This window comes from Shimia biformata, assembly GCF_016888515.1.
Taxonomy (GTDB): domain Bacteria; phylum Pseudomonadota; class Alphaproteobacteria; order Rhodobacterales; family Rhodobacteraceae; genus Shimia_A; species Shimia_A biformata.
This window is the reverse complement of the sequence record NZ_JAFEJK010000001.1, coordinates 1,025,475-1,078,721: the sequence shown is the minus strand read 5'-3', so window position 1 is coordinate 1,078,721 and position 53,247 is coordinate 1,025,475. Positions and strand designations below refer to the sequence as shown.

Sequence of the window (53,247 nt, the reverse complement as noted above, 5' to 3'; positions counted from 1 at the left end):
GTCATCGACTGACGTCGAATTCAACAAGAAAGCAGGCGCCATTCTGAAAGAGCGCCTGAGAACGACAACAATTGTGATTGTGTCGCACCAACCCAAGGTGCTTGAAAAGTTCGCGAGATCCGCAGCGGTTCTCCTGAACGGGCAACTTTACATGTTCGACACGCTGGAAGAGGCAAAGCAGCTCTATGACTACGAAACCCAGAGCTAAGAAATTCCGCATCCGGCGCTCGGTTCCGGGCGATGTCGGCACGACCATGACGGACGCCGTTGGCAATGCCGCACGCCAGGCCGTTCCTGCGGATCAACCGACCGCCAACACTCAGACACGCCCGACCCCGGTCGACTCGTCGACCGACACGCCGCCGCCACGCCCGCAAGCCAGCACGACGGAGGCACCATCACAGGACGCCGCCCGCCCGCAAATGGTTTCGGCAACACGGCCGACCCCGTCCGCGCCTCCGGTTTCCAACGGTCAGCTTTCGCCGGAACAGGAGATTGACGCGATCAAGCGCGAGGGCCTGACCGGACGGCAGCTGCGCATGGCCCGCCGCGTGGCGCAGAAACACGGGATCGCGGCGACCTCTGATTATGATGCGATCCGGCTGTTGCGGGAGCAGGGCATCGACCCGTTCCAGCGTTCAAATATGCTGGAATTGATCGGCAATACCGGCGGTCAGTCGGCTGCCCCCGCGGGCGGGGCCGTGCAATTGCCGCAGACCATGCCGCTGCAAAAAGAGCAGCTGCCATCAACCGAAATGGCCTCGCCGATCGAACGGCGAATCCGCGAGATTAGTGAGATCCAGCGCGACATCGGTCGCCGTCGCCGACGCAAGCTGGCGCTGCTGCTGGCCCGGTTGTCGGTCTTTGTGTTCCTGCCCACCCTGTTTGCGGGCTGGTATTTCTATTCGGTCGCGACGCCGATGTATTCCACAAAGTCCGAGTTCCTGATCCTTCAGGCGGATCAGGCAGCGGGATCGGGCTTTGGATCGCTGCTTTCAGGCACGCAGTTTGCCACCAACCAGGACTCGATCGCCACGCAATCCTACCTGCAATCCAAGGACGCCATGCTGCGCCTTGATGCCGATGAAGGGTTCAAGGCTCATTTCTCAAATCCCGCAATCGACCCGATCCAGCGGCTGGACGAGAACCCGTCGAATGAACAGGCCTACAAGATTTACAAGAAATACGTGAAGATCGGCTATGACCCGACCGAAGGCGTCATCCGAATGGAAGTCTCGGCGGCCGACCCTGCCGTTAGCGCCAGTTTCTCGAAGGCACTGATCACTTATGCCGAAGAACGTGTTGATGACCTGTCACGCCGCAAACGGTCGGATCAGTTAAAGGATGCCGAGGCCAGCCTGGAAAAGGCCAAGGCCGACCGCCGCGACGCGCAGGAACGGCTTGTGAAGCTGCAGGAAGGCACCGTGCTTGACCCCGAAGGGCTGATCGCCTCGCTCAGGACGCAGATCAGCAACATCCAGGTGCAGTTGCAGGAAAAGGAATTGCAGCTTCAGGCACTCTTGGACAACCAGCGTCCGAACCAGGCGCGGGTCGAAGGTGTTCAGGGCGACATCCGCCGCCTGCGCAACCTGCTTGACACGCTTGAACGCAAGATGACCGAAGAAGTCGCGGGCGAAGCGTCGCTGGCCGAGAAAACTTCGCAAATCCAGATGGCGCAGGCTGACCTCGCGACGGCTGACCTGCTGATGCAATCGGCGCTTCAGACATTGAAACAGACAGAGCTGGAAGCCAACCGCCAGGTGCGCTATCTGACCACAAGCGTTGAGCCCGTTGCGTCCGAGGACCCGAGCTATCCGCGCAAGTTCGAAAACACGGCCTTGGCCTTCCTGATCTTCTCAGGCATCTACCTGATGATCTCGCTCACGGCCTCCATTCTCAGAGAACAGGTATCCTCCTGACATGAAACACGTCCCTGTCGGCGGTCTGACCGTCGGAAACGATTTGCCGCTCACCGTGATTGCCGGCCCCTGCCAGCTTGAGAGTGAAACCCATGCCCAGATGATTGCGGGCAAGATGAAGGAAGCCTGCGACGCGGCAGGCGCGCAATATGTCTTCAAGGCCAGCTACGACAAGGCCAACAGGACATCGCTTTCGGGCAAGCGGGGTCTGGGCATCGACGAAGGCCTGAAAGTGCTGCAGAGCGTCGGCAAGGCAATCGGTGTACCAACGCTGACCGACATTCACACCGAGGCCCAGTGCGCCGCCGCAGCCGAAGCCTGCGACATCCTGCAGATTCCAGCCTTCCTGTGCCGCCAGACGGACCTTCTACTGGCCGCTGGACGAACCGGCGCAGTCATCAACGTCAAGAAGGGACAGTTCCTGGCGCCCTGGGACATGGACAACGTGGTCTCGAAGGTGGAAAGCACTGGAAATGACAAGATTCTTTTGACCGAACGGGGCACGTCTTTTGGCTATAACACCCTTGTCGCCGACATGCGCGCCTTGCCCCGTATGGCCAAGACCGGTTACCCCGTCGTGATGGATGCCACCCATTCGGTGCAGCAGCCCGGCGGTCAGGGTGGCAGTTCCGGCGGTCAGCGCGAATTCGCGCCGGTCATGGCGCGCGCTGCCGTCAGCCTGGGGATTGCGTCGGTCTTTATCGAAACCCACGAAGACCCCGACAATGCGCCTTCGGACGGGCCGAACATGATCCCGCTGGAGCAGATGCCCGCTCTGATCGAAACCTTGATGGCATTTGACCGGCTGGCCAAGGCCAACCCGATTGCCATCTGAACGTCCGACAAGACAAAAGGCATTTTCCAATGACCAAACCGATTGCCGAGGTGACCCCCAACACCTGGGAGTTTCTCCGCGACCCAATGATCAAACCGACGGGCTTCCGCGAATACGACGCCCGCTGGCGCTTCCCGGAGGAAATCAACCTGCCCGGCATGACCGCCCTTGGCCTTGGTTTGGGCACCCAGATTCGAACCCGCGGGATCAAACCCGAGATCGTTGTCGCCAACGACTATCGCGACTATTCACTGGCAATCAAACAAGCACTGATTATCGGCCTGATGCAGGCCGGGATCCGGGTGCGTGACATTGGCCCGGCCGTGTCTCCTATGGCCTATTTTGCCCAGTTCCACCTGGACGCTCCCGCAGTAGCCATGGTGACTGCCAGCCACAACCCCAACGGCTGGACCGGGGTCAAGATGGGGTTTGAACGCCCGCTGACCCATGGTCCGGACGAGATGGCGGAACTCCGCGACATCGTCCTGAACGGCAAGGGCGAGCCCGCGCCCGGTGGGTCCTATGAGACCGTCGCGGGTGTCAAAGAAGCCTACATCGATGACCTGGTCGGCGATTTCAAAATGTCGCGCCCGCTGAAGGTGGTCTGCGCCACCGGTAACGGCACCGCCTCTGCCTTTGCCCCAGAGATATTTGAACGCATTGGGGTTGAGGTCGTACCCAGCCACACCCGGCTGGACTATACCTTTCCCCACTACAACCCGAACCCCGAAGCCATGGAAATGCTGCATGACATGTCCGACAGCGTGAAGGCGTCGGGCGCGGACATGGCGCTTGGCTTTGACGGGGACGGCGATCGATGCGGCGTGGTGGATGACGAGGGCGAGGAAATTTTTGCCGACAAGGTGGGCGTCATCATGGCGCGCGACCTGTCCAAGATTTATCCGAACGCGACCTTCGTGGCAGACGTGAAATCAACCGGCTTGTTTGCGTCGGACCCGGAATTGAAGGCCAATGGCGCAAAGGCGGATTATTGGAAAACCGGTCACAGCCATATGAAGCGGCGGGTCAAGGAAATCGGCGCGCTGGCCGGGTTCGAAAAGTCGGGCCACTACTTCCTCGCCGAACCCGTGGGCCGCGGCTATGACTGCGGCATGCGGGTTGCCGTTGAAATCTGCAAACTGATGGACCGCAACCCCGACAAGTCGATGTCGGATCTCAGAAAAGCGTTGCCCAAGACCTATTCCACCCCGACCATGTCGCCTTGGTGCGACGATACCGAGAAATACGACGTGCTGAAGCGCATCGTCCAGAAACTGGTTCAGCGCCACAACGAGGGCGGCACGCTTGGCGGTCGCAAGATCGCGCAGGTGGTGACTGTAAACGGCGCGCGGGTGATCCTGGACAATGGCGGTTGGGGCCTTGTGCGGGCGTCGTCAAACACCCCGAACCTTGTGGTCGTTTGTGAAAGCCCGGAAAGCGAGGACGAGCTGCGCGCGATCTTTGCCGATCTTGACGCTGTGATCCGGACGGAGCCCTCGGTTGGGGATTATGATCAGACGTTCTGATCAGGTCTGATCAGCAACACCAATAACGGGCCACGCAACGCGTGGCCCTTTTTCTATGCAGATCAATGTGTCTGCCAACGACCATCAGGTATGCACGACGACACCATTCAGGTGAGTGATGCGTCAGGTTAACGTGCGGAAAAAAAATGGCGCTCTGGGGAGGATTCGAACCCCCGACCCCTTGATTCGTAGTCAAGTACTCTATCCAGCTGAGCTACCAGAGCGCGGTGGAGCGTGAAGTATATCCAGATTCGGCGAGTTGCAAGACCCCTTTTGGAAAAAACTCACATGCCCGCCAATTCTCCTTTCGGAAGGCAGATTTCAAAGCGGGTGCCGCCGGGTCCGGTCTCGGTCAGCATCAACGTTCCGCCATGCCCGCGGATCAGTTCCGCCGAAATCGCAAGGCCAAGCCCCGCGCCGCCCTTACGTGCGCCGCCCTGGAACGGGGTGAACAGATGTTCGCGGGCTTTCGGGGGAAGGCCGGGCCCGGTATCATGGACTCGGATGAACCATGCCTCGTCCTCTTCGTGGGCGGAAATCGAGATTTCGCCCGGCTTACCGTTGGCGACAATCGCCTGTCGTGCATTGCGCACGAGATTGAACAGAACGCGGTAGAGCTGCTCAGGGTCGGCGCGCAGCATCAGACCCGCCGGGATATCCTCGGCGAAGGACACATCGCTGTCCCCGACCGCCAGCCGCTCTGACGCGACGACGTCCTCGACTACGTCCATCAACACCAGATGGGTCAGCTTAGGCGCCGGTTCTTCGGCCTTGCCGAAGGCCAGCGTGGTTTCGCATAGGTTCACCGCGCGGCTGATCGAATTGACCAGCTTGGGCGCCATGCGCTTGACGGTGGGGTCCTCGCTCATCTCGATGCGGTCGGTGAACAGTTGCGCCGAGGTCAGGATGTTGCGCAGGTCATGGCTAACCTTGGCCACCGCGCCACCAAGCTGGGCCAGCCGTTCCTTCTGTTTCAGGGAGTGGGTCAGTTCGGTTTGCAGGGCCGCCAAAGCCTCTTCCGCCTCTCGCAGCTCTCGCACTCCGGCGGAGGGTTTGATCACGCTACGGGCGTCTTCCGGCGCATGGGCATAGGTTTTCATTGACCGAACCACCCCCTTGATCGGACGCACCAGAAGAACGCGCACAGCCATGAACAGCAGAACGGCCGTGAAGACCGAGATCACTGCCGACAGGACCAGGATGCGCAGCCCGTAGTCGATCATCGCCGCGCGCAGCCCATCCGTGTGCATGGTGACCTCGATCAGCAGACCGGCCTCGCGCACCGGCGACCCGATCACCCGAATGATCCGATCTTCATTGTCAAACAGGCGCACCATCGCATCCCGGATCAACTCGGCCGCCGTAGCATCGCGCATGTCGAAGGTGACGTGAATCGGCGCAGGTATTGGCGAGGACAGGATCAGTTGCCGCATCTCGTCACGCCGCAGGACGACGTTCATCACCTCGGCATTTCGGAGCAGCTCCGCCTCAAGTTCGGCGTCGATCATGTCATCGGCCAGAAGCGCCAGAGACGCGATCTGTGCCCGCTCCAGCCGCGACAGCAAGAAATCCTCTCGGAACCGAGCAATCGACGGCACGAAGATCATGACCTCGGCAAGCATGACGAAGATCACGGTCAGGATCAGGAAACGGCCAGAAAGGGTATTCAGCATTGCGGCCCTTGGTCCTTGTGCGTCACGGCAGCCAGCGCTGCACCAGCCCCACCACCCGCTTTACCATAGCGCTATCAAACAGCCTTGGCGAGAAATAGGCCCCCGCAACACGTTTGTTAATCTCACCCACTGTCGGATAGGGCGAGACCATGGCGGCGACGGCGGATAGCTTCAGTTTGTTGGCGATGACCATCGACCAGAGGTTGGACAATTCCCCGGCCTGCGGACCGGCAATGGAAACGCCGACCGGACGCCCCTTGACCACCATCAGTTTTATCATCCCCCTGGCCTTGCGTTCGGCAATCAGGCGGTCGTTGCCGCTGAAATCGAACCTCACCACCTCAAGTCGGTCGCCGTGGGCGGCGCGGGCTTCGGCCTCGGTCAGGCCGACCTGCGCCAGTTCCGGGTCGGTGTAAGTGGCACGGGGAATGTGGGCGGTTGTCGCTTTCGACGGTAACCCGAACAGCGCCGAGCGGATGATGACCCCCGCGTGATAGCCCGCGACATGGGTAAACTGCAGCCCGCCCGCCACATCCCCGATGGCATAGACCCGGCGGTTCGTGGTCTTCAGGCTGTCATCAACACGGATCGCGCCGCGTTCGGTTTCTATCCCGGCCTTGGCAAGGTCCAGACGGGCGATATTGGGCCTGCGCCCCACGGCGACCAGAAGGTGCGATCCGGCAAAACTGCGCCCGTCTTTGCTCGTGACGGTAATCTGCGCGCCAGTCGTGGAAACCTCGGCCGCCATCGCACTCTCGGCGATCTCGACGCCTTCTTCGCGCAAAGCATCCAGAACGAAAGCCGACATCTCCGGGTCATCGCGGCCCAGCGCGGTTTCGCCCTCGATCACGGTAACCTTGCAACCCAGCCGCCGATGCGCCTGCGCCATCTCAATTCCGATCGGCCCACCACCGACGATCAGCAGGTGGTCGGGTCGTTCGCGCAGTTGCCACAGGGTTTCATTTGTCAGGTAGGGCACCTGATCCAGCCCCGGGATCGGCGGCACCAATGGGGAAGACCCCGTGGCAATCACGATGCGCCGCGCGGTGATCACATGGTCGCCAGCCTGAACTTCGGTCGGGGACAGGAAGCTGCCAAACTCGGTAATGACACGGACGCCTAGCCCCTCGAAGCGTTCAACCGAATCGTGGGGTTCGATCTGGGCGATCACGTCGGCGACGTGGGTCTGTGCCGCGGCGTAGTCGACGGCAGGTGCAACATCGGTGATTCCGTAGGGCTGGCCATGAGACTGGGCATAAGCCGCCTTGCCGCTGGCGATCAGCGCCTTTGACGGAACGCAGCCGTAGTTCAGGCAGTCCCCGCCCATCCGGTGCCCTTCCAGCAGCACGACATCGGCGCCCATCTGAACCGCACCCGCCGCGACGGACAGGCCACCGGAGCCGGCGCCAATGACCAGAAGATCGGTTTTGATCGGGGTCATGGGCGTTTGTCTCCGCGCAGCACCCTCAGAAGCATTGGCAAAGCTGCCAATACGCACAGTCCAAGGATCGGCAACAGGATGTGAGGTTCAAAAAGAATGCCGAGGTTCGGGCTCTCGCCCCGCTCGAACACTTCGCTCAACCCGGCCCCGACCGAGGTATAGACCAGCGCGCCGGGGATGATGCCAAGGAAGGTCGAGACCACGAACCGCATCAGCGGCACCCCGACCAGCGCCGGGATCAGGTTGGCAACAAAGAACGGCACCACCGGCACCAGCCGGATCAGAAACAGCATCGACCACTGGTTCTCGTCGATCCCTTGTTTCAACCGCTTGATCCGCCCGTCGGACGCATCCATACGGGCCGCCAGATGCGCCCCCAATCCCCAGCGGGCAGCAAGAAAGATCACCGTTGCCCCGACCGTCGCGGCCACCATGTTGAACAGCGTGCCGGGAAACATGCCAAACAGGAACCCGCCGGTCAGCGAAGCCACCAGCGCACCGGGCAGAGAAAAGGCGACAATCACCACATAGGCCGCAACGAACCCAAGCGCCGCCCAGACGTAATGTGCATCCCGGAATGCCAGCGCCCGCTCTCTATGGGCGCTGAGGGCCTCAAAGCTGAGCGAGTCGCGAAACAGAACGTAACCCAGCACCGCCACGATGAGTATCGTTGCAATCGGCAGCGCGCGCGGCCACATCCCCGCAGAACGCGTTTGCGGCTCTGTCATACTTGTCATGTCTTTGGTCTTTCCCGCCATTTCCCCCTCAACATGCGGCAGGGGCCTGCAAAACAACAGACCCCTCACGTGTGGTTGATCGCGACGGTGGTTTCCGTGACAATTTCACTGGTTCACCCCGGCGTCAGCCAGGGTTTTTTGAAACATTGGCCACCGATTGCGCGGATTTTGTTGCAATTCCGGTCGATGGGCGTTTGACAAGGTGTCCGGCCCCGCCTATAGACCGGGCTTCGAACACCACTTGGGCGTCCGCGATTCCGCGATGGTTGCCCGAAAGACGGAGACGGAGCGATGAAACGCACCTATCAACCCTCGAACCTGGTCCGCAAACGCCGCCACGGGTTCCGCGCACGTATGGCTACCAAAGGTGGCCGCAAGATTCTGAACGCACGCCGCGCACGCGGTCGCAAGTCGCTGAGCGCCTAAGCTCACCGACAACGTTCTGACGGACATGACACCGCCGGAGGCTCCTGAGATTGGCGAGGCCAGTCAAGGGAATACGCCCCCGGCGGTGTCCGTTTGTCTTGAGGTCCTGAAAACCCGCGCCGATTTCCTGTCTGCCGCACGTGCAAAACGGCAGGGCACCAAAGGCATGATGGTTCAGGCACGCAAACGCCGCGAAGGAGAGCGGGCCGACCCGCAGGCGATCCGCGTCGGGTTTACCTGTTCTAAGAAAGTCGGCAACGCCGTTGCCCGCAATCGCGCCAAGCGCCGCCTGCGAGAGGTTGCGCGGGCAATCCTTCCCAGCCATGGCAAGCCGGGCTGGGACTATGTGTTGATCGGTCGCGCGGGCGACACAGCCACTCGCGACTTCGAGGCCCTCTTGGGTGATCTGCGCTATGCGCTGAAAAAGCTGCACGGCACTTAATTTCCAGGCCCGGACACCCTAGATTGCTCCCATGAGCCCGCTTGCCCATATCGCCGCCTTGCCCGTCCGCTTCTATCGGCTGGTGTTTTCGCCCTGGGTCGGCTTCAACTGCCGCTATCAGCCGACCTGCTCCGCCTATGCGCTTGAGGCGCTGGAAAAGCATGGCGCAATCAAAGGCAGTTGGTTGACGGCCAAGCGCATCGGGCGCTGCCACCCGTTGGGCGGAGACGGCTATGACCCGGTGCCCGATCCCAAGAAACCCGACGATCGAACTTGAAACGGCAACACGGCGAATAGTGGTCTGGCACCTTTCCGCGCACGCCAGACGTCACCCTCTGTCCCGGCTGGACAGGAAAGCACCCGCACCCTACCTGTTGACTGCACATTTCATTTTTGGATTTCAACAGGGGAATATCTGATGCTGAAACACTCTCTTGCCGTCCTTTCTCTGATCGTGGTGACGGCCCAGGCCGCCGCCGCGGACGGCCATTTCAAACTGTTTGGTCAAAGCGAAGGCTGGAATGTCTTTACCGACACCGAGAAAATGACCTGCATGATAGAGTCGTCGGACGACGCCGGAAATGTTGTTCAGATGGGTCTGACGCAAGAACGCGACGTCGCCTATGTCGGCGTCTTCACGCAGGCCGAGACCGGCATCAAGCGCGACTCGAAGGAAGCTGTGGCAATCCTGCTGGGCGACAAACTCTATATTGGCGAAGCCACGGGAATGCGCGGCAATATCACCAAGGGCTACTCCGGCGGATATGTCCTGTCCGACGACCCGCAGTTCGTCGAAGACATCCAGAAACAGTACAAAATGGTTGTTTTCCCCGAGAAGGAATACTCGTTCATTGTAGACCTCTCGGGAACCTACAAAGCAATCGAGATGGCGCGTGACTGCACCACCAAGGCCGTCGAAGGTCAATAATCTCACGGAAAGTCAAAGCTCCGGGCGGCGTGGCCGCCCGGATGACCCGCTATGTCCCGTGCTTTTCGAAAGTTATCAACACTTCGCCCAGCGGCACCCCGAAACGAGACATATAGGCCCGATTGAGCAACCGGTCCTCGCTCAGAAGCCACATCCAGTCATCGAATGCCACGCGCATGGTGTCGCCTTCGGCCAGAGGCAGGTCGATAATATAGGTCCAGTTGAAAGCATCGCCTCGTTCCTCGCCTTTGGCGACCCCCTGCACACCGGGCGCCATTCCCTCCCAGGTCTGATCTCCGGTCTTTGTCAGGGTCCAGATGCGCTGCTCTTCGCGCCCGTCGGAATAGACGAAATCCTCGATCAGGGTCAGGACACGTCCGTCCCATGTCCCGTTGATCTCAACCCGAAACCTCTCGCGAACCGTGCCGAACACGTCCTGGAACTGGCCGTGAGCGACCGTATGACCCACAAAGAAATCCTCTATGTTCAACTGGTTGCGTGAAAGTGCGGCATCTCCAAGAGACGGCCTGCCACAGGCAGAAAGCAGCACCAGCATCAAAATAGCCATCAAACGCATGATCGATCCTTTTGGTTTTTCAAGGATTACGCTGCGCAGCGCCGCCCGGATGAGTTTCCGTTCTGGATTTGATACCGCTTTTGTGGCACATGCCGCCCATGCTTGACGATCTTGACGATATCCACCCGCTGTTTCATGGCGCCCCTTCGACCGCCAGCTTCAAGAAGCTGCGCAAACGCATCGTGCGCCATACGCGTGATGCGATCGAACAATATGGCATGATCGAACGTGGCGCGCGGTGGTTGGTGTGTCTGTCGGGAGGGAAGGACAGCTATACGCTTCTGGCAGTTCTGCACGAATTGCAGTGGCGCGGCCTGTTGCCGGTCGAGCTGCTGGCCTGCAACCTTGACCAGGGACAGCCCGGTTTCCCCGCCACCGTTCTGCCGGAATTCCTGGAAAAGATGGGTGTTCCCCACCGGATCGAGTATCAGGACACCTATTCTATCGTGAAAGACAAGGTGCCGCAGGGCCGGACATATTGCGCGCTGTGTTCAAGGTTGCGCCGCGGGAACCTTTACAGAATTGCGCGGGAAGAGGGATGTTCGGCGGTGGTGCTTGGCCATCACCGCGACGACATCCTGGAAACCTTTTTCATGAACCTCTTTCATGGCGGACGGCTTGCGACAATGCCGCCGAAACTGGTCAACGAAGAAGGCGATCTGTTTGTCTATCGCCCGCTGGCACATGTTGCCGAAGAAGATTGCGAAAAATTTGCCCGGGCGATGAACTATCCGATCATACCTTGCGACCTGTGCGGCTCGCAGGACGGGTTGCAGCGCCAGCAGGTCAAGCAAATCCTTGACGGATGGGAGAAAAACAGCCCAGGACGTCGGCAGGTCATGTTCCGTGCGCTGATGAACATCCGCCCCAGCCACATGCTGGACCCCAAACTTTTTGACTTTGCCGGGCTCATGCGCGGGACGGCAGAAGCCGCCGAGACAGACGGTATTCCGCGCCTGCGTTAACCGGCTGATCAGGAAGTGTTCCTAACTTGTTCCCGAATCGTGGATGATCCACACGACAAGGGGGCACGGGCTTGCCGGACACAGAAAAAACTTCGCACTTGCCGCGCAAGCTGGCGCTGCTGGCTCTGACCCTCTGCCCCTTGGTACTTGTTGCCGCTGTCACCGGCATGAGGGCGATTGGCCTGCTTGTTGCGAGCTTGGCTATTCCGGTGGGGCTGGCGGTCGGTCACCTGACGACCCGGCGCGAAATCCGCCCGGCAATTGAAAACCGGCAAAGCCCTTCCCTGCCTGCCATGGTCGACACGCTGTTTTCACGCGCCTCGTCACAAGGGCAGGAAACCGCGCTATTCCTGTTTCAGATTGATGACATAGACGCCATTGCCGCGCGCCAGGGCAAATCGGCAGCGGAACGGATAACGGCCCGGATCCGCGCACGACTTGCCAGCCAATTGCGCGATGGCGACTGCCTTCTGAATCACCGCCCGACTGTATTTGCAGTACTACCGGAACCCGGGAAAAAACTGAAATTGGGGGCGTCCATACGCTTTGCGAACCGAATCCTCGCCGCAATTGAGGAACCCATCCGCATCGGCACCGGCAACGCCTTTGTCACCTGCTCGGTCGGCATTTGCCGCAGCGCCACCCTGCCGGGGGCGCCACCCGCCAAAGTAATTGCCGCCTGCGAGCTTGCCTTGACCGAGGCGCGGCACGTCGGTCCGTCTGGTATTCGGGCGTTTTCGCCGAAACTGGTACGCAGGCAGGACACGCGCGATGCGTTGGACAGAGATGCTGTCGAGGCCCTGAAATGCGGACAGATCAAAGCGTGGTTTCAGCCTCAGGTCTCGACCGACACGGGCGAAGTGACCGGGTTCGAAGCACTGGCACGTTGGCACCACCCGTCGCTTGGCATTCTTCCCCCTGGGCAATTCCTGCAAACTCTGGAAGCAAACGGCCAGTCCGTGCTGCTGGCTGACATCATGCTGGGCGAAGCATTGCAAGCTGTGGGCTATTGGGACAGCGCCGGCCTGAAGGTGCCGCATGTGTCGGTGAACCTCTCACCGACCGAGCTGAACGACACCAGCCTCGCCGACCGGATCGGATTTGAACTGGACCGGCACGGGCTGACCCCGGATCGGCTGTCGGTGGAAATCCTTGAATCAGTCATCGGCCATGGCGAAACTGACCCCAAACTGGTGAACCTGCGCAAATTGGCGGCGCTTGGGTGTGGCATCGACCTTGATGACTTCGGCACCGGCCATGCCTCGATTGCCGCTTTACGGCGGTTTCCGGTCAAGCGAGTCAAGATCGATCGGTCATACGTCTATCGCGTCGACCTCGATCAAGATCAGCGCAGAATGATCCATGCCATTCTGTCCCTGGCGATCAGGCTGGGCATAGACACGCTGGCTGAAGGCGTCGAAACCCAAGGGGAACACGCGACACTTGCCCAGCTTAGGATAGGCCATGTGCAGGGGTTTCATATCGCACGCCCGATGCCGCTTGCCGAAACGGTGGATTGGATTCGCCGATGGCACGCCGAACTACCCGAAGCGACGGGCCTTGTCCGTCGCACCGGATAGGCTTTGTCAACGGATTGAGACCTCAGCCTTGCGATTTCCCTCAGCAAAGCCCGGTTTCCCGCCTGTGACCCGGTCTCAGGCCATAATCCACTTGACCTTTGGCCCTCACCTCTGTTGAACCAGCCTGAACTTTGACAAGGACAGGCGGCCTTCGGCTATGGACGATCAGAACAAGAACCTCATCCTCGCGACCGCGCTCAGCTTCGCTGTGATCCTGGTATGGTTTCTTCTGTTCCCGCCACCCGAACCTCAGGCAACCGATCCCAATGCCGTTGCCGGGGCGACCGAAGCGGCGACGGCTGATGTGACAACACCCAGCGTCGCTGCGGCCCCCAGCGCCGCCCCAGGCACCACGCCGACCACCGAAACCACGGTGGACCCGGCAGCCGATGCACCGCGTATCGCGATCGAAACCGACCGCGTCAAAGGGTCGATTGCGCTGACCGGCGGCCGTATCGACGACCTGTCGCTGAAAGATTATCGCGAGACGCTTGAGGCAGACGCCGATATCGTGCATTTCCTCAATCCTTTGGGCAAACCACATGCCTTCTATGCGCTTTATGGTTGGGCCCCTGGCCAGGGTCTGACGCTGGACGCAGTCCCCGGCGCCAACACAGGCTGGACGGTTGAAGGCAATGACACCCTGACCGAAACGGCGCCGGTGACGCTGGTCTGGGACAACGGTCAGGGCCTGACCTTCCGCCGCGAAATCTCGGTCGATCAGAACTACATGTTCTCGGTCAAACAAAGTGTCGAAAACACCGGTGCCGGCACCGTGTCTCTGGCCCCCTACGGCATTCTTGCCCGCCACGGCACCCCGCCGGACCTCAAAAAATTCTTCATTCTGCACGAGGGGCTCGTGCAAATGGCCGATGGAGAGCTGACTGAGACAAGCTACAAAAAAGTGACCGAATTCGACTTTAACCAGCGCGAAGGTGCGTTGGCCGAGGTCACACAGGTAACCGAAAGCGGCTGGATCGGCTGGACCGACCATTACTGGATGGCGACCCTGATTCCCGCGCAGGGCACCGCGTTCAAGGCGGTCGCCAAATATGACGAGTCGCGCGACATCTATCAAACCGAGGCCGTGATGCCGACCCAGACGCTGGCCCCGGGCCAGACCGTCACCGCAGAAAGCCAACTGTTTGCCGGCGCCAAGGAATGGGCCACGATCCGCGCGTACCAGAACGAAGGTGGCGTCACCGGTTTCCTCGACTCGATCGACTGGGGCTGGTTCTTCTTCCTGACCAAGCCGATCTTTGCCACCCTGCACTGGCTCAATGGTCTGATCGGCAACATGGGCTGGGCGATCATCGGTCTGACCATCCTGATCAAAGCCATCGTTTTCCCGCTGGCCTACAAGTCCTATGCCTCCATGGCGAAGATGAAAGAGCTTCAGCCGCAGATGGAGAAAATCAAGGAGCAGGCCGGAGACGATCGCCAGAAGATGCAGCAGGCGATGATGGAGCTATATAAGAAGGAGAAGGTAAACCCGGCCTCGGGCTGCCTGCCAATCCTGATACAGATCCCGATCTTCTTCTCGCTCTACAAGGTGATCTTCGTCACGCTTGAACTGCGCCACGCCCCCTGGATCGGCTGGATCACCGACCTGTCCGCGCCGGACCCGTCGTCGATCCTGAACCTGTTTGGCCTTCTGCCCTTTGCGACACCCGAACCCGGTTCGCTGTTCTTCATCTTCAGCCTTGGCATCCTGCCAATCCTTCTGGGGATTTCGATGTGGCTGCAACAGAAGCTGAACCCGGCGCCCACGGACCCGACGCAGAAGATGATCTTTGCATGGATGCCTTGGGTGTTCATGTTCATGCTGGGCTCGTTCGCAAGCGGTCTGGTGATCTACTGGATTGCCAACAACACGATCACCTTCATCCAGCAATACGCGATCATGCGCAGTCACGGCTATAAACCGGACGTGTTCGGCAATATCCGCGAAAGCTTCAAGCGCGACAAGAAGGCCCCGAAAAAGGCCGGGAAATGACCATCCGCATCGCTCAGATCTGGCGGCATCCAATCAAGGCCCATGGCCGCGAGCCGCTGGATCATGTGACGCTGACCAAAGGCCGGACCCTGCCATGGGACCGCCGGTGGGCGGTCGCGCATGAGGCGTCGAAAGCTGACGGATCGGAATGGGTGCCCTGCGCCAATTTCTCGCGCGGGGCCAAGGCGCCGGAACTCATGGCGGTCGCGGCGCAAAGCGATCTTGCTGCCAATACCGTGACGCTGTCGCATCCTGATCGACCTGACCTGACTTTCGACCCGGATGGCGATGCAGCGGCCTTCCTGGACTGGGTTCGCCCGCTGATGCCCCAGGATCGGGCGGCCTCAACCCGGCTGATCCGGGTACCGGGGCGCGGGATGACGGACACGAATTTTCCGTCCATCGCATTGAACAACCTTGCCTCGCACCGCGCAGTCGAGGGTCGTCTGGGGCGCAGCCTGTCGCCCCTGCGCTGGCGTGGCAACATCCTGTTCGATGGCGCCGCCCCGTGGGAGGAATTCGACTGGATCGGCAAGAGCCTGCGGATTGGTGGCGCGGAATTGACTGTACGCGAACGGATCGGGCGTTGCCTTGCGACCACCGCCAATCCCGAGACCGGCAAACGCGATGCCAACACGCTGGGCATCCTCAAAGAGGGCTGGAACCACACGGATTTCGGTGTCTATGCTGAGGTCACAATGTCCGGCCAGATCGCCGTAGACGACAAGATCGAGGTTCTGTGATGCAACTGCCATTCCCCATCGCCGACGAGCCGGACGATTTCGCCCGAGAAACCGGGCGCAAGCTGTTTGCGGGTAGTAACGCTGACTTTCTCAAGGGTGTCGTCGCCATGTCCGGCCTGCCGGCCGACGATCGGATCGAAGTCTGTTTTGCGGGTCGTTCCAATGTCGGGAAGTCCAGCCTGATCAACGCGTTGACCGGCCGCAAGGGGCTGGCCCGCGCATCAAATACTCCTGGCCGCACCCAGGAAATCAACTTCTTTACCCTGGCCGACAGTCATTTTCTGGTCGACCTGCCGGGCTATGGCTATGCCAACGCCCCGTTACCGGTGATCGAGAAATGGCAGAAATTGCTGAAACAGTACCTCTCGGGCCGTGCCAGCCTGCGCCGCGCCTTCGTGCTGATCGACGCGCGTCACGGGATCAAGGATGTGGACGAAGAGATCATGTCGCTGCTCGACTCATCTGCAGTCACTTTTCAGGCGGTGCTGACCAAGGCCGACAAGGTCAAGGAAAAGGACCGCGAAAAGGTCCTGAAGCAGGTGCGCGAACGCCTGTCCAGACACCCCGCCGCCTTCCCCGAGATCGTACTGACCAGCTCTGAAAAGGGCGATGGCATCCCCACCCTACGCGCCATCATCGCCGGGTTGATCTGATCGGTTGCCCCTTCTGGGGCAAAGCTCTTGCGTGACGCACTGTCATTCGGGATAACCGAATGAACGCCCAAGGGACCAAACCATGAGAAAGCAAGACATGAATCGCGACTGGATCGCCACCGCCCGTACGTTGTCTCAAGCTGTACCATACCTGCAGCGCTATACCGACGCGATCGTCGTGATCAAGCTCGGCGGTCACGCGATGGGCTCGGACGAGGCGATGGAGGTCTTTGCCCGCGATGTCGTCTTGATGCAGCAGGTTGGGGTGAACCCGGTGATCGTGCATGGTGGTGGGCCGATGATCAACGCGATGCTGGACAAGCTGGGGATCGAATCCAGCTTCGTGAACGGCAAGCGCGTGACCGATCAGGCCACGGTCGAAGTGGTTGAGATGGTGCTGTCTGGCCTGGTGAACAAGCGCATCGTGCAGGCGATCAACCGTCAGGGCGGCAAGGCGATTGGAATCTCGGGCAAGGATGCCAACCTGATGGTGTGCGATCAGACCAATGCCGATTTGGGCTTTGTCGGAACACCTGCCGAAATGAACCCCAAGGTATTGCACGCGCTGTTTGACAAGAACCTGATCCCGGTCATTGCCCCGCTGGGTGCGGGCCGCAATGGAGAAACCTTCAACGTCAACGGGGATACCGCAGCAGGCGCAATCGCCGCGTCGTTGAAGGCGGATCGCTTGTTGCTGCTGACCGACGTAGCGGGTGTAAAGAACGCCGATGGCGAAGTCATCACCGAGCTCAAAGCGCAACAGATCCGCGACCTGACCACGGAAGGCGTCATTGCGGGCGGTATGATCCCCAAGACCGAAACCGCGCTGGACGCGATCGAAGGCGGTGTGCGGGCGGTGGTAATTCTGGATGGGCGTGCGCCCAACGCTTGTTTGCTAGAACTCTTCACCGAACATGGCGCGGGCTCTCTGATCCGGGGCGACTGATCTGCGCCTTTTAAATATTCCCGTTTAGGAATATATTGACGAGGCAGAACCCCAATCTAAGGTAGCCTCATGGAAAACGAAGCCCTGATCCGACTTGGTGTCTTTGCCGGCCTGTTCGTCCTGTTCGCCGGCATCGAAACTTTGGCGCCGCGTCGTGTCCGCACTCAGCCGCGCGCCAGGCGCTGGTTGACAAATTGGGCAATCACCATCCTGAACACGGTGACATTGCGTCTGATGGCCATTGCCTTACCCCTGCTCGCCGTTGGTGCGGCGCTGGATGCCGAGGCAAATGGTTGGGGTCTGTTCAACAAGATGGACCTGCCCACCTGGGTCGAGGTCACAGCCGCCATCCTGATCCTTGATTTCGCGATCTGGGCGCAGCACCTGATCACCCACAAGGTCCCTATCCTGTGGCGCCTGCACCGGGTTCATCATGCTGACCGGGACATCGACGTCACCACCGCAATCCGCTTCCACCCGATCGAAATTGCCCTGTCGATGCTGTTGAAGATCGGGCTTGTCTATCTTCTTGGCCCCTCCGCCCTTGCCATTGTACTGTTTGAGGTCATCCTGAACGGAACGGCAATGTTCAACCATGCCAATATCCGACTGCCTCTGGGAATAGATGCGGTCTTGCGGCTGGTTGTAGTGACGCCGGACATGCACCGGGTCCACCACTCCGTCCATCGGCACGAGCATGACAGCAATTATGGCTTCTCATTGTCACTTTGGGACCGGGTGTTCGGGACCTATGTCGCCCAGCCCGAAGGCGGGCATGAGGACATGACCATCGGGCTTGAGTGGCAGGACGACAGGCCGTCCAAACTTGGCTGGAGCCTGGTTTTGCCCTTCCGCCGAAAATGACCCCGGACCTGCCTCTGATCGAACGTTTGGCTGCGACCTGGCATCTTGAGGTTTTGGGTGGATTTCACCCCGACAACGGCGAAGAGCATCTGTCCGGGATAGGCACACTGTTGATGTTCGGCCCCAGAGAACCGGGGTTCTGGGGCTATTTCACAACCCAGCCCGAATGGGATGAAGACATGCCCAACCCAATGGACCGCTGGTCCGTCCGGGCTCTGGCGTCGATGGGAGCCGCACTTGGCGCCGCGCCGTTCTATCCGTTTGATGGTCCGCCCTGGATGCCGTTCGTTTCCTGGGCCTTGCGCACGAGACGATGCCACCCGTCACCGGTCTCCTTATTGGTGCATGATCGCGCTGGACTTTTTGTCTCTTTCCGCGGGGCTTTGGGTCTGCCACAGCGCATTGCATTGCCCGCGCCGCCCGCGTCCCCTTGCGACAGTTGCAGCACCCAGCCGTGCCGATCTGCCTGCCCGGTCGGGGCATTGCGAAGCGATGGTTATGATGTCAGCACCTGCAAGGCTGACATCGTCACCTCCGTTGCCCATCCCTGCCGCACGCGCGGGTGCGCGGTGCGACGGGCTTGCCCGGCATCCGCCCGGTATGGCAGACAGGAAAGGCACTCCGCCTATCACATGGAGCAATTCCTGGAAAATGGCACTTGAGCTCATCCTTGTCCGGCACGCCAAATCCAGTTGGAGCGCGCTTGACCTCTCCGACCATGACCGCCCGCTGAATGCGCGTGGACGGGCTTCTGCCATTGCCCTTGGGCATTGGCTGAGGGACAACGGATTCGTGCCGGATCAGGTGCTATGTTCCTCTGCCACGCGGACCTGTGAGACGCTGAGCCTGATGTCCGTCAAGGCCGAGGTCACGACCACGAGTGAGCTTTACCATGCAAGTGCGCGACAAATGTTGCAGGTCCTAAGCGATGCCACAAAGCCAAAGGTCATGATGGTCGGGCACAATCCCGGCATCGGGGATCTGGCACAGCGTCTGGCCATGTCCGTGCCCTGGCATGGCCGCTTCCTAGACTACCCGACCGGCGCGACAACCGTGTTACGCTTTGCGGCGACTCGCTGGGCAGATGTTGATTTCGGCGCGGGCGAGGTGATCGATTTCGTCGTTCCGCGCGAATTGCTTTGAAGTCGTAGCTGCCCCTCGGCACCCGCAAGAAAAAAGCTCCGCCGAAGCGGGGCTTTTGTTTTTCCGTCGACAGGATCGTCAGTGACCCAGGATCTGGCTGAGGAACAGCTTGGTCCGGTCGCTTTTCGGGTTGTTGAAGAACTCTTCCGGTTCGTTCTGTTCTACGATCTGCCCCTGATCCATAAAGATCACCCGGTTCGCCACCTGGCGGGCAAAGCCCATCTCGTGGGTCACGCAGAGCATGGTCATGCCCTCTTCCGCCAGTTCGATCATGGTATCGAGAACCTCTTTGATCATCTCGGGGTCAAGCGCCGAGGTCGGTTCGTCGAACAGCATTATTCGCGGACGCATGCACAACGAGCGGGCAATCGCCACACGCTGCTGCTGACCACCTGAAAGCTGACCGGGATATTTCAGCGCCTGATCTGGGATCTTCACCTTTTCAAGGAAATGCATCGCTGTTTCCTCGGCCTCTTTCCGGGGCGTCTTGCGCACCCAGATCGGGGCCAGCGTGCAATTCTCGAGGATGGTGAGGTGCGGAAACAGGTTGAAGTGCTGAAAGCACATGCCAACCTCAGAGCGGATCTTGTCGATGTTCTTCAGATCCGAGGTCAGCTCGGTCCCGTCCACCACGATCGACCCTTCCTGATGTTCCTCAAGCCGGTTGATGCACCGGATCAGCGTCGATTTCCCCGAACCCGAAGGCCCGGCGATAACGATCCGCTCGCCCTGGTTGACGGTCAGGTTGATGTCGCGCAGCACGTGGAAGGTGCCGTACCACTTGTTCATGTTGGTGATTTCAATCGCGACCTCATCCGAGACCTTCATCTTGGAGCGGTCGATCTCGCGGTCAGACATAAGTTCAGACATTTGTTGAACTCCTTTATTAGTGACCAGTATGGAGCTTACGCTCCAGGTACATGGAATAGCGGGACATGCTGAAGCAGAAGACGAAGAACAGGACCGCGATGAACGCGAACAGTTCCCAGTAGATTCCGTTCCAGGCGGCATCGGCGCGGATAGCGTTGGACAGACCAAGCGGATCAAGAAGGCCGATGATCGAAACCAGCGTCGTATCCTTGAAGACCCCGATAAAGGTCGAGACGATACCCGGAATAGAAATCTTCAACGCTTGCGGCATGATGATCAGACGCTGCGCCTGCCAGTAGTTGAGACCCAGCGAGTCGGCCCCCTCATACTGGCCTTTTGGCAGCGCAGCCAGACCGCCCCGGATCACTTCGGCCATGTAAGCCGCGGCAAACAGCGTCACCATGATCAGAACCCGCAGGATAATGTCGAACTCGGTGCCCGGAGGCAGAAAGATGTTCAACAGGACCGATGCCACGAACAACAAAGTGATCAGCGGCACCCCTCGAATGAACTCGATGAAGCCAACGCAAAGCGATTTGACGATCAAAAGGTCCGACTGACGTCCCAACGCCAGGAAGATTCCGATCGGCAAAGAGCATCCGATCGCAACGACGCCAATCAGGATCGACAGCATGAACCCACCGAACCGACGGCTTTCGACCTCTGGGATCGAGATCGAGACGATCCCTTCCAGAACACCGGCGACCGGCCCAGCAAGGGTCAACCACCAAATTATCGGCACGAAGATTGCCGCGATGATGGCAGTCAGGCTGCCCGCGAGCGGGTTCACGATGCGATATGCCAGGAAGCCGATGCCGAAACCTGCCGCAACCATAACAGGTCCCCAGATCGATCCGCCCCACATCAGCCAGGGCATCAGGAACGGATAAGCTGCCGAGACGATCAACAGTTTGCGGGGAAGGTTGGTGAACAAGACTGGCGAAATCGCGACCAGCAGCAGCACAAAGGCCAGATTGGGCCGGAAATAGGCCGGAAGCATTCCAGTTCCGTCACCGGCATTTACATCCGGCGTGACCGGATAAGGCGGGTAGAAACCGTAAAGCAGTTGCAGCCAGCGGTCGTTGATCACACCCCAACATGCATGGCCGTGCGTCGACCCCCATGTTTCGGACATGATCTCACGACACTCGGTCAGCGAGGTTGCATTCCAGACCGACTGAAAGACCCACGGGATAACCCCGGCCAGCACATACCAGATAAAGGCCAGCGACAGGATCGTGAGGACTGAGTTGAACCACCCGTCAAACAGGTTGGCTCGGGCCCACCCGATGGCCCCGACGGACGTCGCCGGCGGGTCTTTTTCGGGCAGCATCTCGGTGCGGACAAATGAAGTATCGCTCATCTTATCTCTCCACCAGTTTGACGCGGTTGTTGTACCAGTTCATCACGGACGAAATCGAAAGCGAGATGATCAGGTAGCAAGCCATGAGCATCAAAACACATTCCAGCTCTCGGCCGGTCTGGTTCATAGTGATGCCGCCGAGCGTGCCGGTGATATCCATGTAACCGACCGCGATCGCCAGTGACGAGTTCTTGGTCAGGTTCAGGTAGTTGGAAATCAGCGGCGGGATTATGACGCGCAGCGCCTGCGGAAGGATCACAAGGCGCATGATTTTGCCGGGACGCAGCCCAAGGGCTCCGGCCGCTTCGGTCTGACCTTTGCTGATTGCCAGGATACCACCGCGCACGATCTCGGCGATAAAGGCCGCCGTGTACAGCGACAGCGCCAACCAGAGCGCGATCAATGAGTTCCGAAGATGGGTGCCGCCGCTGAAGTTGAAGCCCTTCAGTTCGGGGTAACCAAGGTGGAAGCCCAAGGCCGCAAACAGGATCGCCGTCGGAACGACGATGATGCCGATGTTCAGCCACAGGGTTTTGGGGCGTTCGCCGGTCTCTTCTTGGATTCGTGCGGCCCGGGCCGTGACCTTGCGCACGGCAAAGATCGACGCGCCAAGCACGATCAAGAAGGCGATCAGGTCCAGTGAAACGTCAAAACGGAAACTCGACGTTCCCAGGAAATGAACGTCACCCAGACTACGCGAGAACAGAACCTCGGGCACGTAAACACCCCGGTTGGTCACCGCGATCGTATCAAAAAACGACATGGAGGCCGTTGCATCCTCGCCCCGGAACGCGCGCGGCGCGGGAAGGCTTTCGATCAGGATGGCCATGGCAAGAACGATCCACAGCAGTACGGGCACGTTGCGGAACATTTCCACGTAAACCGTCATGATGCGGCTCACGAGCCAGTTTTTGGACAGGCGCAGAACGCCAATCAGAACGCCGAGGATGGTGGCTGTTATGCACCCAAGTACGGCAACGACGAGCGTATTCAGAAGCCCCAGCAAAGAGGCGCGAAGATGGGTGTCGCGGCTATTATAATCCAGCAGTCGCTGGTTGATGTCATAGCTTGAAGGTTCGCTCAGAAAGCCGAAGTCAATCGGCTTGCCCAGCGTATTCAGGTTGACGATCGTGTTGTTGATCAGCCACGCAGCCGCCAGCATGAAGCCAATCATCGCGACAGCCTGGATCGTCATCGAACGATACCGGGTGTCGTAGATCAGCATAGATAGCCGGAACGACTCCTTCGGAGGGTCGGTGAGTGTTGTCATCTGGGATGTTCCCCGTTGTGCGGCCTTGTTTTTATGTGGCTTTGTCGCCGGTGGCCGCTTCAAGTCTTAAATGTGCAAAGGGCGCGGAATGATCCGCGCCCTTCGTTGTAGAGTATCTTACCGGAAGGGCGGAGAGTAGATCAGGCCGCCATCGGTCCACTGTGCGTTCAGGCCACGTGCCAGACCGATCGGGGTGTTCTCGCCGATGTTCTTCTCGAACAGTTCGCCGTAGTTGCCACCCGCCATGATCGCGTTCTTGGCCCAGTCAGCCGACAGACCCAGCATTTCGCCCAGCGTGCCTTCGGTGCCCAGCAGACGGTTGATTTCCGGGTTGTTGGTACCCGACGCCATCTCACCGATATTGGCCGAGGTCACACCCAGCTCTTCTGCCGAGATCAGGGCGTTCAGGGTCCAGCGGACCACGTCGCCCCAGTTGTTGTCGCCGTGGCGGACAAGCGGACCCAGCGGCTCTTTCGAGATGATCTCGGGCAGCAGAACGTGCGCCGAGGGGTTCTCGAAGGTTGCACGGGTCGCGGCCAGGCCCGACGCGTCAGTGGTGTAAACGTCACAGGCACCAGCCAGATACTGCTGTTGCGCCTCAGCGTTGGTTTCGATCGGAACCGGCTCGTAGCTGATGTTGTTGGCGCGGAAGAAGTCCGCGAGGTTCAGCTCGGTCGTGGTGCCGGTCTGGATGCAGACGGTTGCGCCATCCAGCTCCTTGGCCGACGAAACGCCCAGTTCTGCGGGAACCATGAAGCCTTGGCCGTCGTAGTAGTTCACACCGACGAATTCGAACTTCAGGTCGACGTCGCGGCTGAAGGTCCAGGTGGTGTTGCGGGCCAGCATGTCGATCTCACCCGACGCAAGCGCGGTGAAGCGGGTCTTGCCGGTGGTCGGCACGAATTCAACGGCGGTCGGATCGCCCAGAACTGCGGCAGCAACCGCGCGGCAGACGCCAACGTCGAAGCCGTCCCAGTTACCATTCGCGTCCGGTGCAGCAAAACCGACCAGGCCGGTGGTCACGCCACAGTTCAGCTTGCCGCGGGCCTTGACGTCGTCAAGCGTACCAGCAGCAGCAGCGCCAGCCGCAAGGCCAGCAACAGTCAGCGCACCAAAGATTACGGTTTTTTTCATATTTACCTCTTCCTGATGGTCCGCCCTTCGTGGGCGGTTATCTTACCGGCCCAACGGGACCGGCGGCGAAACTTGAAAGGGTGCTCCCCCCCTCAGTGCGTTTCAGTGTGGTCGGATTCATGACAAAACGTCAAGGGTCGGATCACGCAATTCGATCAATAGGTCGGGATCGACGGAAATCGTGTGCAAAATGCTGAATTGTAAAGCGAATTTTAGCACATCCTGAAGAAGAAATCGGCATGCAAAAAGGCATTGTAACGTGTTTTTGCGAGTTCGGTCGCCTCTTCATCCTCGCCCCATTGCTCTTCCTGCCAGGTCTCATCGATCCGCGAAGCGCTCCACAGCGCGTCGATGGGTTGTGCCTGCCGCGCGGCGGCGAAGCCGATGATCAAGGATCCCGACAAGGACACAAGGTCGTGAAACGCCGCCAGGCGGAACAGATCCAGGGCGTGAACTTCATCGCGCAGGATGGCCAGTGCATGCTCGTCCTGGGCCACGTGCATCACACCCGAAACCGCCTTTAGCTGCACGCCGAATTCAGTCCTGGCCCAATCCAGAAGCGGATCCCATGCTGCGGCCTGACGCTGGATCAGTTCATCCGGCTGCGCGGCGCGATAGCACAACAGGTCTGAGTTGCCATACTCTGCCAGCATGTCAGCGACTTCGGTGTGCTGAATACTCACCTTGTCGATAGCGGCATTGGCCGAGCGGGTGACCGGCATGGTCGTCGGGTCAATCTCTTGATCTTGCGCCTGCCACTCTTGCGCTGCGGCCTCGGCCATGGCGCGGGTCGGCATCACCAAGGCGGCCTTGGCCGGAGTTTTTACCGATCGGCCATCCAGCGTGATGCCAAAGCCGCCGTCCACTTCGATCACTTCAGCCTGCTTCCAGAACTTCTTTTTTGCCCAACCGCTCATGCTGTCCCCCAAATACCGTTCAGCGCGCCCTGCAATTCGTCGAAACTGTCAATCACGACATCGGCCAACGCCAATGCCTTCCGATCGTGATAGCCCCAGCTGACCCCGATCGCGGGCATTCCCGCCGCGCGCGCCATCTCCATATCGTAACTCGTATCACCGATCATCACGGCCTGTTCAGGCCGGACGCCAGTCTCAGCCAATGCTGCCTGCAACATCGACGGGTGCGGTTTTGACGGATGGAAATCTGCGACCTGTTCGGTCACGAAACGTCCGCGCAGCCCGTGCCCGTCCAAGAGCTTGTCCAGCCCGCGACGGGACTTCCCTGTTGCCACGCCCAAAAGAACCTCGGGCACCGCGTGAAGCGCATCAAGCGCAGCGCGGGCGCCGGGGTACAGCGGCGGCGACATCGATGTTCCGTTTTCCATGCGGAGGGACATGTAAGTCGCCTTGTACGCCTCGACCAGTTCCGCGTGTGCCCCGGCGTCGGCGTGTGGCGAAAGGCGCGGCATTGCCACATCCAGTGACAGCCCGACGATGCCAAGGATCGCTTCACGGTCCGGCGCTGACAGGCCGACGGTGTCAAACGCGCCGCGCATCGCGGCCAGGATATCAGCCTGGCTGTCGACCAGCGTGCCGTCAACATCGAAGACCACCAGTCGAAGATCGCTCATCGCAATTCCTCGAAAGGATCATCCGAAGCCAGGTCAGGCGTCCAGCCCAGCGTGTCAAAAGTGTGGACCATGTGGTCGGGCAGGTCGGCCTCGATCACAACCGGCTTGTAGGTGACGGGATGTTCAAAGCTCATCCTGCGGGCATGCAGGTGAAGCTTGTTCGAGATCACGCCACCCATTTTCGCCCCCCAGCCATCGCCAAGGTTCTCCTGACCAGAACCGCCATACTTGCCATCCCCGATGATCGGGTGGCCGATCTCGGCCATATGTGCGCGCAGCTGGTGGGTGCGTCCGGTAATCGGTTCCATCGCGACCCATGCGGCGCGGCTGGCAACCCGGTAAAGCGTGGCATATTGGGTGATCGCGCGCTTTGCGCCCTCGGTCCGGTCAACATCGCGGGGATGAATGCACAGCATCTTCTCGCCTTCGCCACGTGCGCCGTGTCCCGGCGCCTTGACCAGACCATACTTGATCTCGCCCAGGTACGGCGTCGGCACGCCCGCGACGACCGCCCAATAGATCTTGCGCGTCTCTCGATGACGGATCGCGGCGGTCAGCCCGGCCGCAACAGCACGGGTCCGGGCCAGAAGCAGGACGCCCGATGTGTCCTTGTCCAGCCGATGCACCAGTCGCGGCTTGTCCTCGAACCCGAAACGCAGCGCCTCGGCCAGACCGTCGACATGGCGGGTCTGCTTGCTGCCGCCCTGCGTCGGAAGGCCCGGCGGCTTGTTGATTGCGATGATATGGTCGTCCTTGTAGATCACGCTGTCGCGGATCAGCTTGGCGTCCGTATCCGAAACCCGCGGTGTTTCGACCTTCGGTTTGGTGTCGGGGTCGGGCAAGGGTGGAATGCGCACTTCTTGCCCCGGGGTCAAGCGGGTCGACGCCTTGGCCCGCGCCCCGTCGACCCGAATCTCTCCCTTGCGGCACATCTTCTCGATCCGCCCCTGCCCCACGTGCGGAAACATGCGCCGGAACCAGCGGTCCAGCCGCATGTCGGCGTCACCCGGCCCGACGGTAACAGTCTGAACCCTGCTCATGCAAAAATCCCCCGCGCCAGCCAAAGCCCCAGCATCAGGGCGGCAATCGAAACACCTACCGAAATCGCGACATAGGCCGCCGCCGCGCCCAGGTCTCCGCGTTCGTAAAGCGTTACCGCTTCAAGCGAAAAGGCCGAAAACGTGGTGAAGCCGCCAAGAAACCCGGTGGCCACGAGGGGCGACAGATGGGTCAGCCCGCGATGCGCGGCGGCGACAATAAACACCCCCATCAGGAATGAACCGATCACGTTCACCGTGATGATCGCCATCGGGAACCCGGTCCCAACAAGGCGCACGACCCCAATCCCCGCGAGATACCGCAGGGACGCGCCCAAAGCGCCGCCAAAGGCCACATATGCCAGGTTTTGAAACATCCCCGGTCTGTCGCGCGACAGGTGGCGCTTGTCAAGCAGCGCCCCCTTTTTTCTGGTTTCAAATACCCTAGGGGTGAATGCGCAGCAGAGGGGGCAACGCCCCCTACCCCTGCCGCTTCTCGCGCAGCTTGGCGAAGTATTCGACCCGCCGTTTCAATTCGCGTTCGAAGCCACGTTCAACAGGTGCATACAGCACCGGGCGTTTCATGGTTTCAGGGAAATAGTTCTGGCCAGAGAAGCCGTCTTCGGCGTCATGGTCATACTGGTAGCCCTTGCCATAACCCTGATCCTCCATCAGCGATGTCGGAGCGTTCAGAATATGCTTGGGCGGCGGCTCTGATCCTGTGCGTTTGGCCGAGGCGCGGGCGTTCTTATAGGCCGCGTATCCAGCGTTCGATTTCGGCGCCAAGGCTAGGTAGATCACCGCCTGCGCCAGTGCCAGCTCACCTTCCGGGCTGCCAAGTCGTTCGTAGGTCTCCCAGGCGTGCAGGCAGTGGGTCTGGGCCTGCGGGTCGGCAAGGCCGATATCTTCAACCGCCATCCGCGTCAGGCGACGGGCAAGGAACCGTGGGTCTTCGCCCCCTTCCAGCATCCGCGCAAACCAGTAAAGCGCCGCATCGGGGTCCGATCCGCGCACCGATTTGTGCAGGGCGGAAATCAGGTTGTAATGCTCTTCACCGGACTTGTCATATTTCGCCGCCCGCCGCATCAGCCGCGCCGAAAGCGCGTCGGTGTCCAACTTCTCGTCCACCTTCCACGCCGCCACCTGCTCGATCAGATTGAGCAGCGCGCGGCCATCCCCGTCGGCCATCTCCAACAGTGCCTCGCGCGCCGGGCCTTTCAACGGCAGGGGTTTACCCAGTTCCTTCTCGGCACGCTGAGTCAGGCGTTCCAGGTCAGCAAGCGCCAACCGCTCAAGCACAAGAACTTGCGCGCGGCTGAGAAGGGCGGCGTTCAACTCGAATGACGGGTTCTCGGTCGTGGCCCCGACCAGAAGGATGGTGCCGTCCTCCATATGTGGCAGAAAGCCGTCCTGCTGGGCTTTGTTGAAGCGGTGGATCTCGTCGACAAACAACAGGGTTCCCTGCCCGTTCTGCCGCCGATGCTTGGCCGCCTCGAACACTTTGCGCAGTTCCGGGACACCGGTGAAGATCGCGCTGATCTGGACGAAATGCAGGTCGGTCTCGTCCGCCAAAAGCCGCGCTATGGTCGTTTTTCCGACACCCGGCGGCCCCCAGAAGACAAGTGAAGACAGCGACCCAGAGGCCAGCATTACGCCAAGGGGCGCATCCGGTCCCAGCACCTGCTGCTGACCGATCACTTCGGACAGGGCGCGCGGACGCAACCGATCCGCCAGAGGGCGCGGTGCGTTTGACGACGGGCTGGGTGCGGAACTGTCGAACAGGTCGGCCACGGGCTCAGATCCTGAACCGCATGACGACGCGTTGCGTGCCGCGCTGCACCATCAGAGACACCGTCCGGCGGGCGTCCCTGAGCGCCGCCTCGACATCTTTCGGAGTCGCTGTCGGGCGTTCACCCACGCCAAGGATCACGTCACCCCGGCGAAGCCCGGCGCGGGCTCCGATCTGGCCCGGGTCCTCGACCACTACGCCCTCGGCCGACAGGGGCAGACCGTATTCGCTGAGGACCGCCGGATTGATCCGGCTCAGCACAAGACCCGGTATGGCGGCTTTGCGTGAAGTGGTCAGCGTCTGGCGCGGCGGGTCGTCGGGTGCGGGCACAAGATCGACCGCAACAGTGCGCATCTCACCATCCATCAGCCCAGTGATATCCGCCGTAGCGCCAAGACCTGCAACGGACATGCGAAACACCATCTCGGCTGGTGTGTTCACCGGCAGCCCGTCCACTTCGAGGATCACATCCCCCGGGCGGAACCCGGCGCGGGCAAAGGGGCTGACGTCATGCAGGTTGGAAATCACGATGCCGCCCGGGACGGTCAGACCGATGCTTTCGGCGATATCAACATCGACCGGCTGACCGAACATCCCTGCCCAGGGGCGTTGAAACCGGGTCTCACCGGCATGGGCCTGTTTCACGAATTCCGCCACCAAAGAGGACGGAATGGCAAAGCCGATCCCGTTCGATCCGCCCGAGCGCGTCAGGATTGAGGTGTTGACCCCGATCAGCGCGCCATTCACGTCAACCAGCGCCCCGCCCGAGTTGCCCGGGTTGATCGGTGCATCCGTCTGGATGAAATACCCCTGCGCGTTGCCCGTCGCCACACCGGATCGGGCCAACCCGGATACGATCCCGCTGGATACGGTTTGACCAACACCGAACGGGTTGCCGATGGCCAGGACCAGTTCACCAACTTCAACGGTGTCGCTGTCGCGCAATTGCAGAAACGGCATTGCATCCGCGCCATCCATTTTCAGGATAGCCAGATCACTGTCCTGATCGGCCAACAGTACATTCGCCGAGAACTCGCGCCGATCATTCAGCACAACGCGAATATCCGTCGCCATGCCAACCACGTGGTAGTTCGTCACGACGATGCCGTCTTCGGTGAGGATCACCCCAGACCCGAGCGAATTCTGAACCTGGGGGCGGGTCTGGCCGAAATCGCGGAACAGGTTCTGGAAAAACGGATCGTCCATGAAGGGCGATGACCGGACTTCGACCACGCGCTTGGCATAAATATTGACCACGGCGGGCGCGGTTTGCTTCACCAGCGGGGCAAACCCTAGCGCGATCTCAGTCTGACTGGCAGGCACACGGGTCTCGGCTTGGGCTGTGATCCCAAGCGCCAGAAATACACTGACAAGAACGATCCGAAGCATCTTTCCCTCATACATTGCCCTGCCGATATGCAAAGCGTCGCGGCGGATTGCAAGTGTTGGGCAGGGTACGGGGCGTCCACCCTGCCCGGCCAAATGTGCACAAAAACAAAAAAGGCCCCCGCCGTTGGGCGAGGGCCAATCAGGTTCGAAAAAGCGCGGGATTACTCCTCAGCGGCTTCTTCCACTGCGACGCGCGCCTTGTCAGCAGCGCCTTTCGCGTCGACGTCACGGTCGACAAATTCGATGATCGCCATCGGCGCCATGTCACCATAGCGGAAGCCCGCTTTCATGATGCGCAGGTAACCGCCGGGACGCTCGGCATAGCGCGGGCCCAGCACGTCGAACAGTTTCGACACATACTGGTCTTCCTTCAGACGCGAAGCCGCCAGACGGCGCGAGTGCAGGTCGCCTTTTTTCGCCAGCGTGATCAGTTTTTCAACGATCGGGCGCAGTTCCTTGGCTTTCGGCAGGGTGGTCTTGATCTGCTCATGCTCGATCAGCGAGCCAGCCATGTTTGCAAACAGCGCCTTGCGATGCTCATGAGTACGGTTCAGGCGGCGATAGCCACGTTTATGACGCATGGGTCTTTCTCCAGTTCATGCCCTCTACGGGCGGTTTTGCTTTGTCCGGGGCTCCGTTGCGTGTCGGAGCCCTCTCCTTGGGGCCTTTGCCCATAATGTCCCCGGCTTGACCGGGCATTTGATGAAGACGCGCTTAGAACGCGTCTTCGAATTTCTTGGCCAGATCTTCGATGTTGTCCGGCGGCCAGTCCTCGACGTCCATGCCAAGGTGCAGGCCCATGCCCGACAGGACCTCTTTGATCTCGTTCAGCGACTTGCGGCCGAAGTTCGGGGTGCGCAGCATCTCGGCTTCGGTTTTCTGGATCAGGTCGCCAATATAGACGATGTTGTCGTTCTTCAGGCAGTTTGCCGAACGGACCGACAGTTCCAGCTCATCCACTTTCTTCAACAGAAGCGGGTTGAACTCGAGACCATCGTCTTCTTCCTGACGGCCGGCGGCTTCGGGTTCGTCGAAGTTGACGAAGATCGACAGCTGGTCCTGCAGGATGCGCGCGGCAAAGGCCACGGCGTCTTCGGGCGTGACCGAACCGTCGGTTTCGACCTTCATGGTCAGCTTGTCATAGTCCAGAACCTGGCCTTCACGGGTCGGCTGAACGTCATAGCTGACGCGCTTGACCGGCGAATAGATCGCGTCGATCGGGATCAGACCGATAGGCGCATCTTCCGGCTTGTTCTTGTCAGCAGAAACATAGCCCTTGCCGGTATTCACGGTCAGTTCCATGAACAGGTCGGCACCGTCATCGAGGTGGCAGATCACGTGTTCCTTGTTCAGGATCTCGATGCCAGCGCTGTCCGAAATGTCACCGGCGGTGACGACGCTGGGGCCCTTGGCGTGGATCGACAGGCGCTTGGGCCCTTCGACTTCCATGCGCAGGCTCACGCCTTTCAGGTTCAGGATGATGTCGGTCACGTCTTCACGCACACCGGCCACCGACGAGAACTCGTGCAGGACGTTGTCGATCTGGACGCTGGTGATCGCTGCACCTTGCAGCGACGAAAGCAGTACACGGCGCAGGGCGTTGCCCATGGTCAGACCAAAACCGCGCTCCAGCGGTTCGGCAACGACGGTCGCCTGGCGTGCGGGATCATTGCCCGGCTTGATGTCAAGCTGGGTGGGTTTGATCAGTTCCTGCCAGTTCTTGTGGATCATGCGTAGTGCCTCCATACCTGTCGCGGCCCGATGTCCGAAAGGCGCGCGACGCCCGAGGTTTTCAAAATGACGAACCGGGGCCGCGGAATCCCGCAGCCCCGATGATAGAAATGTCGCTTAGACGCGGCGGCGCTTCGGCGGGCGGCAGCCGTTGTGAGCAATCGGGGTCACGTCGCGGATCGAAGTGATGTTGAAACCGATTGCGGCCAGCGCGCGCAGAGCCGATTCACGACCCGAACCGGGGCCCTGAACTTCGACTTCCAGCGTCTTGACGCCGTGTTCCTGAGCCTTCTTGCCAGCATCTTCAGCCGCCATCTGAGCAGCATAGGGGGTCGATTTGCGCGAACCCTTGAAGCCCATGGTGCCAGCCGACGACCACGAGATCGCATTGCCTTGCACGTCCGAGATCAGGATCTTGGTGTTGTTGAACGACGAGTTGACGTGAGCCACACCCGACGCAATGTTCTTGCGCTCTTTGCGCTTGGTACGAGTCTTATCGCGTGCCATGGATCAAGCCCCCCTTACTTCTTCTTACCGGCGATCGGTTTTGCCGGACCTTTGCGGGTGCGGGCATTGGTGTGGGTACGCTGACCACGGACAGGCAGGTTGCGACGGTGACGCAGGCCACGGTAGCAGCCCAGGTCCATCAGGCGCTTGATGTTCATTTGCACTTCGCGGCGCAGGTCACCTTCAACGGTGTAGTTTGCGTCGATGTGCTCACGGATGGCCAGAACCTCGGCATCCGACAGCTCGTTCACACGACGGGTTGCGTCGATGTTCACGGCTTCGCAGATGGCTTTGGCGGAGGTGTTGCCAATACCGGTGATGTAAGTCAGGGCGATCGGGACCCGTTTGTGGGTCGGGATGTTAACGCCGGCAATACGTGCCACGTGTCACTTTCCTTTTCGTTGCGGTTCCGTAGCACCGGAACCTTTTTTCACAACACAAGCCCGACGATTTTCCCGCCGGGCCGCAGCTGATGAGGTGGTCTTGCGTCAGGGGCGCGACCCCTTCGGCAATATGTGATTCTCCCCGAAGGGATGGGGTCGTTTATGGGGAATTGACCGGAGGGTCAAGAGGAAGGTTGCAAACCAGTTCCAAGAGCAGGGAAATCCGTACCGCGCCGTCCCGTGACTGCCATCGGCGCACCACTCAAAAGCAAACGGCGGCCTATGTCGCAAAGCCGCCGTCAAAAACCTTTTCCGGTGCAGCGTCCTGTCAGCCAAGCACCGATGCAATCGACGCTTCGACCTCATCCATCGAGGCCAGCCCATCAATCGACGTCAGGTTGCCCTTGGCATGGTAATAGCCGATCAGCGGCGAGGTTTGCTTGTAATACGCCATCAGGCGCACTTTCAGGCTTTCCTCATTGTCATCCGCGCGGGCCGTCCCGCCGTTGGCGACAGCTTCTTTGGCGCGGTTGAGGATGCGTTCGACCAGCACTTCGTCATTGACCTGCATTTCGATCACGGCATCCAGCTTTTCGCCGAACTCGTCCAAAAGGTCAGCCAGTGCATCCGCCTGGGCCAATGTGCGCGGGAAGCCGTCAAAGATGAAGCCGCCCTTCTTGTCGCCTTCCAGCCGCTCGCGGATCAGCCCGATCACGATCTCGTCGGTGACAAGTTCGCCACGATCCATAACCTCGGCGACCTTCTTGCCCATCTCGGTGCCCGAGGTCTTGGCCGCCCGCAGCATGTCACCTGTCGACAGCTGGATCATGTTGCGTTTTTCAACCAGGCGACCAGCCTGAGTTCCTTTGCCCGCGCCCGGCGGTCCCAGAAGTATGATGTTCATCGACGCGCCGGTCCCTTGCGTTTGCGCTTGCCACGGCCCTTGCCGGACAGCTGCGATTTCTCGATCAGCCCTTCATATTGATGGGCCAGCAGATGGCTCTGGACCTGCTGAATGGTGTCCATGGTCACCGAAACAACGATCAGAACCGAAGTGCCGCCAAAATAGAAGGGGATCGCGAACTGGCCACGCAGAATCTCGGGAAGGAGACAAACTGCCGCAAGGTAGAACGAACCCAGGACCAGGATACGGTTCACTACGTATTCCAGGTATTCCGCAGTTTTCTTACCAGGACGGATGCCCGGAACAAAACCGTTCTGGTTCTTCAGGTTATCTGCAACTTCGTCCGGCTTGAACGAGACGTTGAAGGTGTAGAAATAGGCGAAGAACACGATCATCAGCGTGAAGAACGCCAGATAGAGCGGCTGACCGGGGCCAAAATAGGCCAGGATCGTCGACATGATCGGGCCGGTCTGTGCCCCCGAGAAAGTCGAGATCGTGGTTGGCAGCAGGAGCAGCGACGACGCAAAGATCGCCGGGATCACGCCCGCAGGATTGACCTTGACCGGCAGATGGCTTGACCCACCGTCATAAACTTTCATCCCGACCTGGCGGCGCGGATACTGAATATGGATCTTGCGCAAAGCGCGTTCCATGAACACCACGAAGGCGATCACGGCAATAACCATCACGATCACACCGACAATCACGGCGGGGCTGATGGCGCCAGAGCGGCCTTGCGACAGGAATTGTGCCAGCGCTGCGGGCACCTCGGCGATGATTCCGACGAAGATAATCAACGAGATACCGTTGCCGATGCCGCGCGCGGTGATCTGCTCACCCAGCCACATCAGGAACATGGTGCCGCCAACCAGCGTGATCAGGCACGACAAGCGGAAGAACAGACCCGGATCGGTAACAAGGTCACCCGCCTCAAGGCTGACCGCCAGCCCCCAGGCCTGCAACGTGGCAAGGGCCACGGTGCCATACCGGGTATACTGGTTGATCTTCTTGCGCCCCTGTTCGCCCTCTTTCTTGAGCTGCTCAAGCGCAGGCACCATCGAGGTCAGAAGCTGCACGATGATCGAGGCCGAAATATAGGGCATGATGCCCAGAGCAAAGATGCCCATCCGTCCCAGCGCACCGCCGGTGAACATGGTCAGGATGCCCCCGATACCCTGCGCCGCTTCTTCCATGAACTCGCGCAGGGCGGCGCCGTCGATGCCGGGAACCGGAATATAGGTTCCAAGGCGATAGACGATCAGCAAACCCAGCGTGAACAGGATGCGGTTGCGAAGGTCGGTGGCTTTGCCAAGTGCGGCCCAGCTTGTATTGGCCGCCATTTGCTCTGCTGCAGATACCATTCGGCTCTCTCTTGATAACAAACGCCGCCAAGACCGTTTTCCGGTCCGGCGGCGTCAAAGGAAAACTTGTCGAGTTATGTAAGGGGCATCTTCGCCCCCCACAACCTCTTATTCAGCCGCGGACGCGGTTGTGACCTTGAGCGAGCCGCCAGCTTTTTCGACAGCTTCGACCGCCGACTTCGATGCGCCGGTCACTTCCAGGTTCAGCTTGGCCGATACTTCGCCTTTTGCCAGGACGCGGATACCGTCCAGCTTGCGGCGCACCAGGCCCGATGCAACCAGCACGTCCTCGGTGATTGCGGATTTGGCGTCCAGCTTGCCGGCGTCGACGAACTTCTGGATCAGACCCAGGTTCACAACGGCAAATTTCTTCTGGTTCGGCTTGTTGAAGCCACGCTTGGGCAGACGTTGATAGAGCGGCATTTGGCCGCCTTCATAGCCGTTGATGGCCACACCCGAACGCGATTTCTGACCCTTGATACCACGGCCACCGGTCTTACCCTTGCCCGAGCCCGGGCCACGGCCAACGCGCATGCGTTTCTTGGTTGCGCCTTCGTTGTCGCGCAGTTCATGCAATTTCATGTCGCTTCTCCTTGCCGGATGTGGCCCCCGAAGCGTTAACGGGCCAAACTCGGCTTTTTTTGATTGTTGATTCTTGCGATCCCAAAGGACCACCGGGGGCGTATACGCGTGTTGCGGCAGCGGATCAAGAGGACACCGCCCCGCCTCGTGTCAGAAATTTCGCGGGCTATTTACCTGCCCTCTGACAGGCCGCCGGCGCGTGTATTGTCAGGCGGCCTCGTCCAAAGGTTCCAAATCGCTGAGCGCAAGCGGCGCTTCGCAGCATGCGCAGACAACCCGCGCTGTCGCCTCGGCCCCGCAGGTTTTGTGACGCACGCGGAACGGCGGAGCGGTATCGGCGATCCACTTGTCGCCCCAGGCCGCCATCGCCATCAGCACGGGCACGAAGTCCACCCCCTGAGCGGTCATCACATAGCGATAACGCTTGGGTCGGTCGCTATAGAGGGTCTTTTCCAGCATCCCATGCTCGACCAGCCGGTTCAGGCGTTGGGTCAGCGTGTTGCGACTGACCCCCAGAGACTGATGAAAGTCTTCAAAGGTGGTCACCCCACGCGCCGCGTCTCGCAAGATCAGTGGCGTCCACCAGTCCCCGATGATGTCCACGGTCCGTGCGAGTGAACAATCCCACTGGGAGAAGTCGTTGCGCTTCATATCACTCCCCTTTCAACGAGAGAGTTGCAAAACTGAACTGTCTATGCAAACAAATTGTCAGTTCACCTTTTGAACTGAGTCGCATCAAGCGAGATTTGAACCTTTGATAGGAAAACGACATGACACAGACGAACCTGCCCCGATTGGTGGCACTCTGCGCTGGCTTTGGCGCTACCATGGTGGCGTTGATGGTGGGCATTTCGGTGCAGAACGGCACCGGCTTTCAGGATTTCGAATCGATCCTGCGCCACGGCACGCCCGAAGCCTATGGTGATGCGATCGTAAGCTCCGCACCCGTGCTGCGGCTGATTTACCCTCTGGATACGATGTATATCTTTTCTTACGTCACCATGGTCTTTGCCATGGTCCAACTGGTACCCGAACGCCGAACGGCGGGCATTCTTGCCCTGATTGCTGTGCTGATGACCGCCGGGCTGGACTTCATCGAGAACAATCACATCCTGGCGATTGCCGCGGCAGCCGAGCGCGGACAAATGCCGGACATGGCACGGATCACCTTTGAAACGGTCGTGACCCAGAGCAAGTTCAACTTCGGCCTGCTGCTGACACTGACCTTGTCCTTCCTCATCTTGCAGGAGGGCCGCGCCGCCAATTCCACCAGATGGCTGGCACGTGCGGTTGTCGTGCTGGCCCCGGTTGCTCTGCTTTCACCCGTCACCACGCTGATCTACCTGAGCATGAACATTGGGCTCGGCTACCTGATCGCCTACCTTTACTGGCCCCGCCGCGACCATGCGTTCGCAGTAGCGGGTGCAAACGCCTAGGCGCAGCGGACGCCGAAAAAGTTCAACGTGGATCCTGATGCAGGTAATCGGCCCAATAGGGCACGAGACCTTGGGTCCACGCTGACTTTAGTTTTGCGACGTGGGTCTGGATCGGGCCAGCGGATTGGATCGGGGTTGGCATGAATTTTTCTCCGATAAAATGTACGTGTTAGCGCCCGACTACGCCCCTTCACTGCTTCGAGCCACAGTCAACAGGACAAGCCGGTGTTGCGCAATCTGCATGGAACCTTTGAACTCGCCTGCCCTTGGTTCAGGTTGTGCGGGCAGAAGAACCTCCCCACGAAGGAAGGGCAAAAAAGTGCCGCCACCGCATGTTGGTTGACCGTTGTGTGCCTCGATGCCACCTTCGCAACCATGTCAAAGGAACGATCAAACCGAAATTCAACCATGCGCAACTTGTCCGAGGCCACAGTCGACGGGGTTGCGCCCTTGCTCGGGGCCGGGTCCACAGCCGCGGATCTGATGCGATTTCAGGATGATGAACTTTTGACATTCCTGCAGGTGCGCCTGGCACAGGCAAACGGAGCGCGAAGACGCGCGCGCTGGTTTGGCGGCCGCTGGATTAACCGCGTTACAGGTGAAGACCCTGACGCCATCGTCTTGTCCGGCATCCACCTTAGACACGCGCTCAACCTAATCGGCGCGGAGATTCCAGAAGGGTTGGCAGCCCGGAAACAGTTTCGAATACCCCGCCATGTCGCAGAGGCCGCCGTAGAACGGTTGCAGGCGTCGAAGAAATGACAAACGCCCCGGCCATTTCTGACCGGGGCGTTTCAATTCACATCCGTTGAAAAGGGCGCTTAGCCTTTTTCTTCGATGATCTCGACAAGGTGCGGGATCTTGTTGACCATGCCGCGCACGGCGGGGGTGTCTTCAAGCTCGCGGGTCTTGTGCATCTTGTTCAGGCCCAGACCGATCAGCGTCTTGCGCTGGATCTCGGGGCGACGGATCGGCGAGCCGATCTGCTTCACAACGATGGTTTTTGCCATGTCCGTGTCTCCTTACGCTTCAGCTGCTTCGGCTGCCGGTGCGTCATCCTTTTTCAGGATGTCGGCAACTTTCTTGCCACGGCGCGCGGCCACCTGACGGGGGCTTGCTTCTTTTTGCAGGCCGTCGATGGTGGCGCGGATCATGTTGTAGGGGTTCTGCGAACCGATCGACTTGGACACAACATCCTTGACGCCCAGCATTTCGAACACGGCACGCATCGGACCACCGGCGATGATACCAGTACCTTCCGGCGCGGTGCGCATGACGACCTTACCGGCACCGTGACGACCTTCCATGTCGTGGTGCAGGGTGCGGCCCTCGCGCAGCGGCACACGGATCATCTGACGCTTGGCTTGCTCGGTGGCCTTGCGGATGGCCTCGGGGACCTCTTTCGCCTTGCCTTTACCAAAGCCGACGCGACCTTTTTGGTCACCGACAACAACCAGGGCGGCAAAGCCAAAGTTCTTACCACCTTTGGTGGTTTTCGAGACGCGGTTGATCGCTACCAGACGATCTGCGAATTCCGGGGTTTCTTCTTCGCGGTTGCGACCGCGACCCCGACGGTTTTCACGTTCTGCCATAAGGCACTCCATTTTCGTTCTGGCGCGTGACGCGCCCTGATTTTTCCAATCGCAGTGACCTTTGCAGGCCCCCGATCATCGAGGCGGATTGCCCCGCCTTCACGTGCAAACCGCGCGGATGAGCGCAGCCTGCGGTTTTTTTCGCGGCTGGGTGCGTGACATCACGCACCCGACCGATCAGATCTTCAGACCACCTTCACGCGCGGCGTCGGCCAGAGCCTTCACCTTGCCGTGGAAGAGGAAACCACCGCGATCGAAATAGGCTTCGGTCACGCCGGCTTTCTTTGCGCGTTCGGCAATCGCGGCGCCCACTTTGGCAGCGGCTTCCACGTTGTTCTTGCCAACCACGCCCAGGTCTTTCTCCAGCGACGAGGCGCTTGCCAGGGTCACACCGTTGACGTCGTCGATCAGCTGAACGCTGATGTTCTTGTTCGAACGGTGCACCGAGAGGCGCATCTTGTCGCTGTTGACCTTGCGAAGTTTGTTCCGGACGCGCAGGCGGCGCTTGAGGAACAGTTCCCGTTTGCTGTTTGCCATCTGTCTGGTCCTTACTTCTTCTTGCCTTCCTTGCGGAAGATGTACTCGTCTTTGTACTTGATGCCTTTGCCCTTGTAGGGCTCGGGCTTGCGCCATTCGCGGATGTTGGCCGCAACCTGGCCGACGAGTTGTGCGTCGGTGCCCTCGATAATGATCTCGGTGGGCTTCGGTGCGGTCACGGTCACGCCGGCCGGCACTTCGAAGTTCACGTCATGGCTGAGGCCAAGCGCCAGCTTCAGGGTGTTGCCCTGCATCTGGGCCCGGTAACCAACGCCGTTGATCTCGAGTTCTTTTTTAAAGCCCGAAGTCACGCCGGTCACCATGTTGGCGATCACGGTGCGCGACATGCCCCATTGCTGACGTGCGCGCTTGGACGAACCACGCGGCGTCACGGTCACAACGTTGTCTTCCACGGCCAGCGTGACATCGTCAGTGGCGGTAAAGGACTGGGTGTCTTTCGGACCTTTGATTTCGATGGTCTGGCCGGAGACAGAGGCAGTGACGCCGCTGGGCAGCTCGACCGGTTTTTTACCAATACGAGACATCTGCTTCTCCTTAGAAGACCGTGCAGAGCACTTCGCCGCCAACATTGTTGGAGCGTGCGCTTGCATCCGACATCACACCTTTCGAGGTGGAGACAATCGACACACCCAGGCCCTGGCGGACGGTGGGAACGTCATCGACGCCCATGTAAACGCGACGGCCGGGTTTCGATACCCGCTTGAGTTCGCGAATGACAGGGGTGCCTTCGTAGTATTTCAGGCTGATTTCAAACGCCGGATGGCCGTTTTCTTCAGACTTTTCATAGCCGCGGATGTAGCCTTCGTCAGCCAGCACATCCAGAACCCAGCCGCGCAGCTTCGAAGCGGGGGTCGACACGGTCGACTTGCCACGCATCTGGCCGTTACGGATACGGGTCAGCATATCACCGATAGGATCGTTCATATCTTAACCCTCCTTACCAGCTGGACTTGACCATGCCGGGGATCTGACCAGCAGAACCCAGCTCGCGCAGCGCGATACGGCTGATCTTCAGCTTACGGTAGTAAGCGTGCGGACGGCCGGTCAGCTGGCAACGGTTATGAAGACGGGTTGCCGACGAGTTGCGCGGCAGTTTCGCCAGTTTCAGACGCGCCTTGAAGCGCTCTTCCATCGGCTTGGATTCGTCGTTCGCGATCTCTTTCAGAGCGGCACGCTTGGCGGCATATTTCTCCACCAGCGCCTGACGCTTCTTCTCGCGTTCGATCATTGCTTTTTTAGCCATGTCTATTCCTTCCCGCGGATCAGCTGTTGAACGGCATGTTGAAAGCTTTCAACAGCGCTTTTGCTTCCGCGTCGGTCTTTGCGGTGGTGGCGATCACGATGTCCATGCCCCAGGCTTCATCGATCTTGTCAAAGTCGATTTCCGGGAACACGATGTGTTCTTTCAGGCCCATGGCATAGTTGCCGCGACCGTCGAACGATTTGCCCGAAACGCCGCGGAAGTCGCGGACGCGGGGCAGTGCAACAGTGATCAGACGATCGAGGAATTCGTACATCCGGTCGCCGCGCAGGGTCACTTTCGCGCCCATCGGCATACCTTCACGCACGCGGAAACCCGCGATCGAGTTCTTTGCCACCGTGGTCAGGGCTTTCTGGCCGGCAATTGCGGTCAGGTCAGCCTGAGCGGACTTGGCTTTCTTGCTGTCTTTCACAGCCGCACGGCCACAGCCGATGTTCAGAACGATTTTCTCCAGCTTGGGGATCATCATCTCGTTCTTGTAGCCGAACTCTTCCTTCAGGGCGCCACGGATGGTGTCCTTGTAGAGGTTCTTCAGGCGCGGGGTGTAGTTTGCGGTATCAAGCATCGATCACGTCCCCCGTGGTCTTGGCGAAACGGACCTTCTTGTCGCCTTCCATGCGGAAGCCAACGCGGGTCGGTTTGCCGTTTGCGTCCAGATAAGCCAGGTTCGACAAGTCGATCGGCAGTGCCTTGGGCAGGCGGCCGCCCTGTTCAGTCTGGCTTTGGCGGGTGTGGCGGATGGCGATGTTGATGCCTTCCACGACAGCTTTGCCGGCTTTCGGGTCAACAGAAGTGATGGTGCCTTCCTTGCCCTTGTCCTTGCCGGCCAGCACGACGACCTTGTCGCCTTTTTTCAACTTGGCAGCCATCTTACAGCACCTCCGGGGCGAGCGAGATGATTTTCATGAAGTTCTTGGCGCGCAGTTCGCGAACAACCGGTCCGAAGATACGAGTACCAACGGGTTCGTTGTTGTTGTTCAGGATAACGGCTGCGTTGCGATCGAAACGGATCGCGGTGCCATCTTCACGACGGACTTCTTTTGCGGTGCGCACGACGACGGCCTTGCGGACGTCACCTTTTTTCACGCGACCACGCGGAATGGCTTCCTTCACCGAGACGACAATGATGTCGCCCACGGAGGCGTATTTACGCTTGGAACCACCCAGGACCTTGATGCACTGAACTCGGCGGGCGCCAGAGTTGTCAGCGACATCCAGATTGGTCTGCATCTGGATCATGTGGTTTCTCCCGACCTGTGGGGGCTGTTCTCGTTAGATCCCCCAGGGTTTCGACAATGTCGAAAGATGCCGAAGCTTACGCTTCCAGCACCTCCCAACGTTTCGTCTTCGATTTCGGCGCGCATTCGACGATGCGAACGGTGTCACCGACCTTGAAGGCGTTCTTTTCATCGTGAGCCCGGTATTTCTTGGACTTACGGATGGTTTTCTTCAGAACGGGGTGGGTGAAGCGGCGCTCGACCGAGACGGTGATGGTCTGGGCGTTTGCGTCCGAGGTCACGACACCTTGCAGGATACGCTTGGGCATTGGATTACTCCTCCGATGCCGCGGCAGCGGCCTTTTCGTTCAGGATGGTTTTCACACGCGCAGCGTCACGACGGACCGAGCGGATGCGAGCGGGGTTTTCAAGCTGGCCGGTGGCCGCCTGGAAACGCAGGTTGAAGCTTTCTTTCTTCAGGTTGGCCAGTTCCTCACGGAGCTGATCCGGCGTTTTATCACGCAGTTCGTTGGCGTTCATGCGCCTCTTCCTTTCTCATACATCAGAAGGCCCCCGCGGTTATGTCAGGGTCACCTTGTGCCTGATGGACAAAATAACAAACGCGCGAATCCCGTTGCCGGAATCCGCGAGATGGCGCTCTATAAGGGTGCCTTGGCGGGATGGCAAGTAAGTTTCGGTCCTTTTGCCAATCTTTGTGCCTCACTTCGTGAAACAAAAAACGCGGCCCCCGCAACGGGAACCGCGTCAATAGCTCATACTGTTGGTCAATCAGACCAGGGCGATGTTCACTGCCGACTCGCGACCATCGCGACCTGCTTCCAGAACAAAGGTCACTTTCTGGTTGTCGGCAAGCCCGGACAGACCCGAACGCTCGACGGACGAGATGTGGACGAACACATCCTTGCTGCCGCCCTCGGGTGCGATGAAGCCGAAGCCTTTTGTCGCGTTGAACCATTTTACGGTGCCAGTGGCCATATCCGTAATCTCCTGCTTATTGCCGCCCGCATGATGCAGCGGCCTGGCGCGGTCAGTCTGGATCGAAAGTCTGAACGCGATTAAACGAGAGACGATGGTCGAAATAGAAAAACTTTTGCCCGCTGCCTAAGACGGCAATTCAAGAGAAACACAAGCGGTTCGTTATCTGGGTCAACCGACATTTTTTTCAGGTCAATACCCGCCAAAGATCCGCGTACGAGGATTTCTCTTGGCCAAGCAAGTGCCACGGACGGGGGGCTCGCCTCACTCCCACTTGTAGTTGAAGCTAACCGAGATCCGTTCCTCCTCGGCCATGTTCATCGGGACCTCATGGCGCAACCAGCTTTCCCACAGAAGTACGTCGCCGACATCGGGCTTCATATAGATGAAGGGCTGCAATTCTCGCCGGGCGTCTTTTTTGCGGGTCGGCGCTGCCATCATCCGGGCGGAACGCGGATCTTCGAGTTTCAACGAAGACGCCCCATCGGGCATGGCGACATAGGTCGTGCCGGAAATCACCGAATGGGGGTGCAGGTGGCTGGAATGAGTGCCGCCTTCTGGCAGGATGTTGATCCACAGATCCTCAAGCACCAGCGCGCGATCATCCAGGTCGAACTCCAGGTCCTCGGCAAATGCCGCGACATGGGCATCCAGCGCGGTCACCAGGTCGGCAAAGATCGGGAAACGCCACGGCAGATCTGTCAGCGACGCGTAGGATGTATAACCGGGATAGCCGTTTTCCTCGCACCAGGCCTGCCCCGCCTCGTCATCCTCGGCAATCGAATAACAGGATCCCGCCAGTTCATTGGCATCAATCGGTGTGCCCTGTTCGGACAGGCGGGCACGGTACAGTCGGGTCACAAAGAGAGATTCTATCTGGGCCATAACGCGTCTTAACGCGGAATGTTCATCGGTGCGAGAGCCGTTCTGCGTATCCTGTCAGGCTCTACGGCGATCTGTGGATGAGTCGTCACGCTGGAACTGGGCCTGTCCGTCCTCGATCATGCGATCCAGCGCCTCAAGCCACGCGCGGCACTGGTCAACATGACCTCGTCTCAGCAGATTCAGCGCCATTTCGCGCTGAGGGCAGTCCGGGTAGTTTTCCCGGATCTGATGAACATCGATACTGGTATCAAGCTGGGACATGGATGTCTCCGGATTTACTATGGCGGAAGTATAACAGCGATTTCGATCGCCGTCGCCTGTTTCCCGGCAAAGATGTGCGGCAGAGTCGGATTTGCCACAGTTGAGGGCAATTACCCCATAGAATGCAAAAAGCCCCCACCAGAGACCGGCGGGGGCTTTTTTTTATCTTGTCAGGAAAACAGGGTTTACCAGTCTTCGCGAACCACGACGCGGGTTTTCACCGGAAGTTTCATCGCGGCCAGGCGCAGGGCCTCACGCGCGACTTCCTCGCTCACGCCGTCCAGTTCGAACATGACGCGACCCGGTTTGACCTTGGCGGCCCAATAATCGACGGACCCCTTACCTTTACCCATACGGACTTCGGTCGGCTTCGAGGTGACCGGAGTGTCGGGGAAGATGCGGATCCACACACGGCCCTGACGCTTCATGTGACGGGTCATGGCACGACGTGCGGCTTCGATCTGACGCGCGGTGACACGCTCGGGCGTGGTCGCCTTGAGGCCGAAGGAACCGAAGTTCAGGGTGCTGCCACCCTTCGCATCGCCCTTGATGCGGCCTTTGTGCATCTTGCGGAATTTTGTACGCTTTGGCTGAAGCATTTTTCAGACCTCCTTAGCGACGGCCACCGGCGCCGCGCGGTGCGGGGCCGTCCTGGATTTCCTGGGCGCGACGGTCACGTGCCGCCGGATCATGCTCCATGATCTCGCCTTTGAAAATCCAGACCTTGATACCGATGATCCCGTAAGGAGTCATGGCTTCGGAATGTGCATAATCGATGTCGGCACGCAGGGTGTGAAGCGGCACGCGGCCCTCACGATACCACTCGGTCCGTGCGATCTCGGCGCCACCCAGACGGCCGGCGACGTTCACGCGGATACCCAGGGCACCCATACGCATCGCGTTCTGCACCGCACGCTTCATGGCGCGGCGGAACGAAACACGGCGCTCAAGCTGCTGAGCGATCGACTCACCCACAAGCTGAGCGTCCAGCTCGGGCTTGCGGACTTCGACGATGTTCAGGTGCAGCTCGCTGTCGGTCATCGCGGCCAGCTTCTTGCGAAGGGTCTCGATGTCCGCGCCTTTCTTGCCGATGATCACGCCCGGACGTGCAGTGTGAACGGTCACACGGCATTTCTTGTGGGGGCGCTCGATGATCACGCGGGCAACGCCGGCCTGCTTGCACTCTTCCTTGATGAATTCACGGATTTTCAGGTCTTCCAGAAGAAGATCACCGTAGTCCTTGGTGTCGGCGTACCAGCGGCTGTCCCAGGTGCGGTTGACCTGAAGGCGCATGCCGATCGGATTTACTTTATGACCCATTAGGCTTGCTCCTCAACTTGACGCACCTTGATGGTGAGTTCCGAGAACGGCTTCATGATCTTGCCATAACGGCCACGTGCCCGCGGACGGCCACGTTTCATCACGAGGTTCTTGCCAACCCATGCTTCGGCAACGATCAGTTCGTCGACGTCCAGGTTGTGGTTGTTCTCGGCGTTGGCGATGGCGGACTGAAGGCATTTCTTCACGTCCTGCGCGATCCGCTTGTTCGAGAAAGTGAGATCGGTCAGCGCCTTCTCAACCTTCTTGCCACGGATCATCTGAGCCACCAGGTTCAGCTTTTGCGGGCTGGTGCGAAGCATGCGCAGTTTTGCCATTGCTTCGTTGTCGGCCACGCGGCGGGGGTTCTTTTCCTTGCCCATGACTTACTTCCGCTTCGCTTTCTTGTCGGCAGCATGCCCGTAATAGGTACGGGTCGGCGAGTATTCACCGAATTTCTGACCGATCATGTCCTCGGTGACCGAAACAGGGATGTGTTTCTGGCCGTTGTAAACGCCAAACGTCAGGCCCACGAACTGGGGCAGGATCGTCGAGCGGCGCGACCAGATCTTGATCACGTCGTTTTGGCGCCCGGATTCGCGTGCTGCTTCGGCTTTCTTAAGCACATAAGCATCAACGAAAGGGCCTTTCCATACAGAGCGAGACATATATTAGCGCCCCTTCTTCTTGGCGTGACGCGAGCGGATGATCAGCTTTTGCGACGCCTTGTTCTTGTTGCGGGTGCGTGCACCCTTGGTCGGCTTGCCCCACGGGGTCACCGGGTGACGACCACCCGAGGTCCGGCCTTCACCACCACCATGGGGGTGATCGATCGGGTTCATGACCACGCCGCGGACGCTCGGGCGTTTGCCCTTGTGACGCATGCGGCCGGCTTTACCGAAGTTCTGGTTGCTGTTGTCGGGGTTCGACACGGCACCGACGGTGGCCATGCATTCCTGACGGACCATGCGCAGTTCGCCCGACGACAGGCGGATCTGTGCGTACCCACCGTCACGGCCGACGAACTGGGCATAGGTGCCCGCGGCGCGTGCGATCTGACCACCCTTGCCGGGTTTCAGCTCAATGTTGTGGATGATGGTACCGATCGGCATCCCCGAGAACGGCATCGCGTTGCCCGGCTTGATGTCGGCTTTTTCCGACGCGATGACCTGGTCACCGACAGCCAGACGTTGCGGAGCAAGGATATAGGCCTGCTCGCCGTCTTCGTATTTGATCAGCGCGATGAACGCGGTCCGGTTCGGATCGTACTCGATCCGCTCGACGGTGGCCGCCACATCAAATTTGTTCCGTTTGAAGTCAACGATCCGGTAGAGGCGTTTGGCGCCACCCCCGCGACGACGCGAGGTAATCCGTCCGGTGTTGTTCCGGCCGCCCGACTTGGTCAAACCCTCGGTGAGGGCTTTGACAGGACGTCCTTTCCAAAGCTCCGAACGGTCGATCAGCACCAGCCCGCGCTGGCCCGGCGTCGTCGGCTTATACGACTTGAGTGCCATGCTTTCTGTCTTCCGTTTAGCAGTGCGAACCTTTTCGGCCCGCTATGTTTGAGGCCCCCGTAGGTGCCAGAAGTATAGGCCCCCGTAGGTGCCCGGTTAAAACAGCAACCGGCCCCAGAACGAATCTGAGGCCGAGAAGATGGGGGTCAATAGCAGGGAGGTGGGTGGGTGGCAAGTGGCGCGAACGCTATTTCTTGGGGTCCAACCCCCTCCCGACCTACCCGGCGCATCAAAGCCGCGCGCGGCGGCGATGCACGAGCGGCCTATGGGCCGCTGCTCCGTGCAATTAAGTAGGAAACAAATGACGCGCAGGCGCCCAACATGAACAATGCGTCGGCTTCATCAACTTTGGCCTCGTTATTGAAAACCAATGCGTGACGAACACCTTCTTCGTCGCTTGACCATCCATACAGAGCTTTGAACGCTGCCTTTAAGCCGCCATGTAAATGAGCTTGACCGCTTAGTGTGTCCAATGCGGCTCCTAGTGTTTTTCTTTCCGGTGCCAGCTTGACTGCCATGGCCTCGACAGCATGTATGCTTTCCCTAACGCTACCTGCCCAGTTTGCGGCAACCAACTCTTTCCCTGCGGCAACTAAATGTTGGCGCGACGCCGAAGCTCCTGTTTTCTCAGTTTGCTTAAGTGCGCCCATAAAGGCTTCAGCTTGTTGCTCGTTTCCAATTGCAACGATTTGTCTATCAACAACTCGGTAGGCTGCCAGAGATGTTTCAAACGCACTAGCTAGGTCACGTTTCAATTCGGCACTGCAGTTTTGGTGGCGAACGAAAAATTCAACCATGTCAAAAAGCCTCCCAACACCAAGTCGTGTGGTCCAATTTTCAATGAGCTTCCTGAATTCATATGGGCCGCCGCTGTAACTTGACGCCGGCAGTTTTAGAAATAGTACATGAAAGTCTTTTGCAACTCGCGCCCAATCTGGGTCGAAGTAAGTACTTTCGTAACCAGAATGACTTTCACGCTCTATTTCCAACCGGATGAAATAGTCGATTAGGCGTCTTAGTTCGCCTGAAACCTCTCCGATTTGCAACTGGGTTGGAATTGGCTCAAATCCCTCACGCTGTGAAAAGGGAACATACGTAGAATCGCGCGTCATGATTTTGATCCCAATCTTGCTATTGCCGCCACAATAGATGTCGTGACCAACAAATTGTATAGCGTCGAAAACCCGCATCCCGACTAGAGCGTTTCGAAGCCCCCACCCAACACGATCCAAATCAAATCCCCCGCCGCTCCCCTGTGCTAGAATACCCAAAGTGCCGCTCCCCTTCCGGCGCGGCATGGCAGAAGGAGGTGCAATCATGGCCACGAAAAAGAAGCCCGAGACGACGCCCAACCCGATGACGGTTTTCAACCCGGCCGCCGCTGCCGCCTGGCAGGAGGTCATGGCGGAAAGCGTCCGGTTCATGACGGATCGGCTGCAAAAGGACAGGGAAACCCAGAAGGCCTTGCTTGCCTGCAAGTCGCCCGCCGATCTGATGAAGGTGCAGACACAATTCTATCAGGACGCGCTGGCGGATTACTCGGCGCAAGCGACACGGGTTCTGTCGATGATGTCCGGGAAAAGTGCCACGAAACGCGGATATGATGACGTGCCGCTGTAACTCGGACCGGAAAAGAAAAAGCCCCGACTTGGGATCAAGCCGGGGCCTTTGATTTTCAGGAAGAGAGAACGATCAGAGACCGGTGGTCACGTCGATCGTGTTGCCTTCTTCCAGGGTGACGTAAGCCTTTTTGATGTCTTTCCGCTTGCCCAGCTGGCCGCGGAAACGCTTGACTTTACCCTTGGTGATGGTGGTGTTGACCGCTTTGACCTTCACACCAAACAGGGCCTCAACGGCCTCTTTGATCTGAGGTTTGTTTGAGTCGATCGCCACTTCGAAAACAACTGCGCCGTTTTCGGACGCCATCGTCGACTTCTCGGTGATGATCGGCTTGCGGATCACGTCGTAATGTTCTGCTTTCGCGCTCATTTCAGACGGGCCTCCAGTGCTTCGATCCCCGCTTTGGTGATCACCAGGGTGTCACGCTTGAGGATGTCATAGACGTTGGCACCGATGGTCGGCAGGATGTCCAGACCTTCGATGTTGCGGGCTGCCTTGGCGAAGGCTTCGTTGACCGAAGCTCCGTCGATGATCAGCGCGCGTTTCCAGCCGAGGTTTGCAACCTGTTTGGCCAGCGCTGCGGTCTTGCCTTCCGACTCGGCCGCTTCGATCACCACCAGTTCGCCGGCTTTCGCCTTGGCGGACAGCGCGTGCTTCAGGCCCAGCTTGCGGAATTTCTTCGGCAGGTCGTGGCCATGGCTGCGCGGGGTCGGACCCTTGTAGATACCACCCTTGCGGAAGATCGGCGCGTTGCGGTCACCGTGGCGTGCGCCGCCGGTGCCTTTTTGGCGATAGATCTTCTTGGTCGAGTAGCTCGTTTCCGAACGGGTCTTGACCTTGTGGGTACCGGCTTGCGCGTTGTTGCGCTGCCAACGGACCACACGGTGCAGGATGTCGGCGCGCGGCTCCAGACCGAACAGGTCTTCGGACAGCTCAACCGAACCGGCCTTGCCGCCGTCGAGTTTGATCACGTCAAGTTTCATGCTTCACCACCTTCCGCGGCAACTTCTTCCGCAGGTGCTTCCGCCGCCGGAGCAGCAGTCGATTTCACGGCAGCCGGGAAAGGCAGACCTTCCGGTGCTTTCTTCTTCACGGCGTCCTTGACGGTGACCCATCCACCCTTGGAGCCGGGAACGGCGCCCTTGATGAACACGAGGCCACGGTCGGCGTCGGTCTTGACGACTTCCAGGTTCTGGGTCGTGACACGCACGGCACCCATGTGGCCTGCCATCTTCTTGCCCTTGAACACCTTGCCGGGGTCCTGACACTGACCGGTCGAACCGTGCGAACGGTGCGAGATCGAGACACCGTGCGAGGCACGCAGACCACCGAAGTTGTGACGTTTCATGGCACCGGCGAAACCTTTACCGATCGAGGTACCTGCCACGTCGACCTTCTGGCCTTCGAGGAAGTGCTCGGCCGAGATTTCGGCGCCCACGTCGATCAGCCCGTCTTCCGACACGCGGAATTCAGCAATCTTGCGCTTGGGCGCAACATTGGCGGCGGCGAAATGGCCGCGCATGGCTTTCGAGGTGCGTTTTGCTTTCGCTTCACCTGCACCCAGTTGAACGGCGGTATAACCGTCCTTCTCGATGGTGCGCTGTGCAACGACCTGCAGGTTGTCCAGTTGAAGAACGGTGACCGGGATCTGGCGACCATCTTCCATGAAAAGCCGGGTCATGCCGACTTTCTTTGCGATAATACCAGAGCGCATATTCTATACCCTCCGACTTACTGCAGCTTGATTTCGACATCCACACCAGCGGCGAGGTCGAGCTTCATCAGCGCGTCCACGGTCTGGGGGGTCGGATCAACGATGTCGAGAAGACGCTTGTGCGTGCGGATCTCGAACTGATCGCGGGATTTCTTGTCGACGTGGGGACCACGCAGAACGGTGAACTTCTCAATCTTGTTGGGAAGCGGGATCGGGCCACGGACGGTTGCGCCGGTGCGCTTTGCCGTGTTGACGATTTCCTGGGTGCTTGCATCCAGCACGCGGTAATCGAATGCCTTCAGCCGAATGCGAATATTTTGGCTTTGCATTTCGTCAGCCTTTTGTCAGGCGTTGGAGTTGAGAGGAGGACCCGCGCTCATCGCAAACCCTCTTCGAACCCAAACGGCGGGAATCACCCCGCCGCCAAGTCTCTTACGAGAACTCGCGCGATATACAGGCGGTCGGGTTGGGTGGCAAGGAAAAAACCCCCGTGCCTCCGTCAATTCCCGATGCGCCCGGTTTATTCCGCCGTGGGTTTGCGCCGGCGCACCTCGATCGCCCACAGATCATCGACGACTTCGGCCAGCGGTTGCCAGTCATAGCGTGTGTCCTCGACCACCGGAGCCCAGAACAACGCCCCGCCATCGCGCCAGGCGTCCAGAACGATCCCTTCTTCCATCGGGGCGCCCTTGGCGGAAATGACCGGCGAGTGGTGAACGATCATGATCGGCGTCGGGGGGCGCGTCGCCCAATGCAATGTCAGTGTGCGAAACTTCTCGGCCTTGAGGCGCTTCAGCATATCCTCGGTGTATTCGTTACACAGCCCGCGGTCACGCTGGCCCGAGTGAACCTTGTTGTTGTGGATCAGCGCCGGGTCGGTGACATTGTAGCTTTCTGCAAGCTGCTTGCCATAGGCGTAGGAAATCGCCGCAGCCCGGGCAGCCTCGGATGGGCTGACCGATGGGCTTAGATCAGTGATCGCCGCTGCCAACCGGTCAACATCCGCCTGGGAATAATCACGAGACGGCAGCGAACAGGCAGTGGTCAACATCAGCAGGAAAAGCGGCGCTAGTACCTTGGCGCCGCTCAAAAGCTTCATTGCAAAAATGTCGGAAACGCGGATCGGAAAAGAAATCATGCGGCCTATCTGACAGACAACGATGCCCCGGTCCAGAGGCTGCAACAGCATCTTGGCGCCCGCCTGCCTTAACCCGTCCTCTTGGGGTTTCGAAAGCCCGCATTGACCCACGTCTCACCCGTGCGCCTGCGGGCAGGGAAAAGCCGCTCACCACAAGCGGCTTCCCTCAGTCACTTCGCACTCAAAGCTTGATGCGGAACCGTGCAAACCCGTCCGGCCCATCACCCGCAGGTTCGATGGACACCCCATTGACCTGATCGGCATAGGCGGCGGCTTTGGGGCCGGTGTCAAACAGCACAGACGCGCCATCCAGCGGCGCGAAGGTCCAGTTGGCGTCGGCAGAAGGGCTGATCGTACCCTGCTCCACGATGTACCTCACAATCACGTCGCGGTTGGTGTCAGGTGCCTCGAACACCACCGTGTCGCCCATAGCGCCGGGGAACTTTCCGCCCCCGCTGGCGCGATAGTTATTGGTGGCAATGATGAATTCCTGGTCATCCGCGATCGGCTGTCCCTGGAAAGTCAGGTTCACGATCCGCGAGGCCTCGGGGTTCACCAGATCCCCTTTCGGCGAGAACCGAGAAGGCTGACTCAGATCGATCTGGTACTCGACCCCGTCGATCACATCAAAATTGTAGCTTGGGAATTCCGGGTTCAGCAGTACCTGATCCGGTTTGCCTGGTTCGATCTGGTTGAAAATCCCGGCCGACCGCTCAAGCCAGCCCTTTACGTCGGCCCCGGTGACGCGGACAGCGCGCACGGTGTTGGGATAGAGATAAAGGTCCGAGACATTCTTGATCGCCACGTCACCCGCGGGGACATCGGTGTAATATTCCGGTCCACCGCGCCCGCCAGCCTTGAACGGCGCAGCCGCGGACAGGATCGGCAGGCCTTCTTGCTCGGTGCCCTTCAGCATCTGGGACACGTACCACAGCTGCGCAATTGACACGATCTGAACCGACGGATCGTCGGCCACAAGCGCGAAATAGCTGTGCAGAGGGGCATCCGTCTTGCCCACAGCGCGCCGGACATAGGCCAGCGTCTCGTCATGCTCTTTCTGCACCGATGCCAGCACCGCATTGTCACTCTCGACCAGCGCGGTGATCGAACGGTCCTCATTCCGCTTCGAAATCGGACGCGCCTCGGCGGTGTGCCCGACCACGCGCCATTCATTGCCGTCGCGCTCAAGCATCAGGTCGATCAACCCCAGGTGTGAACCCCAGAAACCGCCCATCGCGGCGGGCTTTCCGTGGATCGTGCCCTTGGCCGTGTCCACTCCGGCGACACCGTCATAGGCCTTGGACGGGAAGACTCGGTGATGGTGGCCCGTTAGGATGGCGTCGATGCCATCAATCGCCGCAAGTGGAACCGAGGCGTTTTCCATACCGTCAAAGGCTTCGGCCTCGCCGATACCAGAGTGACTGAGCGCGACAATGATGTCTGCACCCGCCTCTTTCATCTGCGGCACGAAGGCCTTGGCGGTTTCGATGATGTCGCGCGCCTGAACATTGCCCTCAAGATGGCGACGGTCCCAGTTCATGATTTGGGGTGGCACGAACCCGATCAGGCCGACCTTGATCGTGTGGGTTTCACCATTGCCCGTGGTGACTTCTTTCTCGACAATCACGTAGGGTGGCACCAGCGTCTTGTCCTTGGTCGGATCCGCTCCCTTTTCAAGCGCAACATTCGCCGAAACAACCGGGAATTCCGCCCCGGCAAGCGACTTCATCAGGAAGTCCAGCCCATAGTTGAACTCGTGATTTCCGAGGGTCGAGGCATCAAATCCAACCGCGTTCATCGCCTGGATGATCGGGTGCATGTCGCCTTCTTTCATCCCGCGTTCATAGGCGATGTAGTCGCCCATCGGATTGCCCTGCAGGAAATCGCCATTGTCGATCAATAGGCTGTTGGTGGCCTCCGCGCGGATCTCGTTCACGATTGAGGCCGTGCGCGCCAGTCCGACCGTGTCGTTTGGGCGGTCACCGTAATAATCATAGGGAAAGACATGCACATGCAGGTCCGTTGTTTCCATGATGCGCAGATGTGCCTGGCCAGCAGCGGCGCGTGCAGAAAAAGGATGGAGTGCAATGAAACCGGCGCTGGCAGAGGTTGCCAGGAAACCGCGGCGTGAAAACTTGGCAGTCATGTTGAATCCTCGTTGGTTGAAAGAAATCACTTCCACAGCAAGGTTACAGACATGTGTCGAATTGACGAAAGAGATTTGACGAGAACGGCAGCAATGCGCCGATACACGGTTCAGGCCAACCCGCCCCGCATTCGCTCCGGCAATGGCGTTACATCCGCACCCCGTTCGTCCAAGGAAAAAGGGCGCCCACTGGGCGCCCTTCCAATTGATCATCAGCGGAGCTGATTACTCGATGATCTTCGAGACGACGCCCGAACCGACGGTGCGGCCGCCTTCGCGGATGGCGA

The 53,247-nt window shown here is 59.5% G+C and carries 69 protein-coding genes and 1 tRNA gene (1 of these 70 cut by a window edge); 21 read left to right on the top strand and 49 right to left on the bottom strand.

The genetic code is table 11. The features are described 5' to 3' along the window. The 4 genes in view from JQ863_RS05290 to JQ863_RS05275 are tightly spaced (at most 29 nt apart) and all read left to right on the top strand, a layout consistent with a single transcriptional unit that may run on beyond the window. A protein-coding gene (locus tag JQ863_RS05290; protein ID WP_204113265.1) for an ABC transporter ATP-binding protein crosses the window boundary here: on the top strand, positions 1–208 show its final stretch. 452 nt of this gene lie to the left of the window's left edge; the window shows 208 of its 660 coding nt (coding positions 453–660); the start codon falls outside the window, past its left edge; the stop codon is at positions 206–208. Further along, positions 186–1,919: a KpsE/RkpR family capsule polysaccharide export protein gene (locus JQ863_RS05285; protein ID WP_204113264.1), complete on the top strand. Its 1,734-nt coding sequence runs from the start codon at positions 186–188 to the stop codon at positions 1,917–1,919. Before JQ863_RS05290 ends, JQ863_RS05285 begins: the two co-directional genes overlap by 23 nt. A 1-nt stretch (position 1,920) precedes the next feature. Continuing rightward, the gene (gene kdsA / locus JQ863_RS05280) at positions 1,921–2,754 is read left to right on the top strand and encodes a 3-deoxy-8-phosphooctulonate synthase (protein ID WP_204113263.1); all 834 of its coding nucleotides are present in this window, start codon (positions 1,921–1,923) and stop codon (positions 2,752–2,754) included. Positions 2,755–2,783: 29 nt separating this feature from the next. Next, positions 2,784–4,280: a phosphomannomutase/phosphoglucomutase gene (locus tag JQ863_RS05275; protein ID WP_204113262.1), complete on the top strand. Its 1,497-nt coding sequence runs from the start codon at positions 2,784–2,786 to the stop codon at positions 4,278–4,280. A gap of 147 nt (positions 4,281–4,427) precedes the next feature. Here the strand turns inward: JQ863_RS05275 and JQ863_RS05270 are convergent. From JQ863_RS05270 to JQ863_RS05255, 4 genes are all read right to left on the bottom strand, one after another. Beyond that, positions 4,428–4,504: transfer RNA gene (locus tag JQ863_RS05270), tRNA-Arg, on the bottom strand. 60 nt (positions 4,505–4,564) lie between these two features. After that, positions 4,565–5,953 carry a sensor histidine kinase gene (locus tag JQ863_RS05265; RefSeq protein WP_204113261.1) on the bottom strand — a complete coding sequence of 463 codons (1,389 nt, stop codon included), beginning with the start codon at positions 5,951–5,953 and terminating at the stop codon, positions 4,565–4,567. A 22-nt stretch (positions 5,954–5,975) separates the two neighbouring features. Next, positions 5,976–7,394, bottom strand: a complete 1,419-nt coding sequence (locus JQ863_RS05260; protein WP_204113260.1) for a dihydrolipoyl dehydrogenase family protein — start codon at positions 7,392–7,394, stop codon at positions 5,976–5,978. Continuing rightward, the gene (locus JQ863_RS05255) at positions 7,391–8,131 is read right to left on the bottom strand and encodes a TVP38/TMEM64 family protein (RefSeq protein WP_420826222.1); all 741 of its coding nucleotides are present in this window, start codon (positions 8,129–8,131) and stop codon (positions 7,391–7,393) included. Before JQ863_RS05255 ends, JQ863_RS05260 begins: the two co-directional genes overlap by 4 nt. Before the next feature lie 291 nt (positions 8,132–8,422). On the opposite strand from JQ863_RS05255, the gene rpmH reads away from it, so the two are divergent. From rpmH to JQ863_RS05235, 4 genes are all read left to right on the top strand, one after another. Then, complete coding sequence (rpmH, locus tag JQ863_RS05250; RefSeq protein ID WP_089233247.1) at positions 8,423–8,557, top strand: 50S ribosomal protein L34; 135 nt, start codon at positions 8,423–8,425, stop codon at positions 8,555–8,557. Between the two features lie 25 nt (positions 8,558–8,582). Beyond that, complete coding sequence (gene rnpA, locus JQ863_RS05245; protein WP_204113259.1) at positions 8,583–8,999, top strand: ribonuclease P protein component; 417 nt, start codon at positions 8,583–8,585, stop codon at positions 8,997–8,999. A gap of 31 nt (positions 9,000–9,030) precedes the next feature. Continuing rightward, positions 9,031–9,276, top strand: a complete 246-nt coding sequence (yidD, locus tag JQ863_RS05240; RefSeq protein WP_204113258.1) for a membrane protein insertion efficiency factor YidD — start codon at positions 9,031–9,033, stop codon at positions 9,274–9,276. A 141-nt stretch (positions 9,277–9,417) separates the two neighbouring features. Next, positions 9,418–9,927, top strand: coding sequence for a hypothetical protein (locus JQ863_RS05235; protein WP_204113257.1), 510 nt, complete (start codon positions 9,418–9,420; stop codon positions 9,925–9,927). A 49-nt stretch (positions 9,928–9,976) separates the two neighbouring features. Here JQ863_RS05235 and JQ863_RS05230 read toward each other — a convergent pair whose 3' ends face one another. Next, positions 9,977–10,504, bottom strand: a complete 528-nt coding sequence (locus JQ863_RS05230) for a DUF3833 domain-containing protein (protein ID WP_204113256.1) — start codon at positions 10,502–10,504, stop codon at positions 9,977–9,979. On the opposite strand from JQ863_RS05230, the gene JQ863_RS05225 reads away from it, so the two are divergent. The 10 genes from JQ863_RS05225 (at position 10,410) to JQ863_RS05180 (ending at position 19,394) form a co-directional block, all read left to right on the top strand. Next, a complete protein-coding gene (locus JQ863_RS05225) occupies positions 10,410–10,610 on the top strand; it encodes a hypothetical protein (RefSeq protein ID WP_204115183.1) in 201 nt (66 codons plus the stop codon). The two genes, JQ863_RS05230 and JQ863_RS05225, sit on opposite strands and share 95 nt — an antisense overlap. After that, the gene (gene ttcA / locus JQ863_RS05220; protein ID WP_204113255.1) at positions 10,603–11,469 is read left to right on the top strand and encodes a tRNA 2-thiocytidine(32) synthetase TtcA; all 867 of its coding nucleotides are present in this window, start codon (positions 10,603–10,605) and stop codon (positions 11,467–11,469) included. Before JQ863_RS05225 ends, ttcA begins: the two co-directional genes overlap by 8 nt. Positions 11,470–11,540: 71 nt before the next feature. Then, entirely contained in the window at positions 11,541–13,049 is a 1,509-nt protein-coding gene (locus tag JQ863_RS05215) for a bifunctional diguanylate cyclase/phosphodiesterase (RefSeq protein WP_204113254.1), read from the top strand. A gap of 157 nt (positions 13,050–13,206) precedes the next feature. Further along, on the top strand, positions 13,207–15,045 hold the full coding sequence (gene yidC, locus JQ863_RS05210; RefSeq protein WP_204113253.1) for a membrane protein insertase YidC: 1,839 nt from the start codon (positions 13,207–13,209) through the stop codon (positions 15,043–15,045). Next, positions 15,042–15,788, top strand: coding sequence for an MOSC domain-containing protein (locus JQ863_RS05205; RefSeq protein WP_204113252.1), 747 nt, complete (start codon positions 15,042–15,044; stop codon positions 15,786–15,788). The genes yidC and JQ863_RS05205 overlap by 4 nt, the downstream gene beginning before the upstream one ends. Further along, positions 15,788–16,441 carry a ribosome biogenesis GTP-binding protein YihA/YsxC gene (yihA, locus tag JQ863_RS05200; RefSeq protein ID WP_204113251.1) on the top strand — a complete coding sequence of 218 codons (654 nt, stop codon included), beginning with the start codon at positions 15,788–15,790 and terminating at the stop codon, positions 16,439–16,441. The genes JQ863_RS05205 and yihA overlap by 1 nt, the downstream gene beginning before the upstream one ends. A gap of 82 nt (positions 16,442–16,523) precedes the next feature. Continuing rightward, complete coding sequence (gene argB, locus JQ863_RS05195; RefSeq protein WP_204113250.1) at positions 16,524–17,387, top strand: acetylglutamate kinase; 864 nt, start codon at positions 16,524–16,526, stop codon at positions 17,385–17,387. Between the two features lie 69 nt (positions 17,388–17,456). Further along, positions 17,457–18,251, top strand: coding sequence for a sterol desaturase family protein (locus JQ863_RS05190; protein ID WP_204113249.1), 795 nt, complete (start codon positions 17,457–17,459; stop codon positions 18,249–18,251). Then, positions 18,248–18,913, top strand: coding sequence for a ferredoxin (locus JQ863_RS05185; protein ID WP_204113248.1), 666 nt, complete (start codon positions 18,248–18,250; stop codon positions 18,911–18,913). The genes JQ863_RS05190 and JQ863_RS05185 overlap by 4 nt, the downstream gene beginning before the upstream one ends. Continuing rightward, positions 18,903–19,394 (top strand): SixA phosphatase family protein, encoded by a 492-nt coding sequence (locus JQ863_RS05180; RefSeq protein ID WP_204113247.1) that lies wholly within the window; start codon positions 18,903–18,905, stop codon positions 19,392–19,394. Before JQ863_RS05185 ends, JQ863_RS05180 begins: the two co-directional genes overlap by 11 nt. A gap of 78 nt (positions 19,395–19,472) precedes the next feature. On the opposite strand, the gene JQ863_RS05175 is transcribed toward JQ863_RS05180, so the two are convergent. From JQ863_RS05175 to JQ863_RS05090, 18 genes are all read right to left on the bottom strand, one after another. Continuing rightward, positions 19,473–20,264: an amino acid ABC transporter ATP-binding protein gene (locus JQ863_RS05175; RefSeq protein WP_275411511.1), complete on the bottom strand. Its 792-nt coding sequence runs from the start codon at positions 20,262–20,264 to the stop codon at positions 19,473–19,475. Positions 20,265–20,280: 16 nt separating this feature from the next. After that, positions 20,281–21,627: an amino acid ABC transporter permease gene (locus JQ863_RS05170; RefSeq protein ID WP_204113246.1), complete on the bottom strand. Its 1,347-nt coding sequence runs from the start codon at positions 21,625–21,627 to the stop codon at positions 20,281–20,283. A gap of 1 nt (position 21,628) precedes the next feature. Continuing rightward, entirely contained in the window at positions 21,629–22,897 is a 1,269-nt protein-coding gene (locus tag JQ863_RS05165) for an amino acid ABC transporter permease (protein ID WP_204113245.1), read from the bottom strand. Positions 22,898–23,014: 117 nt separating this feature from the next. After that, positions 23,015–24,031 carry an amino acid ABC transporter substrate-binding protein gene (locus JQ863_RS05160; protein WP_204113244.1) on the bottom strand — a complete coding sequence of 339 codons (1,017 nt, stop codon included), beginning with the start codon at positions 24,029–24,031 and terminating at the stop codon, positions 23,015–23,017. Between the two features lie 212 nt (positions 24,032–24,243). After that, a complete protein-coding gene (locus JQ863_RS05155; protein WP_204113243.1) occupies positions 24,244–24,948 on the bottom strand; it encodes an ATP12 family chaperone protein in 705 nt (234 codons plus the stop codon). Further along, a complete protein-coding gene (locus JQ863_RS05150; protein ID WP_204113242.1) occupies positions 24,945–25,622 on the bottom strand; it encodes an HAD-IA family hydrolase in 678 nt (225 codons plus the stop codon). The genes JQ863_RS05155 and JQ863_RS05150 overlap by 4 nt, the downstream gene beginning before the upstream one ends. After that, positions 25,619–26,662, bottom strand: coding sequence for an RluA family pseudouridine synthase (locus tag JQ863_RS05145; protein WP_204113241.1), 1,044 nt, complete (start codon positions 26,660–26,662; stop codon positions 25,619–25,621). Before JQ863_RS05145 ends, JQ863_RS05150 begins: the two co-directional genes overlap by 4 nt. Then, positions 26,659–27,036 (bottom strand): fluoride efflux transporter CrcB, encoded by a 378-nt coding sequence (gene crcB, locus JQ863_RS05140; protein WP_204113240.1) that lies wholly within the window; start codon positions 27,034–27,036, stop codon positions 26,659–26,661. The genes JQ863_RS05145 and crcB overlap by 4 nt, the downstream gene beginning before the upstream one ends. A 103-nt stretch (positions 27,037–27,139) precedes the next feature. Then, positions 27,140–28,450 carry an AAA family ATPase gene (locus tag JQ863_RS05135; RefSeq protein ID WP_204113239.1) on the bottom strand — a complete coding sequence of 437 codons (1,311 nt, stop codon included), beginning with the start codon at positions 28,448–28,450 and terminating at the stop codon, positions 27,140–27,142. Between the two features lie 4 nt (positions 28,451–28,454). Then, on the bottom strand, positions 28,455–29,837 hold the full coding sequence (locus tag JQ863_RS05130) for a trypsin-like peptidase domain-containing protein (protein ID WP_204113238.1): 1,383 nt from the start codon (positions 29,835–29,837) through the stop codon (positions 28,455–28,457). 161 nt (positions 29,838–29,998) lie between these two features. Beyond that, entirely contained in the window at positions 29,999–30,418 is a 420-nt protein-coding gene (gene rplQ / locus JQ863_RS05125) for a 50S ribosomal protein L17 (protein WP_204113237.1), read from the bottom strand. 133 nt (positions 30,419–30,551) lie between these two features. Beyond that, positions 30,552–31,568 (bottom strand): DNA-directed RNA polymerase subunit alpha, encoded by a 1,017-nt coding sequence (locus tag JQ863_RS05120; RefSeq protein WP_204113236.1) that lies wholly within the window; start codon positions 31,566–31,568, stop codon positions 30,552–30,554. A gap of 117 nt (positions 31,569–31,685) precedes the next feature. Beyond that, the gene (rpsK, locus tag JQ863_RS05115) at positions 31,686–32,075 is read right to left on the bottom strand and encodes a 30S ribosomal protein S11 (RefSeq protein WP_108857342.1); all 390 of its coding nucleotides are present in this window, start codon (positions 32,073–32,075) and stop codon (positions 31,686–31,688) included. Between the two features lie 14 nt (positions 32,076–32,089). Further along, a complete protein-coding gene (gene rpsM / locus JQ863_RS05110) occupies positions 32,090–32,458 on the bottom strand; it encodes a 30S ribosomal protein S13 (RefSeq protein WP_204113235.1) in 369 nt (122 codons plus the stop codon). Between the two features lie 328 nt (positions 32,459–32,786). Then, entirely contained in the window at positions 32,787–33,362 is a 576-nt protein-coding gene (locus tag JQ863_RS05105) for an adenylate kinase (protein ID WP_204113234.1), read from the bottom strand. Next, positions 33,359–34,723 (bottom strand): preprotein translocase subunit SecY, encoded by a 1,365-nt coding sequence (gene secY / locus JQ863_RS05100; RefSeq protein WP_204113233.1) that lies wholly within the window; start codon positions 34,721–34,723, stop codon positions 33,359–33,361. The genes JQ863_RS05105 and secY overlap by 4 nt, the downstream gene beginning before the upstream one ends. Positions 34,724–34,831: 108 nt before the next feature. Further along, complete coding sequence (rplO, locus tag JQ863_RS05095; protein WP_204113232.1) at positions 34,832–35,305, bottom strand: 50S ribosomal protein L15; 474 nt, start codon at positions 35,303–35,305, stop codon at positions 34,832–34,834. Between the two features lie 207 nt (positions 35,306–35,512). Beyond that, positions 35,513–35,956, bottom strand: a complete 444-nt coding sequence (locus tag JQ863_RS05090; RefSeq protein WP_204113231.1) for a winged helix-turn-helix transcriptional regulator — start codon at positions 35,954–35,956, stop codon at positions 35,513–35,515. A gap of 119 nt (positions 35,957–36,075) precedes the next feature. Here JQ863_RS05090 and JQ863_RS05085 point away from each other — a divergent pair, with 119 nt between their 5' ends. Together JQ863_RS05085 and JQ863_RS05080 are read left to right on the top strand one after the other, a co-directional pair. After that, positions 36,076–36,741: a hypothetical protein gene (locus JQ863_RS05085; protein ID WP_204113230.1), complete on the top strand. Its 666-nt coding sequence runs from the start codon at positions 36,076–36,078 to the stop codon at positions 36,739–36,741. 225 nt (positions 36,742–36,966) lie between these two features. Beyond that, complete coding sequence (locus tag JQ863_RS05080; protein WP_204113229.1) at positions 36,967–37,503, top strand: hypothetical protein; 537 nt, start codon at positions 36,967–36,969, stop codon at positions 37,501–37,503. 59 nt (positions 37,504–37,562) lie between these two features. Here JQ863_RS05080 and rpmD read toward each other — a convergent pair whose 3' ends face one another. The 20 genes from rpmD to JQ863_RS04980 all read right to left on the bottom strand — a co-directional run bounded on the left by rpmD (position 37,563) and on the right by JQ863_RS04980 (position 47,532). Beyond that, complete coding sequence (rpmD, locus tag JQ863_RS05075; RefSeq protein ID WP_204113228.1) at positions 37,563–37,751, bottom strand: 50S ribosomal protein L30; 189 nt, start codon at positions 37,749–37,751, stop codon at positions 37,563–37,565. Positions 37,752–37,763: 12 nt separating this feature from the next. Beyond that, positions 37,764–38,333, bottom strand: a complete 570-nt coding sequence (gene rpsE, locus JQ863_RS05070) for a 30S ribosomal protein S5 (protein WP_204113227.1) — start codon at positions 38,331–38,333, stop codon at positions 37,764–37,766. Positions 38,334–38,510: 177 nt separating this feature from the next. Then, positions 38,511–38,870 (bottom strand): 50S ribosomal protein L18, encoded by a 360-nt coding sequence (gene rplR / locus JQ863_RS05065; protein ID WP_204113226.1) that lies wholly within the window; start codon positions 38,868–38,870, stop codon positions 38,511–38,513. Between the two features lie 11 nt (positions 38,871–38,881). Next, on the bottom strand, positions 38,882–39,415 hold the full coding sequence (gene rplF / locus JQ863_RS05060) for a 50S ribosomal protein L6 (RefSeq protein WP_204113225.1): 534 nt from the start codon (positions 39,413–39,415) through the stop codon (positions 38,882–38,884). A gap of 10 nt (positions 39,416–39,425) precedes the next feature. Next, entirely contained in the window at positions 39,426–39,815 is a 390-nt protein-coding gene (rpsH, locus tag JQ863_RS05055; protein ID WP_204113224.1) for a 30S ribosomal protein S8, read from the bottom strand. A gap of 13 nt (positions 39,816–39,828) precedes the next feature. Then, a complete protein-coding gene (gene rpsN / locus JQ863_RS05050) occupies positions 39,829–40,134 on the bottom strand; it encodes a 30S ribosomal protein S14 (RefSeq protein WP_204113223.1) in 306 nt (101 codons plus the stop codon). A gap of 19 nt (positions 40,135–40,153) precedes the next feature. Continuing rightward, positions 40,154–40,717, bottom strand: coding sequence for a 50S ribosomal protein L5 (gene rplE, locus JQ863_RS05045; RefSeq protein ID WP_204113222.1), 564 nt, complete (start codon positions 40,715–40,717; stop codon positions 40,154–40,156). Beyond that, positions 40,710–41,021, bottom strand: a complete 312-nt coding sequence (rplX, locus tag JQ863_RS05040) for a 50S ribosomal protein L24 (RefSeq protein WP_204113221.1) — start codon at positions 41,019–41,021, stop codon at positions 40,710–40,712. The genes rplE and rplX overlap by 8 nt, the downstream gene beginning before the upstream one ends. Position 41,022: 1 nt before the next feature. Next, the gene (gene rplN / locus JQ863_RS05035) at positions 41,023–41,391 is read right to left on the bottom strand and encodes a 50S ribosomal protein L14 (RefSeq protein WP_005621870.1); all 369 of its coding nucleotides are present in this window, start codon (positions 41,389–41,391) and stop codon (positions 41,023–41,025) included. A gap of 76 nt (positions 41,392–41,467) precedes the next feature. Then, positions 41,468–41,698: a 30S ribosomal protein S17 gene (gene rpsQ, locus JQ863_RS05030; RefSeq protein WP_204113220.1), complete on the bottom strand. Its 231-nt coding sequence runs from the start codon at positions 41,696–41,698 to the stop codon at positions 41,468–41,470. Between the two features lie 4 nt (positions 41,699–41,702). Continuing rightward, positions 41,703–41,909 carry a 50S ribosomal protein L29 gene (gene rpmC, locus JQ863_RS05025; RefSeq protein WP_204113219.1) on the bottom strand — a complete coding sequence of 69 codons (207 nt, stop codon included), beginning with the start codon at positions 41,907–41,909 and terminating at the stop codon, positions 41,703–41,705. 249 nt (positions 41,910–42,158) lie between these two features. Continuing rightward, a complete protein-coding gene (locus JQ863_RS05020) occupies positions 42,159–42,365 on the bottom strand; it encodes a cold-shock protein (RefSeq protein ID WP_204113218.1) in 207 nt (68 codons plus the stop codon). A gap of 264 nt (positions 42,366–42,629) precedes the next feature. Further along, on the bottom strand, positions 42,630–43,250 hold the full coding sequence (locus JQ863_RS05015; protein WP_204113217.1) for a 2OG-Fe(II) oxygenase family protein: 621 nt from the start codon (positions 43,248–43,250) through the stop codon (positions 42,630–42,632). Between the two features lie 54 nt (positions 43,251–43,304). Next, entirely contained in the window at positions 43,305–43,511 is a 207-nt protein-coding gene (locus JQ863_RS05010; protein ID WP_204113216.1) for a hypothetical protein, read from the bottom strand. Between the two features lie 185 nt (positions 43,512–43,696). Then, positions 43,697–44,110 carry a 50S ribosomal protein L16 gene (gene rplP, locus JQ863_RS05005; RefSeq protein ID WP_204113215.1) on the bottom strand — a complete coding sequence of 138 codons (414 nt, stop codon included), beginning with the start codon at positions 44,108–44,110 and terminating at the stop codon, positions 43,697–43,699. Between the two features lie 13 nt (positions 44,111–44,123). Beyond that, the gene (gene rpsC / locus JQ863_RS05000; protein WP_204113214.1) at positions 44,124–44,831 is read right to left on the bottom strand and encodes a 30S ribosomal protein S3; all 708 of its coding nucleotides are present in this window, start codon (positions 44,829–44,831) and stop codon (positions 44,124–44,126) included. Further along, the gene (gene rplV, locus JQ863_RS04995) at positions 44,831–45,211 is read right to left on the bottom strand and encodes a 50S ribosomal protein L22 (RefSeq protein WP_204113213.1); all 381 of its coding nucleotides are present in this window, start codon (positions 45,209–45,211) and stop codon (positions 44,831–44,833) included. The genes rpsC and rplV overlap by 1 nt, the downstream gene beginning before the upstream one ends. Positions 45,212–45,214: 3 nt before the next feature. After that, complete coding sequence (rpsS, locus tag JQ863_RS04990) at positions 45,215–45,496, bottom strand: 30S ribosomal protein S19 (RefSeq protein ID WP_204113212.1); 282 nt, start codon at positions 45,494–45,496, stop codon at positions 45,215–45,217. A gap of 3 nt (positions 45,497–45,499) precedes the next feature. Beyond that, positions 45,500–46,342: a 50S ribosomal protein L2 gene (gene rplB, locus JQ863_RS04985; protein ID WP_204113211.1), complete on the bottom strand. Its 843-nt coding sequence runs from the start codon at positions 46,340–46,342 to the stop codon at positions 45,500–45,502. A 263-nt stretch (positions 46,343–46,605) separates the two neighbouring features. Continuing rightward, positions 46,606–47,532, bottom strand: coding sequence for an AbiJ-NTD4 domain-containing protein (locus JQ863_RS04980; protein ID WP_204113210.1), 927 nt, complete (start codon positions 47,530–47,532; stop codon positions 46,606–46,608). A 127-nt stretch (positions 47,533–47,659) separates the two neighbouring features. On the opposite strand from JQ863_RS04980, the gene JQ863_RS04975 reads away from it, so the two are divergent. Next, positions 47,660–47,962 carry a phasin family protein gene (locus tag JQ863_RS04975; RefSeq protein WP_204113209.1) on the top strand — a complete coding sequence of 101 codons (303 nt, stop codon included), beginning with the start codon at positions 47,660–47,662 and terminating at the stop codon, positions 47,960–47,962. A 72-nt stretch (positions 47,963–48,034) separates the two neighbouring features. On the opposite strand, the gene JQ863_RS04970 is transcribed toward JQ863_RS04975, so the two are convergent. The 6 genes from JQ863_RS04970 to JQ863_RS04945 all read right to left on the bottom strand — a co-directional run bounded on the left by JQ863_RS04970 (position 48,035) and on the right by JQ863_RS04945 (position 52,960). After that, positions 48,035–48,331, bottom strand: coding sequence for a 50S ribosomal protein L23 (locus JQ863_RS04970; RefSeq protein ID WP_204113208.1), 297 nt, complete (start codon positions 48,329–48,331; stop codon positions 48,035–48,037). Next, positions 48,328–48,945 carry a 50S ribosomal protein L4 gene (rplD, locus tag JQ863_RS04965; protein ID WP_204113207.1) on the bottom strand — a complete coding sequence of 206 codons (618 nt, stop codon included), beginning with the start codon at positions 48,943–48,945 and terminating at the stop codon, positions 48,328–48,330. The genes JQ863_RS04970 and rplD overlap by 4 nt, the downstream gene beginning before the upstream one ends. Further along, on the bottom strand, positions 48,942–49,676 hold the full coding sequence (rplC, locus tag JQ863_RS04960; protein ID WP_204113206.1) for a 50S ribosomal protein L3: 735 nt from the start codon (positions 49,674–49,676) through the stop codon (positions 48,942–48,944). Before rplC ends, rplD begins: the two co-directional genes overlap by 4 nt. A 17-nt stretch (positions 49,677–49,693) precedes the next feature. Continuing rightward, the gene (rpsJ, locus tag JQ863_RS04955) at positions 49,694–50,005 is read right to left on the bottom strand and encodes a 30S ribosomal protein S10 (RefSeq protein WP_204113205.1); all 312 of its coding nucleotides are present in this window, start codon (positions 50,003–50,005) and stop codon (positions 49,694–49,696) included. 191 nt (positions 50,006–50,196) lie between these two features. After that, a complete protein-coding gene (locus tag JQ863_RS04950; RefSeq protein WP_204113204.1) occupies positions 50,197–50,775 on the bottom strand; it encodes a hypothetical protein in 579 nt (192 codons plus the stop codon). Positions 50,776–50,995: 220 nt separating this feature from the next. Beyond that, positions 50,996–52,960 (bottom strand): bifunctional 2',3'-cyclic-nucleotide 2'-phosphodiesterase/3'-nucleotidase, encoded by a 1,965-nt coding sequence (locus JQ863_RS04945; RefSeq protein WP_204113203.1) that lies wholly within the window; start codon positions 52,958–52,960, stop codon positions 50,996–50,998. Between the last annotated feature and the right edge of the window lie 287 nt (positions 52,961–53,247).

Excerpts from the sequence above, each read along its gene's own strand:
- JQ863_RS05190 (WP_204113249.1), top strand. The coding sequence starts at position 17,457 with ATGGAAAACGAAGCCCTGATCCGACTTGGTGTCTTTGCCGGCCTGTTC.
- rplC (WP_204113206.1), bottom strand. The coding sequence starts at position 49,676 with ATGCGCTCTGGTATTATCGCAAAGAAAGTCGGCATGACCCGGCTTTTC.
- rplQ (WP_204113237.1), bottom strand. The coding sequence starts at position 30,418 with ATGCGTCATAAACGTGGCTATCGCCGCCTGAACCGTACTCATGAGCAT.
- rpsS (WP_204113212.1), bottom strand. The coding sequence starts at position 45,496 with ATGTCTCGCTCTGTATGGAAAGGCCCTTTCGTTGATGCTTATGTGCTT.
- JQ863_RS05145 (WP_204113241.1), bottom strand. The coding sequence starts at position 26,662 with ATGAGCAGGGTTCAGACTGTTACCGTCGGGCCGGGTGACGCCGACATG.
- rplP (WP_204113215.1), bottom strand. The coding sequence starts at position 44,110 with ATGCTTCAGCCAAAGCGTACAAAATTCCGCAAGATGCACAAAGGCCGC.
- ttcA (WP_204113255.1), top strand. The coding sequence starts at position 10,603 with ATGCTTGACGATCTTGACGATATCCACCCGCTGTTTCATGGCGCCCCT.
- rpmH (WP_089233247.1), top strand. The coding sequence starts at position 8,423 with ATGAAACGCACCTATCAACCCTCGAACCTGGTCCGCAAACGCCGCCAC.
- JQ863_RS05015 (WP_204113217.1), bottom strand. The coding sequence starts at position 43,250 with ATGGCCCAGATAGAATCTCTCTTTGTGACCCGACTGTACCGTGCCCGC.
- JQ863_RS05285 (WP_204113264.1), top strand. The coding sequence starts at position 186 with ATGACTACGAAACCCAGAGCTAAGAAATTCCGCATCCGGCGCTCGGTT.
- rplE (WP_204113222.1), bottom strand. The coding sequence starts at position 40,717 with ATGCTTGATACCGCAAACTACACCCCGCGCCTGAAGAACCTCTACAAG.
- JQ863_RS05275 (WP_204113262.1), top strand. The coding sequence starts at position 2,784 with ATGACCAAACCGATTGCCGAGGTGACCCCCAACACCTGGGAGTTTCTC.
- JQ863_RS05230 (WP_204113256.1), bottom strand. The coding sequence starts at position 10,504 with ATGCGTTTGATGGCTATTTTGATGCTGGTGCTGCTTTCTGCCTGTGGC.
- JQ863_RS05120 (WP_204113236.1), bottom strand. The coding sequence starts at position 31,568 with ATGATCCACAAGAACTGGCAGGAACTGATCAAACCCACCCAGCTTGAC.
- JQ863_RS05130 (WP_204113238.1), bottom strand. The coding sequence starts at position 29,837 with ATGCTTCGGATCGTTCTTGTCAGTGTATTTCTGGCGCTTGGGATCACA.
- rpmC (WP_204113219.1), bottom strand. The coding sequence starts at position 41,909 with ATGAACGCCAACGAACTGCGTGATAAAACGCCGGATCAGCTCCGTGAG.
- JQ863_RS04970 (WP_204113208.1), bottom strand. The coding sequence starts at position 48,331 with ATGAGCGCGAAAGCAGAACATTACGACGTGATCCGCAAGCCGATCATC.
- JQ863_RS05235 (WP_204113257.1), top strand. The coding sequence starts at position 9,418 with ATGCTGAAACACTCTCTTGCCGTCCTTTCTCTGATCGTGGTGACGGCC.
- JQ863_RS05155 (WP_204113243.1), bottom strand. The coding sequence starts at position 24,948 with ATGAGCGGTTGGGCAAAAAAGAAGTTCTGGAAGCAGGCTGAAGTGATC.
- argB (WP_204113250.1), top strand. The coding sequence starts at position 16,524 with ATGAGAAAGCAAGACATGAATCGCGACTGGATCGCCACCGCCCGTACG.
- rplB (WP_204113211.1), bottom strand. The coding sequence starts at position 46,342 with ATGGCACTCAAGTCGTATAAGCCGACGACGCCGGGCCAGCGCGGGCTG.
- rpmD (WP_204113228.1), bottom strand. The coding sequence starts at position 37,751 with ATGGCAAAAACCATCGTTGTGAAGCAGATCGGCTCGCCGATCCGTCGC.
- JQ863_RS05185 (WP_204113248.1), top strand. The coding sequence starts at position 18,248 with ATGACCCCGGACCTGCCTCTGATCGAACGTTTGGCTGCGACCTGGCAT.
- rpsK (WP_108857342.1), bottom strand. The coding sequence starts at position 32,075 with ATGGCACGCGATAAGACTCGTACCAAGCGCAAAGAGCGCAAGAACATT.
- JQ863_RS05010 (WP_204113216.1), bottom strand. The coding sequence starts at position 43,511 with ATGTCCCAGCTTGATACCAGTATCGATGTTCATCAGATCCGGGAAAAC.
- JQ863_RS04945 (WP_204113203.1), bottom strand. The coding sequence starts at position 52,960 with ATGACTGCCAAGTTTTCACGCCGCGGTTTCCTGGCAACCTCTGCCAGC.
- JQ863_RS05105 (WP_204113234.1), bottom strand. The coding sequence starts at position 33,362 with ATGAACATCATACTTCTGGGACCGCCGGGCGCGGGCAAAGGAACTCAG.
- JQ863_RS05175 (WP_275411511.1), bottom strand. The coding sequence starts at position 20,264 with ATGTCTGAACTTATGTCTGACCGCGAGATCGACCGCTCCAAGATGAAG.
- rplV (WP_204113213.1), bottom strand. The coding sequence starts at position 45,211 with ATGGGCAAGGAAAAGAACCCCCGCCGCGTGGCCGACAACGAAGCAATG.
- rplF (WP_204113225.1), bottom strand. The coding sequence starts at position 39,415 with ATGTCTCGTATTGGTAAAAAACCGGTCGAGCTGCCCAGCGGCGTCACT.
- rpsH (WP_204113224.1), bottom strand. The coding sequence starts at position 39,815 with ATGAACGATCCTATCGGTGATATGCTGACCCGTATCCGTAACGGCCAG.
- rpsN (WP_204113223.1), bottom strand. The coding sequence starts at position 40,134 with ATGGCTAAAAAAGCAATGATCGAACGCGAGAAGAAGCGTCAGGCGCTG.
- yihA (WP_204113251.1), top strand. The coding sequence starts at position 15,788 with ATGCAACTGCCATTCCCCATCGCCGACGAGCCGGACGATTTCGCCCGA.
- rpsC (WP_204113214.1), bottom strand. The coding sequence starts at position 44,831 with ATGGGTCATAAAGTAAATCCGATCGGCATGCGCCTTCAGGTCAACCGC.
- kdsA (WP_204113263.1), top strand. The coding sequence starts at position 1,921 with ATGAAACACGTCCCTGTCGGCGGTCTGACCGTCGGAAACGATTTGCCG.
- JQ863_RS05225 (WP_204115183.1), top strand. The coding sequence starts at position 10,410 with ATGTTCAACTGGTTGCGTGAAAGTGCGGCATCTCCAAGAGACGGCCTG.
- yidD (WP_204113258.1), top strand. The coding sequence starts at position 9,031 with ATGAGCCCGCTTGCCCATATCGCCGCCTTGCCCGTCCGCTTCTATCGG.
- rpsQ (WP_204113220.1), bottom strand. The coding sequence starts at position 41,698 with ATGCCCAAGCGTATCCTGCAAGGTGTCGTGACCTCGGACGCAAACGCC.
- JQ863_RS05085 (WP_204113230.1), top strand. The coding sequence starts at position 36,076 with ATGACACAGACGAACCTGCCCCGATTGGTGGCACTCTGCGCTGGCTTT.
- rplO (WP_204113232.1), bottom strand. The coding sequence starts at position 35,305 with ATGAAATTGCATGAACTGCGCGACAACGAAGGCGCAACCAAGAAACGC.
- rplD (WP_204113207.1), bottom strand. The coding sequence starts at position 48,945 with ATGAAACTTGACGTGATCAAACTCGACGGCGGCAAGGCCGGTTCGGTT.
- JQ863_RS04980 (WP_204113210.1), bottom strand. The coding sequence starts at position 47,532 with ATGCGGGTTTTCGACGCTATACAATTTGTTGGTCACGACATCTATTGT.
- JQ863_RS05165 (WP_204113245.1), bottom strand. The coding sequence starts at position 22,897 with ATGACAACACTCACCGACCCTCCGAAGGAGTCGTTCCGGCTATCTATG.
- rplX (WP_204113221.1), bottom strand. The coding sequence starts at position 41,021 with ATGGCTGCCAAGTTGAAAAAAGGCGACAAGGTCGTCGTGCTGGCCGGC.
- JQ863_RS05020 (WP_204113218.1), bottom strand. The coding sequence starts at position 42,365 with ATGGCCACTGGCACCGTAAAATGGTTCAACGCGACAAAAGGCTTCGGC.
- JQ863_RS05150 (WP_204113242.1), bottom strand. The coding sequence starts at position 25,622 with ATGAGCGATCTTCGACTGGTGGTCTTCGATGTTGACGGCACGCTGGTC.
- JQ863_RS05255 (WP_420826222.1), bottom strand. The coding sequence starts at position 8,131 with ATGACAAGTATGACAGAGCCGCAAACGCGTTCTGCGGGGATGTGGCCG.
- rplR (WP_204113226.1), bottom strand. The coding sequence starts at position 38,870 with ATGGCAAACAGCAAACGGGAACTGTTCCTCAAGCGCCGCCTGCGCGTC.
- JQ863_RS05170 (WP_204113246.1), bottom strand. The coding sequence starts at position 21,627 with ATGAGCGATACTTCATTTGTCCGCACCGAGATGCTGCCCGAAAAAGAC.
- rpsE (WP_204113227.1), bottom strand. The coding sequence starts at position 38,333 with ATGGCAGAACGTGAAAACCGTCGGGGTCGCGGTCGCAACCGCGAAGAA.
- JQ863_RS05180 (WP_204113247.1), top strand. The coding sequence starts at position 18,903 with ATGGCACTTGAGCTCATCCTTGTCCGGCACGCCAAATCCAGTTGGAGC.
- JQ863_RS04950 (WP_204113204.1), bottom strand. The coding sequence starts at position 50,775 with ATGAAGCTTTTGAGCGGCGCCAAGGTACTAGCGCCGCTTTTCCTGCTG.
- rnpA (WP_204113259.1), top strand. The coding sequence starts at position 8,583 with ATGACACCGCCGGAGGCTCCTGAGATTGGCGAGGCCAGTCAAGGGAAT.
- rpsJ (WP_204113205.1), bottom strand. The coding sequence starts at position 50,005 with ATGCAAAGCCAAAATATTCGCATTCGGCTGAAGGCATTCGATTACCGC.
- JQ863_RS05205 (WP_204113252.1), top strand. The coding sequence starts at position 15,042 with ATGACCATCCGCATCGCTCAGATCTGGCGGCATCCAATCAAGGCCCAT.
- rplN (WP_005621870.1), bottom strand. The coding sequence starts at position 41,391 with ATGATCCAGATGCAGACCAATCTGGATGTCGCTGACAACTCTGGCGCC.
- JQ863_RS05160 (WP_204113244.1), bottom strand. The coding sequence starts at position 24,031 with ATGAAAAAAACCGTAATCTTTGGTGCGCTGACTGTTGCTGGCCTTGCG.
- JQ863_RS05265 (WP_204113261.1), bottom strand. The coding sequence starts at position 5,953 with ATGCTGAATACCCTTTCTGGCCGTTTCCTGATCCTGACCGTGATCTTC.
- crcB (WP_204113240.1), bottom strand. The coding sequence starts at position 27,036 with ATGTTTCAAAACCTGGCATATGTGGCCTTTGGCGGCGCTTTGGGCGCG.
- JQ863_RS04975 (WP_204113209.1), top strand. The coding sequence starts at position 47,660 with ATGGCCACGAAAAAGAAGCCCGAGACGACGCCCAACCCGATGACGGTT.
- JQ863_RS05090 (WP_204113231.1), bottom strand. The coding sequence starts at position 35,956 with ATGAAGCGCAACGACTTCTCCCAGTGGGATTGTTCACTCGCACGGACC.
- JQ863_RS05260 (WP_204113260.1), bottom strand. The coding sequence starts at position 7,394 with ATGACCCCGATCAAAACCGATCTTCTGGTCATTGGCGCCGGCTCCGGT.
- yidC (WP_204113253.1), top strand. The coding sequence starts at position 13,207 with ATGGACGATCAGAACAAGAACCTCATCCTCGCGACCGCGCTCAGCTTC.
- secY (WP_204113233.1), bottom strand. The coding sequence starts at position 34,723 with ATGGTATCTGCAGCAGAGCAAATGGCGGCCAATACAAGCTGGGCCGCA.